The following is a 57671-nucleotide window of genomic DNA, read 5'->3' as shown; positions in this document are numbered from 1 at the left end:
AAAGACCATAAATTAATACTTAGCAAACCCTTAGTGCCTTTTTTGGCATGGAATCGAGTAGAGGGTAGATGTGGTCATGATAGTAGATATAAAGTTGGGATACTGGATGGCTTTATCGATGAAGATCAAGCTTATTATTTACAGCAGCTGCAAGCCAAATATCCTACCTGCAATAAACTGAATGCTGCCTTCCCTAGCAACGCCAATAAAAGTGTGTCCGAACAATATGAAAGTCAACCTCAAACATCATTCTGGGGAAAGCTTAAGTTATGGTTTGGGCACTGGATATAACGCCTCCATACTTAACGACAGACTATGGAAATATAAAATAAGGAGTTGCAATGAATGCTTTATATAAAGTGACAGGCTTAATGATATTTGGGTTAAGTTTGATGTCTTGTGATGCTCTATACAGTACGAGTACGAGTACGACTAAGAGCACAGTAGAGAACAATCATCTTAATACAGCCACAAGCGTATTAGACAAATCACTTGCCGCAACAGATATGAGCGACAGTGATTTCAATAAGTTAACTCGCGCCATACAACCAAACTTTTCAGATAAGCCGCTGCCACAATCCGACTTAACCTTGGCAGATAAGAAAAAACGCTCTGACTGTGGTTTTGACATGCGCGTGGCTGATGAAGCAAAGCAGCTGACTTAAAGGGAACTTTTAATCTAATACCATTGATGATATCAAAACTCATTTTTTATATGTTACTTACTGATATGATCAAACGGATGCGCCTCTCAAGTAGGGAATTGGAATTTAGCTGTAGGCTAATCACATATATGATTAGGATTGTTGAGACAGTCTCAGCATACTTCGTGAAGTGCCTATCTTAAACGATTATAGAGAGATAATAATAACTACGACTACCCAAAATGAATGGGGCGCTAAAGGAAAAAGTATCGCTCAAATTATTGAGTAGTTGAATGCTTTTGAAGACCAAGAATTGATAGTTATGGTCTCAAGCGACGCAGGAAAAACGTTGAGACCGGTTAAGCTACTTGGCAAAGAATTTGATAAAGATAATAAAGCTTATTGCACCCTGTTTATTTAAGTGTTTTAACCCTCATTAAGCCAATCTTTTATTAAATGCTCAATAAGCGGTAGAGATTCATGTGGATACCTATAATAAATACTAAGTACTTCAACACTGCCTGACCCTTCATCGCCAAAATTACTGAGCCAATAATCCATGAGATCCTTTTGACTTGGATCATAAGTAAGTTTGATGGCTTTATCATTAGTTGGATTAATAAAGCTCACGGCATCATCAGTATCTAGTAATTTACCGTCCGCCCCATGTTTATTGAAGTAGCTCAACCAATCATCTGTTCCCACTGTCTTTTTTATGGATTCCCGCATTGCTAATGACTGAAGATATTTCATGACTTGCTCTAATGTGCAGAGTGAATGATGGCTTTGTGACTATAAAAAGCTAAATGCGTTCCAAACAAATACTCTAACTACAAAGCGTTGCGAGAACTACTGCTGATAAACATCGAGCCTTTTGTGCCCCCACTAATGCTATATTTTGATTTAACGCTGTAGTCATATTTTGAGTTTAAACTGCAATTAAAGTGTAATCAAAGAGCGATAATTAAGCTTGCTTTTTATCAAAAATCAGTTGTTTTTTTACAGCAATAAAACTCGTAACAAAAAGAACTATTATTATTTACATTGATCTGCTAGTAAGTGCTAATCTCAATTGGTTAAAGCTAAAACTTAAGTGTTGTTAGTGGTAAAAACTCCTGTATTCAGTCCACTGTTTACAAAATATATTTATGACGTATGAGCCTATCTAATAAGAAATAAATCTATTGGTTTGCGACATGTAGTGTCACTAAATATTTCCAACTAAATGTGCGAATATTTTCTTAGTATCACTACTGTTTACGAATATAAACGTAAAGAGAAGCAGTTAGGGACGACACCAGATATGCACCCCCCCTAACATAATTGTATGAACAAACATTTCTTTGAAGTACAAAGGGAGAAAATATTATGATTACAAAAAATGGACATGATAAAACATCAAGCTTCTCGCTGAACCAAATCAACATTAACCTAAAAATGATAGCAACAGCATTCTTTTTATTAATGCTCCCAAACTTCGCAAATGCCGCAGCCAATTTAGCTGCTGACGATTTCGTCGGTATCTCATTTTGGCTGATTTCTATGGCATTAATGGCAGCTACTGTGTTTTTCCTTTGGGAAACTCAAAGTGTTACTGCAAAGTGGAAAACATCGTTGGTAGTATCAGGGTTGGTAACCTTCATTGCAGCCGTTCACTATTTCTATATGCGTGATGTGTGGATAACCACTCAATCCACACCTACTGTATATAGATATATAGATTGGTTATTAACAGTACCATTACTAATGATCGAATTTTATTTGATCTTACGTGCTATTGGCGTAGCAAAGGCTGGAATTTTCTGGCGTTTATTAATTGGTACTTTAGTAATGCTTATTCCTGGTTATATGGCGGAAGCAGGTTTCCTAAATATCATCGTAGGATTTGTTATCGGAATGATAGGTTGGCTTTATATTCTGTATGAGATCTTCTTCGGAGAAGCAGGAAAAGCTGCAGAGCGCGAAGCCAGCCCAGCAGTCAAATATGCTTATAAAGCGATGCGCTGGATTGTAACCGTTGGTTGGGCAATTTATCCAATTGGCTTCGTGCTTGGTTATATGACAGGTACTGTAGATCAAGATGCACTAAATATCGTGTATAACTTTGCAGATTTGGTCAACAAAGTCGCGTTTGGCTTGCTAATATGGTATGCAGCAACTAGTGAAAGTCAAGGTTTAGCAGAGAAGCAGGTTTAGCAATAAGCGTATATTATTCACTGTACTAGCGAGTTTGTGACTTCAGTTTGGAGTCACAAACTCACTCTCATATTAGAGTGATACCTATGATACTAACTAAAGCGGTGGTATTACCAAAAGCGTCTTCTATTTTGAAACAGTGTGAAAAAAACATGAGTTTCATCTTAAAAGATAATCAACCAGCCCTATTTCACCTAAATAGCGGTGGCAATAGATCTCGTGCAAAGTTCTGTTTAGAAGCAGGTATTGCGCTGCAATTGCCGACAAAATCGATAATTGCTTTGGCTTGTACTATCGAACTACTGCATAACGCGTCACTAATACATGATGATATTCAAGACTTAGAAGATATGCGAAGAGGCAGGCAAGCAGTATGGAAAAAATATGGCAAGTCGCATGCTATTTGCGCAGGCGATGTCATGATATCCGCTGCATATGGTGCGCTCGCTAATATCGGTTCACATCCAGCTCTAGCAAAACTATTGTGGCAAACACATCAGGCGGTTAGCATCACCATAAAAGGGCAATCACAAGACCTTGATGCTACAGATAGCATAAGTCAACAACAATACGAAAAAATTGCGGCTATGAAGTCAGGTCCTCTAATTCAACTAACCCTCTCCTTACCCTTACTAATGGCAGATAGGGGAGAATACTTAGAAACGGCTCATCACGCACTACAAAAATTCGCTGTAGCCTATCAAATAGTAGATGATCTCGGAGATTGGCAACAAGACTTACAGCAAAACCACCTCAACCTTATCAACTTATTAGCATTGGAATATGATATTGACGAAGCCACTCATATTGCGCAAAACCGTGCGCAATGTTTATTAACCCAGTGTCAAAAAGAACTAGCATTATTTCCAGCTGATTGTGCGGCATCAATTATTGAAGCTTCGCAGGCCCTACTAGAAAAAACAAGGGTAAGTATTTATGAATAAAGCTATCGTTATTGGGGGCGGGTTTGGTGGCATAGCATCAGCGCTTCGACTGCGTGCAAAAGGCTATGACGTGGTCATTATTGATCAACGAGAACGGCTAGGTGGGCGCGCACAACAGCATAAGATAGATGGATTTGTTTTTGATGCAGGGCCAACCGTCGTAACGGTACCCTTTTTATTTGAGGAACTTTTTTCCTTGTTCAATAAACAACTAAAAGATTATATTAATCTCGTTCCTGTTGAACCTTGGTATCGTTTTGTCTATCCAGATCAGAGCCATTTTGATTATGGCGGCACTATTGAAGACACATTAGCTAGTATTGACGAAATAGAGCCAGACGATAAAGCTGGATATATGGCGTTATTGAAGCAATCAGAAGCGATCTTTGATGTCGGCTTTACCAAGTTGTCAGATCAGCCCTTTCATAAAATATCGACCATGCTGGCCCAAGTTCCGGCACTAATCAGGCTTAAGTGTTATCGTAGCGTTTGGCAAATGGCGTGTGCTTATTTAAAAAATGACAAATTACGGCAAGCATTTTCTATTCAACCGTTATTAGTCGGTGGAAATCCGTTTGCAACTACCAGTATTTATAGCTTAATACATTTTGTAGAACGCAAATGGGGGGTTCATTTTGCCATGGGTGGAACTGGCGCAATGGTAGATGGCCTTGAAAAACTGATGCGAGAAGAAGGGATTGAAATAAAGCTTAATACTAGCGTCAGCAGTTTAACTATAGAGGCTAATTGTGTCACGCAAGTACATACTAACGATGGTTCTTTTTTGTGTGATAAATTGATCTCGAATATCGATCCGAAATTCTTATACCGACATCTTGTTCCCAAAGAAAATCAACGAATGGGGGCCAAACTAAAAACCAAGTATGCCAAGTCATCAATGGGCTTGTACGTGCTGCATTTTGGCACCACCAAAAAGTACTCAGATGTCGTGCATCATACTATATGGCTAGGCAAGCGATATGAAGCGTTATTAAGTGACATCTTCGATAAAAAAATATTAGCAGATGATTTCTCTTTATATTTGCATCGACCAACAGCAACCGATCCAAGTATGGCGCCCGAAGGCTGTGACTCATTTTACGTGTTAGCACCAGTCCCTAACAATCTGTCAGGCATTGATTGGGCGGCAAAAGAGCAAGATTATGGCGATAAAATAATCGAGGCCCTTGAGCGTACTATCATGCCGGGTCTATCCGACCATATTGTGCATCGTTTCGCTAAAACACCTACGGATTTTGAACAAGACTTTAGTAGTGTAGAGGGTAGTGGATTCTCAATTGCCCCATCGTTTCAGCAGTCTGCTTGGTTTCGCTTCCATAATAAGGCAGAAGGCCCAGAAAATTTATATTTGTGCGGTGCAGGGACACATCCAGGAGCAGGGTTACCTGGGGTATTATCATCAGCAAAAGTAGTCGATCAGCTTATTGCTCCAGTGGTCACTAGCTAATGCAGAACGATCCTACCGTATTATTGAAAAAACATGGAAAATCTTTTAATTTTGCACGCCTATTTTTAGGCTCCGAGACTGGTATTGCAGCGGCACGCTTGTATAGTTTTTGTCGAATAATAGATGACATTGCAGATGAGAGTTCCGATAAAGAGCAAGCCAAAAAGCAACTTGCAGATCTACACTATGCCATTCTCCAAAATCAAACTAAACATCCTATAGTTGGCGATTTTTTGCAGTTGTGTGAAGAATATAATATTGATAGAAATAACGGTATCACGCTTATTGAAGGAGTCAGTGAAGACTTATATCAACAAGCCTTGGAAACAGAACAACAGATCGTAAACTATGCCTATAAAGTTGCTGGTGTCGTTGGCTTAATGATGGCGCCTATTTTGGGTGCTAAAAAAGAAGGCTATCCGTTTGCGGTGGACTTAGGTATTGGTATGCAGTTAACTAATATCGCCAGAGATGTTATGGAAGACGCTAGTATGGAGCGTCGTTATATTCCAGGACAATGGATAAATGAGTTGTCAGCTGAGCAAATTGTTGTGGCACAGCTTAGCGATCGCCAACAAATACAGCAAGCCATAGTAAAATTACTCAGCCTAGCTGAAGAGTACTATCAAAGCGGATTAGCAGGACTTTATTACTTACCTGATGGCAACAAACGGGCCATCGCAGTAGCTGCCTACGTATATAGACAAATAGGTCGAAAATTATTAAAACAAAATTGCGAATATTGGCGAGGAAGAGTGTACGTATCGTTCCTGCAAAAAATAATACTGGCTGTAAAAGCGCTATGGCATCTACGCAGCAATAAATTTGCCGAAAAGGCAGTCAAGCACCGTACTGAACTGCATAACTATCTTGTAGAGTCACAGGGCATTAGCCATAGCTATCTGGATGAAAGTATAAAGGTAGAGGTAAAGACTCTGTGAACACCATAGATGCTGAGCAAGCTATTGTTGATGTGGTAATTATTGGCGCTGGTGCAGCTGGATTGTCCCTTCTACTGGCTCTTGATGAACAGCAATATACTGGTACGGTCAAAGTATTAGAGCAGCGAAGTGGCCCTCAGAACGACCGAATTTGGAGCTTTTGGCATAGTAATGCTGTGCCGAGCTATATAGAAAGCATAATTTCTCATAAATGGTCAACTTGGAGCTTGATGACAGAGCAAGGTCATTATTCTATGGAGCACTGTTTTTATCAGTATTGTTCAGTAAGGTCGGAGCAGCTCAGCGCGCTCGCTGCTGAGAGAACAAGTCGGCAAGCGAATTTCGATATAGTCTTTGATTGCGATATAGCGTCTGTTAATGTCGAGGATGACGGGTTCATCATTACAACTGCAAATGAAACCTTGCTTGCTAGGCAGGTTATTGACACTCGACCACCAGCATTAAGTAGTAAGCACCAAGGACTACTGCAGTGCTTTTATGGTGAAGAAATTAGGCTTGACGCTGGGGTATTTGAGCCATCCACTGTCAAATTAATGGATCAATTACGTAGCTCAGCGCTGGGTATCGAGTTTGTCTATGTGCTACCTTTTAGCGCCAACCATGCACTAGTAGAGTTCACTTGCTTTAGTATTGATATTATTGATAAACAAACGCTAAAAAAACGCTTTGCTCAAATAATAAAAACTATAGTCAAACAGCATGATTATGAAGTAGTGCGAATCGAACATGCGGTGTTACCAATGTATTCAATTGATCAAAATAGGCACAACTCTCAGCGTGATCTTATTTATGGTGGTATTGCAGGAGGTGCTATGAGAACAGCTACAGGGTATAGTTTCCTCAGCTCGCAGCGCTGGGCCAAAAAATGCGCTAGCGCCTTAACACAGCGAACGAAACTAGATGCTACAGCACTTGCTCCTATCAATAGCTTATACCAGAAAATGGATGCCATCATGCTAACCGTGTTACGCACTGATATGAAGATAGGGGTGACTATTTTTGAACGCCTGTTTAGGCGAGTAAAAGCAGAGCGGTTCGCACGTTTTATGACTGAGCAGGCCACTTTTTTTGATATTCTAAGCGTGATTTGGGTAATGCCAAAATGGGTATTTCTGCGCGCTGCTTTTAGCTCTTTTTTTACTCTCTCAGCGTTATCCAATAAAAAAAATCAGCGCTAGCAGTGACAAAATTACGCTATAGCCAAAGTTATCTAGGGGTGCTTTTGTGCTCAGTATTAATCACCTTGCTCAGTCCAGATATATCATCAAGCTATCTGCTTATTGCTTTAGCGTTAGCTGTGACTTTATTAGGCTTACCTCATGGCGCGTTAGACTTCGCTGTTGCCAAATCCCTAAAACTAGTTAATTCGCTCACTTCTGCTATATATTTTATTACGGCTTACGTTGCGGTGTCCGTTCTAGCGATTATCTTGTGGATTGCCTTTCCAGCTTTTAGTTTAGCCTTGTTTCTAGCCGTGTCTATTTATCATTTTTCTGCTGACTGGCGAGATACGATGTCTAGTTATGCTGGCATAGGATTAGCTGCGGTGGTTATTTGTGGTCCAGCTATTTTCTATTCAGCAACACTATTGATGCTATTCACCTCGCTGCTACTTAGTCCTGAGAGCGCCAAATGGATTATTCAAGGAATGAAGTTAGTATTTTGGATTGGGATAGTGCTGTTGTTATACTTTGTGGTTAGCGCTGTAAGATATAAACAGCAAAATAAACAGCCTATTGGCAAATGGACTGGTGCCGAATGGCTAGGGTTAATAGTAAGTAGCTTAATTTTGAGCCCTTTACTGCATTTTGCACTTTACTTTTGCTTGCTACACTCTCCCAAGCACTTACAAGATGTGAGTGAAAATCTTGACGTAAGCATGCGCAAAGCGCTAATTATTAGCTTACCTTTCGTCCTGCTTACACTAATATTGGCGGTAGTTCTATTTAAATTTGTTGGTACGGATGAGCTCAATGTCAGTTTATTAAGAGGGATATTCATCGGTCTTTTTGGCCTGACTATGTCGCATATGCTACTGATTAATCTGTGGCATGGTGCACAGCGCTGATAAATCAGTGGGCTTATTTTTCTTTATGAAGTCAAAAACCATTGGAAACCAAGCCACAAATGCCGTAGGTTTGCAGTGCAAAAGTTTAACTATCTCATGCTCTTTCCACCATTTGACATCCATCACTTCATTAGGGTTTTGCTGCCATTCGATATCATCAACATTAGCGATTACGATATTATCTAATTCATGTTCTATCATTTGGTTATCTAGCAAGTGCTTATAGTGAATTCTACCAATAGTAGAAAGATTTAACGGACTAGTAATCCCCAACTCCTCAGCGACACGTCTTTGCGCTGCATCATTGATGCCTTCATTTGGCTGCGGATGAGAACAGCAAGTATTAGCCCATAAGCCGCCACTGTGATACTTGTTTAATGCTCGCTGTTGTAACAGATACTCAGTGTCTGCACCTTGAGAGCGCATAATCATAAAGGAAAAAGCAAGATGAAGGTCACCACGTAAGTGTGTTTCTATTTTTTCTGCATATCCAGTTATTTCGCCTTTTATGTTAACGAGGGTAATAAGATCGATATTTTTAATTTTATTCATCATATCAAAACCCCTCAAATTACAGATATAATCAGCTAGAGTAGTAGTACTGGCGGTATTAACGACACTAAACATATTGTTAAAGACGCCGTTGTAGTTCTACTGCTGACCGAGTTCAATAGATAGTATTCACTAGACTAATAGGTAGAGATTATTAAAAAAATCACGGCAAGTTATGTCAATTTACAACAGTGTAGTGGTGCTAAAGATAACTAACCACGCTGATCGTTTAAGCGAATATAAAAGATAACCACAGCAAGAATAATAGTAACAGGTACTAGCGCCATTAGTGGAGAACCCGATAAAGCGGTCTGGCCAGCAACATAGACCAGCGCTGCAATTACAGCAAGTGCGCCTAACAGGGCGAGTAGTTTGATTGATTTTTTCATGAGCGATCCACCTTAATTTAACCAGTTAAACGACTATTTTAATTTCTTATTTTTGCGCTAGTTCACAAGTTATAGTTCATTTTCGCTAATTATTGCTAAGCGCTAATCTTCAGCACGCTTACTATAAATCGATGAAGGGATAGGAGTTTTAAAGCGAGTCAATAAATAGGTGGTGATGCAAAAATTATAATGAGGAGTTAGAGGAGGGATGACAGTCGAAGTAAGAGATTGTCTTTGAAGTAATAAAGATAAAAATAGACAGCAACTGCCCCGATTACTATAGTCTTAGTTTAAAGAAAAATGCTATAGAAAGCTATGGTAAGCAAGATTATTAAGGCAAAAACTATAAACGTTAGCTTATTAGCGCCTAGGCCATTACCGATAACCACTGTCACCGTTAAACAGCCTTTGAAATAGACTAAAAATAGTACTGCTGATGGTCTATAGCTGCAAAGTTAGAAACATTATTACTATTAGCTTTGTTGCTGGTGGCTGAGTCCAAAGCCTGACCAGCATTTATCATAAAAATGACAATAGGAATGTAAGCTGGTAGTTACTTTTTTATAAAGTATTTTTCTAACCGCTTTCGATAATGGCATTTGGTAAGGGCGTTATTTGTGTATCAAGGCTTATTGACTTGTCCCAAGAACAATACCGTCCCTGTTGCGTTATCCTTAATCACAAATATAAACGGATGATCGGCAGTGAACTCAATACGGTTAGTAGAGTAGCCAAGCGACATAGGTACAATACTGACACCTGTCGCTGCCGCAGCTTTAGTCCCTGTTTCATCCACTTCAATCACTGCTTGATGTACCATCGCATCGACTTTCATCGCTATTTGATCACTAAATAGACTAAAATCCGCCTGACTACCAAAAGCTATAGGCATGCCTATTTTAGATAATAATGGCGTCATCTCATAGCTTTGTTGCAGTTTGAATTTCGGTAAATCTAGTATTACCTCACGTTTGATTAGGCTTTTATTCCACTGCTCAATCTGGTTTGTATTAAGACTCTCGCTTAGACTCTGCATTGCTGCTTGATCTTTGGCTTTGGGCAGTATTACCATCATAGAGAGCGCTTCGCCTTTATAAGGTAGTTTGATTATCTGTGCGTGCTCATCTTCCGTATAAGCAAAATTAGCCTTATTATGCATCATATCTGTAGTGACAGTGCTGCCATCGAATAAGCTAAATAGCTTCTTTTCGCTGGGGTTAAAGGGCGTTTGCCAGTCTCCTTTAAAGTACACAGCATTGGTTAGTACAGTAGCCGTATTAGCACTGATACTACTCGGCGACATTAAAGTAAGGATCATCTGCTGAGTATAATCGGCAATAGTTCCGTTAATCTTTAAGCGAGCAGCTTCAGGACTGTTCTTAAAGTCGAGGTTGGTGACTTGACTGCCATAATAGTATGCGAGCGTATCTAAGTAGCTTTGATTGGGCTTTAGCCCTTGTGCTATCCATATATCATTGGCACTGACGAACTGATAATCCGGATTGGGCTTATTAAAATGTTGATATAGCGCTGCACTATTAGCATTCAGAGTCGCTAACTTTGGATAATAAAAAACCTGCTCAATCTGCTGTTTAGTCTCACCTTGCGCAGCGTTATAGAGCATTGCCATCGCCGACGATAAGCTATAAGGTGAAAAGAAGAGGTTTTTATTGTTCTGATCTGCCTGAGCGTTTAGCTGTTGATACAGTGCAATGGCGAATTGATTATTGGCGGTGACAACTTGGTTGAGGCCTTTAGGAGTTGCAACAGAATCATCAGTAAGCACAGGTTGGACGGCGTCTTGCTGCGCAGCTGCCTTAGATGGGTCATTGCCTGCTTTGAGCACCTTGGCAGTATCAGCTGGACGGGCTAATACATAAGTATTGTTACAGCCACTTATAGCTACAACTAAGCTACTAAGAGCTAAGCTTCGGTATAAGATTTTAGATAGCATTTTTGGGGAAAGCATTAAATGATTAAAGGTCATAATATAGTCGCTAATAAGGTAAAAGTTACATGGTTTTATAGTAAGGCAACAACAGAGTAAACCTATCAAAAAGCTATTTGATAAAATAGATGAGATGAGTAGCTGGCTAGAAATAATCAGATTTTTGATAAGTTATAGCGAATCAATTTAGTAAATAAAGGCAACCAGCTACTAACATTAGCATTAGCTAATAGGGCTATTATTAGTAATAGCCATCAGCAAAAATAGTCGATATTAACAGGAGTTCTTATGACCAATTCAAAAAGCCAAGCATCACTACGATCAACACCACCATTAAAAATAGACATCGTATCAGATGTGGTTTGTCCTTGGTGCGTTATCGGCTATCGACAGTTAGCGCAAGCCTTAGAGTCGACTAATACGGCTTACGAGATTCACTGGCATCCGTTCGAGCTTAATCCTAATCTAGCAGTTGAAGGTCAGAATCTACGTGAGCATGTGGCCGAAAAATACGGCCGAAGTGATGAAGAGTCACAGCAAAGTAGAGATAGGATGCAGACAGCGGGCAGCGAGGTTGGCTTTAGTTTTAACTTTAATGATAATAGCCGAATATATAATACTTTTAACTTACATCAACTACTACATTGGGCCAAGCAACAAAATAAGATGCATGAGTTAAAGCAAGCGTTATTCACTGCGCACTTTACCAATAATCGCGATATTTCTACTGTTGAGGTATTGGCGAATATAGCTGGCGAAGTTGGCTTGGATCGCGATATAGCATTAGCAGTGTTAGCAGATCAACGTTTTGCTAATGATGTGCGCAAATCTGAGCAGTGGTCACAGCAACAAGGTATTCAGAGTGTACCAGCAGTGATTTTTAATGACCTTCATCTGATCTCTGGTGCACAAGGGGTAGAAAACTACAAAATTATCTTAAAGCAGTTGGCTGAGATGGCTGAATAAATAGCTTTTTCAGTTCTAGGTAAGCTAAAACTTTAAGCCGAACTAGATTTTACCTCAAGTATTACTTCGCTTGAGGTTTTATGTGAACAGCCGTTTATAGAATTCGCTAGTTATTAGTGCTATAAACTGTATTATTAAGCTCATATAGCATTTTTATGAGCCAAGCTTTATAGACAAGGAAGTCGTTGATGATGGGAATTGAGTTTTATACTAATGGGCATATTATTAGTGAAGCTGATAGCATGCGCCAAAAGCTTGGGGAGTTAGCTAAGCAATACGCTGCTAGCTGCGCCATTATCGTCACTGATGCTGGTATCACTCAACTGGGCTATGTTGCTATCGCTCAGCAAGCGCTACAAGCATCCGGGATAAAAGTGGTTATTTTCGACAGCGTGGTAGCCGATCCACCAACTGAAGTGGTCAACGATGCCATGGCACTGGCAAGAGCCAATAACTGCGACTTAGTCATTGGCTTAGGTGGTGGCAGCTCTATTGATACCGCTAAGATAGTCGCTCTACATACTAATGACTTTGAGTGCATAAACGATATCTTAGATGTGGATCTAAGCCACTTTAAAAAAACAGCACTTTTCGCTATACCTACTACTGCAGGAACGGGTGCAGAAGCTACTTTTGTATCAGTGATTACTAGTAAGGATGGCAGCAAAAAGGCTATTTATACTCCAAAGATTATTCCCGATGTCGCTATTTTGGATGCGACACTGACCCTAAAGTTACCTCGTCATATCACGGCAGCAACGGCACTTGATGCTATGGTTCATTGCATTGAGGCTTATACTAGCCGTAGCAAAAAGAATGTTATCTCAGATGCATTAGCCCTAAAAGGACTACAAATGCTATGGCATAACTTTGACACTGTACTCAATCAAGGCGATAACCTCGAGGCTCGTACTGAAATGCTGCTAGGCTCTACTTTAGCCGGCATCGCCTTTGTTAACTCTTCAGTAGCTGCTGTGCATGGGCTCTCTTATCCTTTGAGTATTAACTTTCATATTCCACATGGTCATGCTAATGCGTTAGTTATGTGCGGGGTATTTAGCTTTAATTTATCAGCTGCTGCCCCTTTATATGCTGAGCTCGCCCGTGCGGTTATGCCTATCCAAACCGCTGCCATGAATGATTTAGACGCGGCAAGAGAGCTTATAGTCCAGTTAAAACGCTTCTTAGAAACTAGTGGACTTAAATATCGCTTAACTGAGTTAGCTATCACTAAAAATGACATTCCAGCGCTGGCTGATATTGTTATCAATACCTACGCTCGGCTCATTGCCACTAATCCTAAGGACATGACTTTAGAACAAGTCACAGCAATATATGAGGAGATTCTCTGATAGTTACTCATAAGTACTTAATAAAGTACTGATAACTACTGCTAGCCACGGCTAGCTTTTAAATAATTTTGTCTATTAATCAAGGAAGATAAAGATGTCAAAATATTCATTAGAAGTCGTTGTTGATGGTTTTCACTATCTAGAAGGACCACGCTGGCACAAAGGTGCCTTATGGTTCGTAGATTTTTATACTCAAGGAGTGTATCGGGTCAACGATGAGGGAGTAGCAGAAAAGAAAGTTCATATTGAGCAGCAACCTTCGGGTTTAGGCTGGTTACCTGATGGCCGGATGCTGATTGTATCGATGAAAGATCGTAAAGTTATGCGCTTAGAGGATAATGGTGAGTTAGTGGTGCACGCTGATATCTGGCAGCATTGTGCAGGCCACGCAAATGATATGGTAGTAGCACCTAATGGTGATGCTTATGTCGGCAACTTTGGTTTTGACTTAATGGGTGGCGCTGATTATAAGAGTGCGGGACTAGTGCTTATAAAGCCCGATGGTAGCTCACAGCTAGTAGCAGAGGGCTTAGCTTTTGCAAATGGTATGGTAATCTCTGCTGATCAAAAAACCTTAATCGTTAACGAGCTGTTCGGGAATAAAATATCGCAGTTTGCTATTAATGAAGATGGCACCTTGGGAGACAAGCGCGATTTTGCCAGCTTTGGTGAGTTGGGAGATGAGCCCAATCTTGGAGTGCGTATAGGCAATGCCAAAATATTGCCAGATGGCTTAGCATTAGATGCTGAGGGAGCAGTGTGGATTGCAGATACTCTAAATCAGCGTGCAGTACGTATAGCTGAAGGCGGAGAAATACTAGAGACTATCGATACTGCACCTGAAGGTGTGTTTGCGGTTGCTCTTGGTGGAGCAGAGGGCAATACCTTGTTTATGTGTGCAGCACCCGACTGGGATGAAGCCGCACGTAAAGCGGAAACTAAAGGGCGTATGCTAGCAGTCAGTGTTGAGGTGGGTCATGCTGGCACGCCTTAATTTAATTTAAAGCTGCTTTACTTTGTATGTGGTTTACAAAAAAACTTTTAAAACCCTTAAGAATAAAAGCCCTTATTAACAAGTTTTTAGCTAGCAAATAGGCTCAATTAAGGCTATAGATCGAAAGTTGCAATATAGTTTATTTAATGCGAAGATTGCTATATTATTACAGAGTATATTTAATCTAGCTTATCTTATTGTATAAGACCAACACTATTCAAGGATGAATTCAATGTCTAATACCCTGTTTAACACTATAAAGTCGCCACTATTACTATCTGCCATATTAGGGGCTAGTTTAACCATTAGTGCCTGTTCCTCTCCAAGTTCAGAAACTGCGGCAACAGATGACACAACAGCAAAGACAACAGACGCTGCGGTATCTGCAGATAAGCTTGAGACTAAGTTTGTTACTATAGCAACAGGCGGTGCATCAGGGCCTTATAATATTATCGGCACCGCACTATCAGAGATTTATGCTAAAACTTTTGGGGTTAACTCAAAAACTCAAACCACAGGTGCATCAGTAGAAAACGTTAACTTATTGACCCAAAGTAAGGTCGATATGGTACTAGCGCTGAGCGACGTAGTCACTGATGCGATTGAAGGCACCAATAACTTTGAGGCACCGATCACTAACATTCAACAGATTGCCGTATTGTATCCCAACGTTGTTCAGCTAGTGACCTCCGAAGGCTCTGGTATTAAAAATATCGAAGATTTGCGTGGTAAGCGTATTGCCGTTGGTGACCAAGGTTCTGGAACCGAAGTTAACGCTAGAACTCTGCTAGAGGGTTTTGGCATGACTTATGATGATGTTAAAGTTGATTATTTAGGCTTTGCTGACGCTGCTGATGCGATGAAATCAGGTAAAATTGAGGCGGCTTTTATTAGTAGTGGCTTACCAAATTCATCAATACTAGAGTTGCAGCAAGGTATCAAATTGCAGCTAGTCGCTATCGATCAAAATAAACTAAGTGAAATTATCAAAAATAAACCTTATTTTAAAACTTTTGAGATTCCTGCAGGTACTTATGGCAATGAAAAGGCCATACCAACTGCTGCTATTATGAATGCCTTATTGGTGCGTGCTGATTTATCTGAAGACGATGGTTACAAATTAACTAAAGCCATATTTGATAATTTAGAAGGGCTAAAAACAGCTCACCAAGCGGCTAATGATATCAGTTTAAAAACAGCTAGTGAGGGCATGGTAGCCCCTATGCATCCTGGAGCTAAAAAGTACTATGACGAGCAAGCCGCGAAATAAACCTTCATGGCTAGGACTATATTTATGGTCGGGCGCAGCATTGATTGCTGCGCTAGTTGTTTTTGCTCTATGCGCTATAGTGGATCGTCAGGATGTCATTGAATTGCGGGTTAATAGTACTGATAGAGAGGGTAAAGTCACCAATGCTGAACTAACCTGTTATTTCGTTGAACCTAACTTTCAACTGCGTTGGATCCATTCAGTAGAGAAGCAGTGGTGGGAGGAGCAGTATATCCGTAAGAGTGATGGGTTACTGTTGACTACTACTTATTTTCAAGCCTTTGGGGCCGGCACCCCATCGACTGAAGTGCTCGCTAAAGTACAAAAACCTAGCTATATAGGCTATCAAATTAATCAAAAACTACCCGCTCTAAATTGGGTAGTATCACGGCTGACTCAAGGTGAGATTGACTACGGTGGTAACCGAATTCTAATCCACAAGTTAGTGCCGGACTATTCTGAAGTGACTATCACTCCAAGAGCTTATAATCTAATAGATAGATGGAAAAAGGACTTATGTCATGAACTCCCACGTGAAGGATCACAATAGCGGGTTTTCTTTAGCTAACCATGATGCTAACTTAGCGCATCAATCTACTACTCATATAGACACTGGGGTTAACACTGATATTGATGTCGACAATGATGCCAATAATGATGTTGATCCTAGTGTCACGCAAGCGATACTAGAGAAATACGATCGCGAATCAATTACCCGTCATATCACTCATCGCCCTGTAAAATACTTTATTGCTATCCTTTGTATTTTATATTCTATTTTTCACTTATATATCACTTTTAATCCGATGCCAGCATTGCTGCAACGCTCTGTGCACGTAGGGGTTGGTTTTGCACTGATTTTCCTTATCTTTCCAGCTAGTAAAACCAGTAGCCGCAAAAAAGTTGCCTGGTATGACTGGATTTGGTTTGTGCTATCGCTATCAGGGATGGCTTATTTGATATATGAGTATCAAAGTATTGTGACCTCACGCGGCGGTATTGCCAATCAGGTCGATGTTATCTTCTCCATTATTACCGTTATTTGTGTGCTTGAAGGTAGTCGGCGGATTACTGGTTGGATTCTGCCAATATTGGCTTGTATATTTTTGCTATATCCTTTTATTAGTCACTTAGACTTTATGCCGAATCGACTACTCACTAGGCCTTATGATTTTGGCGATATTTTTGGCCAGCTGTTTTTAAAGACTGAAGGGTTATATTCTGTCGCTATTGGGGCTTCAGTTACGTTTATCTTTTTGTTTATTCTATTTGGCGCATTTTTGGCACGTTCGGGTATGGGTCAGTTATTTAATGACTTAGCGTTGGCGCTGGCAGGTGATAAAAAGGGTGGTCCAGCCAAGGTTGCGGTCATATCCAGTGGCTTTATGGGCAGTATTAACGGTTCAGCCTTATCGAACGTGGTCAGTACTGGCGCTTTCACTATTCCGCTAATGAAAAAAGTGGGTTATCACAAAGACTTTGCAGGGGCAGTGGAGGCCAGTGCTTCAGTCGGTGGGCAAATACTACCACCGATAATGGGTGCCAGTGCTTTTATTATGGCAGAGACGACTGGGCTACCTTATAGCACTATCGCTTTGGCCGCACTATTACCAGCGGTTCTTTATTATTTAGGCGTGATCGCGCAAGTGCATTTTCGTGCTGGGCGTCGTGACCTAAAAGGGATCGCCAAAGAGAGTTTACCGCGAGTAAAAGAAGTATTAAAAGCGCGTGGTCATATGCTACTGCCTATCGTATTTTTGATATTCTTATTGATAAGGAATGTCCCAGTAGGCTATGCCGCTGCTTATACTATTGGCTTTACAGTGGTAGTAAGTATGCTGCGCAAAGAGACCCGTATGGGGTTCAAAGATATTCTAGGCGCTCTTGAGGATGGGGCACGCCAGTCATTAGCAGTGATGGCCGCTTGTGCAGTAGTAGGTATTATTATCGGAGTGGTTAGTTTGACCAGCTTTGGTACGGTAATGACCTCCTCTATTGTCACTTTAGGTGCAGGGTCCTTGTTCCTTACTCTGGTATTGACCATGCTAGCATCTATGGTCTTAGGCATGGGGCTACCTTCTATCCCAGCTTATATTATTACTGCTACGATGGCAGCACCAGCATTGGCAGGATTTAATATTCCTATTTTATCAGCGCATATGTTCGTGTTTTACTTTGGCATCTTTGCCAATATTACGCCACCAGTGTGTCTTGCAGCCTTTGCCGGTGCAGGTATCTCAGGTGGTGATCCGATGAGAACAGGGTTCTTATCCTTGAAGCTGGCATTAGCTGGTTTCATCATACCCTTTATGTTTATCTATAGCCCTGCTATGTTAATGATAGATCCGACCGGGCTTGCAGTAACAGCGAAAGATTTTCCGCTGCCGTCTATCATGAGTATAGTAACTATAGTAGTGACTTCAATCATTGGGGTTTTGGCCCTTAGCGCAGCTTTAGAAGGCTATTTCAAAAGTGATATGAGTCTCATAGTACGCTGTATCTTAGCAGCTGGAGCATTATTGTTAATTTATCCTGGTCTTATCACTAGTGTAGTAGGCGCTCTAATCATACTAGCTATAGCAGTATTAAATACTAAGGCTAGCAAGTCGCTATCTACACTTTCTACTGCTTAGTACTCAATGCTAAGCGGTGTTAGCTAAGCGTTCATAAACAGCCATAATGTAAAAAGAGGTCCCTTTATTCAAAGAGGCCTTTTTTTATGAGCAGCAGTTAATCCATAGCTACTAGCCTTTAGTTATTCTGTTATATAAACCTTTAGCCAGCGCCTTTATTAGCATCGCCTGACTTTGTACAAAGCCATGATATTTAGGCAAGTCATCGTCCATGTCTTCAACACGGCGATTATAGAATAGATGCATAGTAGGTTCAGGTAGCGCCGCCATATCAGGGTAGTTGGTAGTAGGCACTAAGATAAGGTTGCCAGATAAAGCCCTCTCGATACTAGGTTTATTGCAACGAGTACATAGACCACGGCTGATATTTGGCGGCAATTTCCAACGGCGAAATTTAGTTCTTATTAGGTTTAAATCACTGACATCTGACTTTAGTAAAACGGTCACATCGTTATAAGCTTCACCCGTGAACTCTTGGCAGATAGTACAGTGGCAGATAAAGCGGCCAACAGGCTGATTGTTAATAGTATAAGTATTGCTTTGACAGGAGCAAGAGCCTTCTTGCGGGATAAATTTATGGCTCATCAGTCATTCCTTAATAAGAAAATTTATCTATGTTTATTATGCTTAAATATAGCATCATCTCAGGCATGTGATGGGCTCACACACCAATAATTAGAGGATGACCCACGTTTGGTGCATAGAATCCACCCTGCAAAAGCCGAAGATGCTAATCTAAGTTTCGATACTACATTACTAGATTTTCGGCTGGAAAAAAGCTAGGGCATTAGTAGAGCGTTTAAAAAAAAGGAGACCTATAGCAGGTCTCCTTATTATCTATAAACAGCCTAAGAAATAAAATTCTAGCAGCCCAATTTACCTTCAGCAATAAGGGCCTTTTTACTACGGATAGGGGCTGGGCAATCTTCACCATAATACTGACGGTCGGCGAAGTAGCTTGAACGTACCATAGGACCCGCCCAAATATTAAAGAAGCCAATCTTTTTGCCGTAGTCCATATAACGCTGGAATTCATCTGGATGCACATAGCGATCGACTGGCGCGTGGTTCTTACTAGGCTGTAAGTACTGACCTACAGTAATCATATCCACGTTATGCGCTTTTAGATCGTCAAGCAGAGTATAGATTTCTTCTTCAGTCTCGCCTAAGCCCACCATAAAGCCACATTTAGTAGCGATATCGGGACGACGTTCTTTATAAATTTTCAGTAAGTCTAACGAATGCTGATAATCAGAGCCGGGACGGAAAGCTTTATAAAGACGGGGCACAGTTTCAATATTATGGTTAAACACATCTGGTGCTGTTTCTGTGAGTAAGTCTAAAGCGATATCCATACGACCACGGAAATCAGGAACTAGGATTTCAATTAAGCAATTCGGGCTAAGTGCTCTTGCTTCATTGAGTACTTCAACGAAGTGAGCAGCGCCACCATCTTTTAGATCATCACGATCAACTGAGGTGATAACTGCGTATTTTAGCTTTAGACCTAAGATGGTTTCGGCAGTATGGCGTGGCTCATCAGCATCTAGCTGATTAGGGCGACCATGACCGACGTCACAGAATGGGCAGCGACGAGTACAGATGTCACCCATAATCATAAAGGTAGCCGTACCATCAGAGAAACACTGTGCTAAGTTCGGGCAAGCGGCTTCTTCACAAACGGTAAATAGCTTTTGCTCACGCAAAGTGGCTTTAATACGAGCTACTTCGGCAGGGGATGACAGTTTAACCCGTATCCAGTCTGGCTTTTTCTTGGCCTCGACGGTCGGGATCACTTTAATTGGGATACGCGCAACTTTATCATAGCCACGTAATTTTTCGCCTTGGATGGCTTTCTTGGGTTTGACTCTGGCAGCAGGGACGTGCGTTTGTACGGCTAATGAGCTCATAGTTCTTCCTAACCCTTATGATCCTAAACCTTCGTAATCCAAATTGTTACAGGATAAGGGTTTAATTTATTATTTGACGACAGTGATTATTCATTAATAGCGAGTGTTTTGAATGACCCAATTATAGCAAAAATAACTATTTTTATCATCTTTGTATCGTGACAGAATAGATGAAAAATAAACTTAGATACGGTTTAGATAGTATTTAGATACTATAATAAATAGCTATCAATGGGTTATAAGATTTAGTCGGAATGCCGCGCTCAGTTGTACTCATTTATGACTCTGAGATACAGACGTGGAAGCGAGTGGTTATAAGGATAATGCTAAAGAATTACTATATTGAATATAAGCGACTTGAGTGACAACCATCGAGATTAAAGTGCGCCATAGGCGTAGGCTTTAATCTAACAGAAATGCTGGCAAAAAACACGGCAAAATTAACTTAACATCTATATTGGTTCTATTTATCACTATTTATAACCTAAAGTTTATTAAAAGCTATCCATAGTAGAAAATACCTCCCATTTCGCTAATAAATGTTGGCTATACCTAGCTGTTTACGCTTTGGTCATTAACATTTTGGACGTTTTACGCTATATTAACAGCCATAAATATCCCATTTAGCGTACCGGCGCAGGCAGTCATTCTGACTACCCACGTGCTGCGCTGATAATTAATGACGAGGATGACTATTGTGTTACAAGCTTATCGTAAACATGTCGCAGAACGTGCCGAGCTAGGAATTGCACCTTTACCCCTTAGTGAGCAACAAGTAGTAGATTTGGTTGAATTACTTAAAACCCCACCTGCAGGCGAAGGTGAGTTCTTAATGAACTTGTTAGAAAACCGTATTCCTCCTGGTGTTGACCAAGCCGCTTATGTTAAAGCTGCTTTTTTAGCCGCTATCGTAAAAGGTGAAGCTGAGTCTTCATTAGTCAGCAAGCAAAAAGCAGTACAAATCTTAGGTACTATGCAAGGGGGTTATAACGTCCAACCCCTAGTTGCTGCTTTAGATGATAAAGAATTGGCGCAAGACGCTGCTGAAGCTCTAAAGAAAACTTTGCTAGTGTTTGACGCCTTCCATGACGTGACTGAAAAAGCGGAAGCAGGCAATACTATTGCTAAAGAAGTCGTACAGTCTTGGGCTGATGCTGAATGGTTCTTAAACCGTGCAGAAGTACCAAAAAAATCAACTTATACTACTTTTAAAGTCAGTGGCGAAACGAACACTGATGACTTATCTCCGGCGCAAGATGCGTGGAGCCGTCCTGATATCCCACTACATTCACTAGCCATGCACAAAAACTCTCGCGACGGTATCGTTGCTGATGAAGAGGGCGTTGTTGGTTCGATGAAGCAGATTGCTTCGCTAAAAGAAAAAGGCCATCAACTTGCCTATGTTGGCGATGTAGTCGGTACTGGCTCTAGCCGTAAATCAGCGACTAATTCTGTACTATGGCTGATGGGTGACGATATCCCGAACGTTCCCAACAAGCGTGGCGGGGGTCTAGTATTAGGTAATAATATTGCTCCTATCTTCTTTAACACTATGGAAGATTCAGGCGCTCTGCCTATCGATGGCGTTGATGTCAATAATTTAGAGATGGGCGATGTGTTCGACATCTATCCTTATGATGGCAAAATCACTAAACATGACTCTGACGAAGTGCTGTCTACCTTCAAGCTAAATTCAGCAACACTGCTTGATGAAGTACGTGCTGGTGGCCGTATTCCACTAATCGTTGGTCGTGGTTTAACCAATCGTGCTCGTGAATATATGGGTCTTGGACATTCAGATGTATTTGCTAAGCCAGTTGAGCCAGTTGAGACTGGTAAAGGCTATACGCTTGCGCAAAAAATGGTTGGTAAAGCTTGTGGTTTAGCAGGCGTTCGCCCTGGCATGTACTGTGAACCAAAGATGACTACTGTCGGTAGCCAAGATACTACTGGTCCGATGACTCGTGATGAGCTAAAAGACTTAGCTTGTTTAGGTTTCCAAGCCGATCTAGTATTGCAGTCTTTTTGTCACACCGCCGCTTATCCGAAGCCGGTCGATGTAGAAACTCAGCATACGCTACCTGACTTCATCATGAACCGTGGCGGCGTAAGCTTACGTCCAGGCGATGGTATTATTCACTCATGGTTAAACCGTATGTTGCTTCCAGATACGGTTGGTACTGGTGGTGACTCGCATACCCGTTTTCCAATGGGTATTTCATTCCCAGCTGGTTCGGGTCTAGTAGCATTCGCTGCCGCAACGGGTGTGATGCCACTTGATATGCCTGAGTCAGTCCGTGTTCGTTTCGTTGGTGAGCGTCAAGCTGGTATCACTTTACGCGACTTAGTACATGCGATCCCGTATCAAGCGATCAAAGATGGCTTATTGACTGTCGATAAGAAAGGTAAAATCAACGAGTTCAATGGTCGTATTCTTGAGATCGAAGGTCTAGAAGATTTGACTCTCGAGCAAGCATTTGAATTATCAGATGCCTCAGCGGAACGTAGTGCAGCCGGTTGTACTATTGCCTTGTCTGAAGAGTCAATCACTGAATATTTGAACTCGAACGTGACGTTGCTGAAATGGATGATTAGTGAGGGTTATGGTGATGCGCGTACTATTAGCCGTCGTGTCGAAGGTATGCAAGAGTGGCTAGCTAATCCAAGCCTAATGCGTGCAGACGCGGATGCCGAATATACCATCGATATGGTTATCGACATGAGTGAGATCAAAGAGCCAATTCTTTGTTGTCCGAATGATCCAGATGACGCTAAGACTTTAGGTGATGTCGCGGGTGATACTATTGATGAAGTGTTCATTGGTTCATGTATGACTAACATCGGTCATTTCCGTGCTGCCGGTAAACTGCTACAAGACGTCCCAGCAGGCAGCTTGAAAACTCGTCTATGGATCGCGCCACCTACTAAGATGGATGCGCGTCAGTTGATGGAAGAAGGTTATTACAATATTTATGCGCAAGCCGGTGCTCGTACTGAGATGCCAGGTTGTTCACTATGTATGGGTAACCAAGCACGTATCGCACCAAACTCTACAGCAGTTTCGACTTCAACCCGTAACTTCCCGAACCGTTTAGGTCAAGGTGCTAACGTCTATCTAGCTTCTGCTGAAGTAGCTGCGGTCGCTGCGGTATTAGGTAAACTACCAACTAATGACGAATATCAGCAATATGCTGGTATGCTAAACAGCATGGGCGATGAAGTGTATAAATACATGAATTTCGATCGTATGTCAGAGTACACCGAAGAAGCTAATAAAATTAGCGTTGCTCAATTGAGCTAAGCTTTAATGTAAACATTTCTTCGCTAGTTAAATACAAGACCCTGTATCTTTATGATGCGGGGTTTTTTGTTCAAGGTAACCCAAAAGAGTGGGTGTCTGATATGCCTACTTCCATGTATAATAGATTAGCAGGCGGAAACCGTGGCTCTGCACTTTGCTTACCTTTTTTTCTAACTTTTTTCGGGACGGACCGATACTTTATTATGCATCTATGTGCTTTGGAGTCTTGGTTGATTACTTTATCCCCCATCAAACGGCGTTTGGTCTATGTGACTGTTTTTGAAATCATTGCTATTATCTCATCTACTTTTGTACTGATGTACTTAAGTGGTAGTGACGCATCAGAATCACTACCTGTTGCTGTAATGGTATCGTTGGCGGCAGTAATTTGGAACTTTATTTACAATACGGGGTTTGAAAATTGGGAACGTCGTAAGCAAGTAACACAGCGTACACTATTGATACGCAGTGCCCATGCGATAGGTTTTGAGGGCGGCTTGGTTTTGATTTGTCTGCCGTTATATATGATTTGGTACGATGTTGGTTTCATCAAAGCCTTTATAATGGAAGCTGCGTTACTGCTATTTTTCTTAGTTTACACTTTCCTATTTACCTTGGGTTTTGACAAAATATTTACCTTACCGCATCACTATAAAAACGCTTCTGCTTCTTAATAAGTAACTATATTAATACCTATACTTTTGATTATATAGCTTATTCAAATAAAGACTGCACATTGACAGCCTTTCTAATTATATGGAATAGAGCAGTGTTATCAGTTTTTATTTTCCCATATAAATCGGCTTACGCTTCTCCATAAATGCGCTGATGCCTTCTTTAAAGTCATCCGTTTTTGCTAGCATAGTTTGCTGATCAACTTCCATATCTAGTGCTTCATTCAAACCCATAAAGCTGTGAGTATTAATCATATGCTTCATTGATGCCAAGGCTTTGCCAGGCAGGTTACTCAAGCGAGTTGCTAATGCTAGTGTCGTTGCTTCTAACTCGTCGCTACTGACCACATTATTTACTAAGTTTAGACGCGCCATATCATCGCTAGTGAGCTTATCCCCAAGCATTACCATCTCAGTGGTTTTTGCCACTCCAATTAGCTGATTCAATAAGTAGACACCACCAGCGTCGGGCACTAAGCCAATATTGACAAAAGCTTGCACAAATTTGGCATTGTCAGCGGCGATACGGAAGTCACAAGTCAGCGCTAAGTTCATCCCAGCACCGGCTACAGCGCCTTCTAACTGGGCAATAATCGGCTTATGGATAGCGCGCAGTTTCAAACTAATTTCAGCAACTTCGCCCACCATAAAGTTAAGCTTATCCGCTAGAGCATCACCTTCCATACCATTTTCTAACATCTCCCCAATATGCCCACCACTTGAGAAGTTATTACCAGCACCTTGCAATACAATTACTCGTACTTGCTCATCAGTATCGGCCTTATTAAGTGCCTCCATCATAGCGTTCTTAAGGGTGGTACTAAAAGCATTTAAAGTCTTTGGATCATTCATAGTAATAGTGGCGATATGATCGTTAACTTGATAATTAACTGAAGGCTGCGACATAGGTTTTATCCTTATTTTAGTTTGCGGTAATAAATCATTAGATGCTCATTACTATAGCAGTTTGGATGGTTTATAAAAGCAGGTTCTATGAGCGTTCAGACTATGCATAGATTCAGGTCTTATAAGTGGCTTCATTGCAGACAAATTTTTGTACAATTAGGGGTTAATGCCAAAAATCCGTTTGTAAAGACTGAGGCTATAAGTTTAGTTATCCTAATGGCTAAGCAATAATACTATTAAATCAATGGATTATATTCTATGATAAAAACATTGAAATTTAGTTTATAGTCAGTCCACTAAAGATTTGCTACAGAGTCACTGGTATAAGTTTGCGCCTGCCTCAGTTATATCATGGCTTTTAGCCAGAAAATTTATATCAGTGACTAGCGATTTATTAGTTCTAAATAGGATTGACTATATTAACCGACCAGCTGGCTTTAGAAGTTAGTTAGTAAATCAATCTAATTTATTAAAGTTATCATTGCCTACAAGGAAGTGGTTATGCCTCATATTCAGCTTAATAATGCCAATATATATTATGAAGATAGCGCGCCTGAAGAGCTGCATAAGCCTGTCATAATATTCGCCCATGGACTACTGTGGAGTACGCGAATGTATGACGAGCAAGTTGCCTATTTTAAAAAGAACTATCGTTGTATTGCTTTTGACTTCCGTGGCCAAGGTCAGTCGCAGATTACCAAAGACGGCTATGATATGGACTCGCTAACTGAGGATATAATTGCCTTGATGGATGCGTTGACCATAGAGAAGTGCAATTTCGTTGGTTTATCAATGGGCGGATTTGTAGGCCAGCGTATCGCTATTACTCATCCTGAGCGCTTATTATCACTAATTCTATTAGAGACCTCGGGTGATGCTGAAGACCCTGATAATATCCCTAAATACGGTAAGTTAATAACTGCTATTCGCTGGTTAGGTATGAAACGTGTCAGCAAAAAGATAATGCCTATTATGTTTGGCAGCACTTTTTTGACAGATAAATCACGTCGGGCGGAATATAAACAATGGCAAAAAATGCTAGAGGGCAATCATAAGGTTGGCGCAACTAAAGCCACCAAAGGGGTGATTGAGCGTGCAGGTGTTTATCAGCAGCTGGATGAGATTAATACACCAACGCTCATTATAGTCGGTGATGAAGATATGGCGACCCCTTATCCTAAAGCTGAGCGTATACATTTTGCTATAGCAGGGTCAAAGCTGGCTGTTGTAAAAGGTGCTGGGCATACGGCGACTGTAGAACAACCTCAACAAGTGAATAATCTAATTAGCAAATTCTTGGGTAGCTGCCTTTAGTGGTAGAAGCTAGGCTAGAAATTAGCTTATAAATTAGCTATTAAAAAGCCGTTATCAAATTTATAATAACGGCTTTTTTGTTATTTAAGGCTTATATCATACGCTTACAGCAAGGGCTTATAGTCACTATTACCATCATTAATAGTACCAAAAACTTCAGCGCGATTGACTACTTCAGTCGCCCACGCACGATGAGTCGCTGGCTCTAGCATAGTATTATTATATTTAAATACCGCTTTGGCCTCGCTATGGAGTATGGCTTGCGCTTCATCTAACATGCTGGCAGGCACGCAGTAGGCTTGCTGCACTAGAGCAATTTGGCTAGGATGAATAACAGTTTTGCCGACTAACCCTAAGCCCACGTCACGAGTTAACTCTTGCATAAATAGTGTCGGCTGGTCTAAGTACTCAAAGACTGGCGCTGACAGATAAAACCCATGAGGCACAAAACAGCCGAGCAGCTGATAAGCTAAAGTACCAATCGGAGTATCATAGATGATACTGTTCTTTGGCCGGCGCAAACGTAGGGCTGCAAATAAGTCGTTACCACCGATACGTAAGGCAAATACCGGCTGACTAAAGGCTTCTTTAAAACCGATAGCCAACTCTTGGTTGTGATGCGGATCAAATAGAGCAGCGGTCTCTAGAGTCGGCATCAATAGTTGGTCGGTATCTAGATTTTGACAAGCCATACGCCAATTAGATAGGCTATACATATCGACTTTAGGTAATACAAACCCATCGAGCAATCCAATATGCCTAAAATCTGCTAGTTTCTGTAGCATCATTGGGTTGCGTGGACGCACGAATACTAAGGGTCGGGTAGGCTGCTTTGATTGCGGCTCTATTTGATCAACAGCTTGTCTTGAAGGCTCATTGATCATATCAACATGCGCCGCCCAGGTATCTAACAGCGCTTGTAAGCGTATCAATGCTAACTCTATGTCGCTATGACTAACCGCATCTTCTAAACAGATAATAATACTGTTGATCGTCGAGAGTTTATCACGCTTGATAACTTGCCAGATATCTTGTCGCGTAGCAGGCATGTAGAGACTAGCACCCAACTGGTAAGGATGATGGGTGTGCGGCTTAACCAGCGCATGCCGATCGGTAATGAGGTTGGCATAAGACTGAGTGTAATTATAAAGGCTGGACTCGTTTGTTGTCATATCGGGCATAATTAACGTCGTAAATAGTGATAAAGGAGTGAATATAATTAACAGATCTTGACCATAGCAATACTATAAATAGTAGGTTTAAAATAGTGATTTAAACTACTAATTATCTGCGGTTGTATTACGTTGCTTGATTAAGGTAATGGCTTGATAAGGAAGTATTTTAACACCTAATACCTCAATATTAATATCTCGCTGAGCACATAAATGTCTTAATAATAAAGTATCGGGATGGTTGGCTGTCGCTAGCAAAACACACTCAGGATCACGGCGCAATATCGCTCTTGTTGCCTCGGCAATAGTCGGTTTAATACGATTGCGATTGCTAATGTTATAGTGTACTGCCAGCTCATCAATTAATGCTGCGGTCTTATAGCGTGGCTGTCCAAAGGTGGCTAAAGCCACTGGTAATGCCGTCAGCTGTTGTCTTGCCGTGTCAATATGATCAATGAAAGCTAGACTATGATCAACTTCTCCTAAGTTATCATAAAATATACTGCGATGTAGCCCGTATTGTGGCTCAGTATATAAGCTACGTGATATAAGCCCTGACACGGTACTATTTAACAGCCCTGAGGGAATTAACCAGTCGTCGGTACTGGCTGCTAGCCAAGCCACACCAGCAGGATCAGCAAGGGTTAACAGCGGCACAACACTTAGCCCTTGATGAAAAAAGTTAGCAAAATTCATATCAGTAGAGTGATTAAATGACGCGAGGCTACTCGCTAGCTCTTGATAGATAGCCCCTTTACCAGTCCAGCCATCGACAAATACTATAGGACTATTCGGATAAGCCTCCAGCAACCTTTTTAGGGCTACAGGATCAAGGCCACGATCACGAATGATACTAATACCATAATGCACACTAGGCAGATTGTAAGCACTATTAGCGTCGGCTAAAGCACGTTGTAATAACACCCCTACTGGCAAGCCGGCACGCACTAAACTGATTAAAACTAACGGGGTTTTAGCAGTGACGCTTTGATAAAAAATATTATGTAAAGAATAGGCTAAGTTGGCGATATCAGTAGCAGTGCGCTGGGTGCCTTGAGTCAATGCTTGAGCGTATAACTGCTCGTGCATCGCAGTCGGAGCGCTCTCTAAAGTTAACATATCTGAGTAATGACGTTGACCGTTTTGAATTAAGGCTTCTTTTTGGCTGACTGGCACATCGGCAATGGCTTCTTTATTGACGATATCTAACAGGACAATGACATCGCTGGCAAGATAACTGCCTGAGCCATAACGAGCTAACTGAGCTATTTTTGTAGCTTGATCCACTGGAGAGATAGCAGGGTTATCTTTATTCATTATGATGGCCACGCCTGTTATCGAGAGGTTGATGCTGATTGTAGCTCTGAATGTAGCTGCCCATGGTTGGGCATACCGTACCAGTCTAGTAATTGCAGAAATGGTAGATCTGCCAAACTATCACCAAAGCCAAAACTGGGACGCTGACTGTCTAAATGGTGTTCTAGCAGGAACTGCACCGCATGACGTTTATGAATAACATGCGGGAGTATCGCTAAGTTATTAGCATTTACGTGCACATAAAAGTGCTGATCAAAATCCCGTATTAATAACGGTAATTTATCGGCCAAATCTACTAATACTTGATGGTCTTTTTGCGCATGTTTAATAGCTAAATAAATGGTTAACTTGCGCTTATTAGCACCATTATAACTAATCTTGCCACTATCAAAAGTATCGCTATGCGGCGTAAACACTAACTGACTGTTAGCCCCTTTACTGTGATTAGCAAACACTTCGCTTAGTTGGTTGAGCTTATCTTGTAGTGGTGCAAGCTGCTGATACATATGCTGTTGCCAAGCCGCCAGTAATTTATTATCTGGGCTTAGTATTATCGCGCCATGAGTCAATACTTGCCAACTGTCAAAAGGCAGTTTGACTCGTTGTATCTCCGATCTATCACGAGCAGTGACTACTATCAATTCAGTGCTAACAAGCAGCCAGCTAAAAAACGCCGCTTGGCGCTGGGTCATAAAGCTTAATGGCTCGCCTTGTTTATTTACGCTGGCGCAAATTAAGTTTTCAGCTTCACCGGTCGCTAAATCCCAAGCGTCAATTTTACGCTGGGTCTGAAATAGAGTATCGTCCAAATCCATTAGAGCGTAAGGTTTGATGAGGTTTGCACTAGGTTGGAAAAATGGGAAGGTCATTGGATTTTCCAAAAATAGAATAATAGCAGGGCTGCTTAGATAGGGCTTATATACAAATATTTAATGGATATAAAGCGCTGATTCTTAGAGTTGTTAATTAGCTATCTAGCATGCTTTAGCCAAGTTCAGACAGTATAACGATAATCATAAAAAAGGTCAGAATAAATCACTAATAAAGAAGGAAAAGTATTGTAAGAGGAGTGGATTCAACCCATTTGGGGTTGGGTAGATAAGCTTGAAGGAAGAAAAAATGAATGGCTGCGTTATAAAAACGAGTTAGAGCTGAGCAGAGCTATTGATTTGATAAACTCAGAAAATTTAGCTTGTAAATATTCTGAGCTTATTGAAGTTTGATTATTCAAATAATAGAACGGCCTTAAGCTGGTAGGGCTGATCGTTATAGAGTCAGCACCTAATTATCCATATATCTCTTCTAGTCGTAAACAGGAGACCAAGCGTCCTTGCCACTCACGCAGCTCAGGCTCAATTTCGCTACAGATAGGCTTAGCATAAGGACAGCGTTTATGAAGCGCACAACCACTTGGCGGGTTAAGAGGGCTAGGCAACTCGCCTTGTAAGGTCAGCTGTTTTTTATGTCCGGTCACTGAGGGCGCTGCCGAGAGTAAAGCGATGGTATAAGGGTGTTTGGGATCATCGTAAATAGCATCTTTAGCACCATGCTCAACCGCTTTCCCTAAATACATCACCATCACATCATCGGCTACATGGCGTACGACAGAGAGGTTATGCGAGATAAAAACATAGGCGGTGCGATACTCATCTTGCAAGTCCATAAATAAATTCAGTACTTGCGCCTGAATAGAGACGTCAAGGGCTGATGTCGGCTCATCAGCGACCACAATTTTAGGGTTGAGCATCATGGCGCGGGCAAGAGCAATACGCTGGCGCTGACCACCAGAAAACATATGCGGATAGCGACCAGTATGCTCAGGACGTAAACCAACGTGCTTCATCATGGCATGCACTTTGCTGCGTTTTTCTTCTTTGCTCAGCGTGCTATGAATATCTAACGGTTCGGTCAGCTGAAAACCAATAGTATGGCGTGGGTTGAGACTGCCATAAGGGTTTTGGAACACCATTTGAATCTCAGTACGTAAGTTCTTAAGCGCACTTCTGCTATAACTGGTAGTTGCCTCATTATTAATAAATAGCTCGCCACCGGTCGGCTGCTCTATCAAAGTAAGCTGGCGTGCTAAAGTAGACTTGCCACAGCCCGACTCACCGACAACCGCTAGGGTTTTCCCTGCCTCTAACTCAAATGAGATGCCGTTCAACGCCTTGACAAAGGCTTTACCTTTTCCTAATCCTAGAGACACCTCATAGTGTTTGTGTAGGTTGTCGGCCTTTAAAACGATTTTATGACTCATATTTCAGACTCCAGAGTAGCCGTTTGAGCAGTCCGAGTAGGATGTTCAGGAAGGGTGGCGTGAATACAGCGAACCTCGCCATTTGGGGTTTTTAAAATAGGTGGCGGCACCTCACAAGCCGGCTCTTTATAGGGGCAACGTGGCGAAAGCAAGCAGCCTGTTGGACGGTCATACTGGCTGGGAACCACACCTGGTAAGCTATTCAATCTATCTTGTCCAACTGCCAGCTCAGGAATAGCTTGTAGTAGCGCCTCGGTATAAGGATGGGCAGGTTTTTGAAATATTTCTGGCACGGTACTAGTCTCGACCACTTGACCGGCATACATGACGGCGACATCACGAGAGTTCTGCGCCACTAAGCCTAAGTCATGAGTAATAAGCACCATTGCCATTTGCTTTTCGCGCTGCAGGCGACCGAGCAAATCCATGATTTGAGCCTGAACCGTCACATCGAGAGCGGTTGTCGGCTCATCAGCGATAAGCAATTTCGGCTCACAAGCTAGCGCCATTGCAATCATCACTCGCTGACTCATACCGCCTGAGAGTTGATGCGGATAGACACGCAGACGGTTCTTAGCATCTGGCATTTCAACCAGCTCTAATAACTCTAAAAGACGCTGTCTTACCGCTGCTCCGCGCAAGCCAAGATGGGTGGTTAATACTTCGCCCATTTGCATCTCGACCGTAAAACTTGGATTAAGGCACGACATGGCGTTCTGAAATATCATCGAAATATCTTTGCCAATAATCTTGCGCTTTTGTTTTGCCGGCATAGTTAACAGCTCTTTGCCATCAAAGTTCAGTCGATCAGCAACGACAGTAGCAGAAGAGGGCAGTAATCCCATCAGCGCCATCATAGTGACTGATTTACCTGAGCCAGATTCACCAACAACCGCAATGACCTCTCCTTGTTTTATTTTTAAAGAGACGTCATCGACTGCACGAAAAGCTCGTGCTCCTTCGCCAAAAGTAACCGATAGATGCTCAATATCGAGGAGGAGTGAGTTATTGGTGGCAAGGGTATTCACCGGGCTATTCACGTCAAAGCTATTTACTTGAGAATCGTTCATTAAGACACCTGCTTCAATTTTGGATCTAAGGCATCACGCAGACCGTCGCCCGTTAGATTGATAGACAAAGCAGCTAAGAAAATTGCTACACCTGGCCAAATCGCTAACCAAACATTGCTTTGGATATATTGGCGAGCAGTACCTAGCATTGCCCCCCACTCAGCATCAGGTGGTTGCACACCGAAACCTAAGAAACCAATCGCGCCAGCTTCCAAAATAGCAGTAGAGAAAATCATAGTAGCTTGGACGATTAAGGGCGCCATACAGTTGGGTAGTATAGTAATAAATAACAGCCTTAATACGCCTGCACCCATAACTTTTGAGGCTATAAAATACTCACGTTGCAGCTCAACCATGGCTGTAGCACGAGTCAACCTGATAAAAGGCGGTGTGCATACTAAGGCAATAGTAATAATGGTATTAGTCATTGACGGCCCTAAGATAGCGGCAATAATGATGGCAAGCAATAGGCTTGGATAAGACATCAAAATATCATTCACTAGCATGACCGCTTTGCCCCAAACCTTGGGCCAAAAGGCAGCACTTAGTCCTAAAGATACCCCGACAATCATGGCTATAGAGGTAGCACTGATACCAATAAATAGCGAATAACGTGCGCCGTGCATAACGCGCGAGAGGGTGTCGCGACCAGCATCGTCGGTGCCCAAAAAGAACATCGAATCACCACCACTAAAGAAGGATGGCGGTAGCTGCTCTTTACCGGTAAATAACTCATAAGGGTCATAAGGCGCAATAGTAGGGGCTAATATGGCGACGATAACCATCAGCGTTAAAACGATAAAACCCAGTACGGCGCCTTTGTTTCGACAAAAGGTGTATAAAAACAGCTGCCAAGAAGTTGGCGGTTTAGGGGAAACCTGCGCAACATCGGAAGGAATTATAGAAGGCTTCATTGGATATTCCTTTAGTGAATTAGACCTTGTTTTACTCCACTGGCTTGCTTACTTTATTGCGCTAAGTTGCTTATTTAAATTGCTTATTGCTTGAGCTAACTTAGCATCTGCTTGTCTTAGGCAAGCTGAGTAATACAAACTTAGGGACACAAGGTCATCATGAGCACTATGGGTAATTATTAAAAACTATAAATAGCTATTGTAGATACAATTATGATGAATTACAGAGGCATCAAAAATGTAGCAAGTGGGCTTCACCCTAACAATAAACTATGAAGAATGGCGAATTCTAGGATTAATAAATCCATATAAAATATCGATCATTAAGCTCACCAGAATCAGTGCAGTGGCGACCAATAAAATACCATTTTGTACAATGGGGTAATCACGAGTAAAGAAGCCATCTAGTAACCAGTTGCCAACGCCCGGCCAACTAAAGATAGTCTCAGTAATAATGGCCCCAGCCAATAATGTAGCCATCTGCAATCCCACTACGGTGACCACAGTGATGAGCGCATTACGCATCACATGAATCAAAATTACCCGTTTTGGTGACAAGCCTTTGGCTCTTGCGGTACGCACGTAATCTTCGTCTAACACCTCAAGCATTGCTGAGCGGGTCATACGAGCAATCATAGCTAGAGGAATGGTAGATAGAGCCACTGAGGGTAAGATAAAGTGTTTGACAACGTTCCAAAAGGCACCGGGCTCACCAGAGCTTATAGAGCCTAACAGCCAAGAGCCATATAAAGGTTTGACGTCTAAGAACTGGGCGACAGAAATGACCCCAGAGACTGGTAGTAGACCTAAATAATGAGCAAAGATACCCGTTAAAATAGGACCCAGTAAGTAGATAGGCATAGAGTAGCCGGCAAGTGCGCCCGACATTAAGGTATAGTCAATCCAAGTGCCTCGACGCAATGCAGCAAAAATACCCAAACTGATACCAACCACACTCGCTATGGTAATCGCGCAAAGAGCTAATTCTAACGTCGGCACAAAATGGGCAAAAAAATCTTGTAATATAGGGGTGCGAGTACGAAAGGATTCACCAAAGTTACCTTGCAGTATCCCAGTGAGATAATCCCAATATTGTACGGGTAAGGGTTTGTCTAAACCAAGGCGGGCTAAAGCCTGCGCATGTAGCTCAGGATCAACCATACGCTCGCCCATCATAATCTCAACAGCATCGCCAGGTACGAGACGAATGAGAATAAAAGTCGATAGGGTTAAGCCAATATAGACAGGAACTAAGATTAAAATCCGGCGTAGAATATAAAGTAGCATAGCTCGGCTCGTTTTTATAAAAGTGGCTTTTAGCAAATATAGCTCAGGCTTAGACAAAGGTGGCTGGAACAGAATCTCTGAACCAGCCACAAACGTATATAAAGCAATAACTATCAAGTAAAAGGCGGCACTAAAGTTTATTAGGTATTGGTATTGAAGCTAATACTAGTACTGAATGCAGCACTGGTATTAGCTAAGGCTGTTTAATGCCCTTATTCAATATCAACGCCATCAAAGCGAATTGAGCCGAGTGGGCTGATTTTGTAGTCTTTAACGTTAGGAGTGGTTAATACCGTCACCACTGAGTTAGCAACTGTGGTCCAAGGCAGTTGATCTTTAAAGATAACCTGAGCTTGCATATAATTGGCAATGCGCTCATCTTGGTTGGTAATGGCACGCGCATCCGTCACTAGCTTATCAAAGTCTTTATTACACCAGCGTGAATAGTTATTACCACCAACCGCATCACAAGATAATAAAACGCCTAACCAGTTATCAGGATCCCCATTATCGCCAGTCCAACCAGCTAGGATAGCCTCAGGCTCGCCTTTGCCAGCACGCTTTAGATACTCGCCCCACTCATAAGTCACAAGCTTGGCTTTAACACCGATTTTAGCCCAATCCGATTGAATCATCTCTGCCATTAGTTTGGCATTAGGGTTATAAGGGCGCTGAACTGGCATATACCATAAGTCGATTTCTAAGTTTTTAGCACCGGCTCCAGCTAGTAGAGCTTTGGCTTTTTCGATATCGTAAGGCGCGTCTTTGATGTCTTTGTTATAGCCCCACTGCGTTGGCGGCATTGGGTTGGTGGCTTTGATACCAGAACCTTGATAGACCGCATTGATAATAGCGTCTTTATTAATCGCCATATCGAGCGCACGGCGAACATTCACATCTTTTAGGTCTGGCTTTTCAGTGTTATAGCCTAAGTAACCAACGTTAAAGCCAGCCTCATCTAAAACGTTTGCTTTGCCAGATTTTTTGGCAGAGTCCACTTCAGAGGGGTTAGCATAAGCTGAGACATTACATTCGCCTGCTTGTACTTTTTGCGCACGAACCGCAGAGTCCTTGGTGATAACGAAGATAAGGTTGTCGATATGAATATCGTCTTTGTTCCAGTAGTCAGGGTTTTTGCTATAACGAATCTGTGCGTCTTTTTGATAGGAAGTAAAGACAAAAGGTCCAGTACCGACCGGCTTAGTGTTTAGGTCAGCGGCTTTACCAGCGTCTTGTAATTGCTTAGCGTACTCTGCAGAATGCACATAGGCAAACGGCATGGCTAGGTTTTGTAAGAATGGCGCGTTGGTCTCAGTCAGGGTGATTTTAACCGTATAATCATCAACTTTTTCTACCTTGTCGATGATTTCAGGTAAGCCCATGCCTACTGAATAAGGGAATTCAGCCGGATAGTCTTTATTAAAGGCAAAGTCTGTATCGACTAGACGTTCGATAGTGAAGATAACGTCATCAGCATTGAAGTCACGCTTTGGTGTGAAGTAATCGGTCTTGCCGAACTTGACACCTTTACGTAGATTGAGGGTATAAGTTTTGCCGTCTTCGCTAATTTCCCAACTTTCTGCTAAACCTGGCTCAATTTCGGTTTCGCCGCGTTTGAACTGGACGATACCGTTAAAGATGGGGTAAGAACTGGCATCAAAGTCAGTACCTGCCGTATATTGAGCAGGATCAAAACCGGCAGGGCTACCTTCTGAACAATAAATTAGGGTCTTAGCTGCTTTGGCATCGCTGCCAGCATCTGCTGTCTTGTCGGTGGTTTTATTGTCGCCGCTACAGGCACTGATGCCCAAAGTTAGGGCTGCTAATAAGGTAAGCTTGAAAAATGGGATTTGCATTGTGATAACATCCTGTATAAACCATCAGATAATTACCAATTAATAAGACGACAGTGACACTATGCGCCACTAATATCATCCTGTAATTGATAAACCCTTAATTCCTTTTAAAGTATTTACTCATTCACGTTATGTTAGGTCATCATCAATTAGTTAAAGCTTGAAATGACCTAACAACTGCGATCTCAAATCTTTGGTTTTCAAATAATTGAGAGGGTGGCGCTGAATGAGCAAATGAATAGACAGAATATATATGTAAAGGTAAGGTTAAGCAAGATGTCTATAACGTAAATATGAATTTTTTTATGCTATAAGCATCTTTTTTATTATGACTTTTACAATTAAGCGCCTCAAAATCAAATACCTATGAAACTAAGCTTTGTTTCAGCGGTAATCTTAAACAATCTAAAGACGCTATTATTAGCGCTATAAACTCATTATCAGTAACTATCAAGACCAATATCTATCTTAAACGAGACTTTAGCTAGGACTTACTATCAGCACATTATCCAAACCATGCCACAGGGAATCAACACTCTCAGACGAGGTTTCTACACACAATACGATCAAGTCCCAGTCAGCAGGGTTGACGTTATAAACAAAGTTAGTCATGCCTAAACCATAATTATCGGTAAAGCTTAACCTCGTGCTAATACCGCCCCCTAGCGCAATTGGCGAGCGGGTTAAGGCACTAAATTTAATTTCAGGATGATTAATTACATTATCGATATTGCTGTTTTTCTCAAGCCATTCCGCTAATAAAAACGGCAACCATACAAATTCATTACTGCCCAATACTAGAATTCTTGTAGGCAAGTAGGCGTCATCAAGCTGTCTTTGCTGATTAAAGACCCTAACTGCTTGTTGAAAATTTGCCAAGTAACTATCGAAGCCATCGGTGCTAGTTAAGGTGGGGAAACGTCCCCAATTGCCCGTATCACCTAAAGCATTACTACCAGCTTCTGTGGTATCAACAGATGGCATGGTTATAGGCTCAGGATTAGGGGCATCCGTCCATTGCCAAGCGCCAGATAGCAGATGATGCCGATAAAAGTCGATATTTGCTAAGCGGCTGGCAATGCTATCGTCAGTATCAGCTTGCTGCTGATTTAGCGACCAGTCAACCAAGGTTGTAAGATGTACTTGCTGTAGTTGGGTTAACCCTGCTGCCCGTAATGCGCTGACCACATTGACGCAAGTATTGCCTGTTGAGGCTTCATCATCGACCATAATAAGGGTCTTGGTCGCTAGCAGCTGGGCCTGAGTCACCTTATCAGCGCTTTGATAAATCAGATGCTGACTGGCATGACTATGGTCTTCGCTAAAAGTGGTCAATAAAATATTGTCGTTATTACCATCATCGTGCTGGGCATGGCGAGTAGAGTTAAGCAATAACGCATTGGGATAGCGTGTTTGCAACGCTTGATGAACGCCAGCGGATAGCCCAACTGCTGTCTCTGCCATACCAATCACTAAGATAGGTTCAGCTAACTCATCAGGGACCAAATTGGCCAAATCAGTAGAGGAGGTGCGCATAACACTCGGCGCCACTGGGATATGACGTCCTAAGACTTTTGAGACAAAAAGAAATGCACGCTTAGGATTAATACGCTGGGCAAAGTCTAATAAGTCTTCTAATTGATAAGGCTGCTCGCCAGCACCGGCACGTTTAATAGCCGCATTTATCTGATAGCTTAGCGCCAGCTCACCACGGGGTAGGACGATATTACGTTTGTGAACATCAATAGATTTAGCACCGTTTTCAATCATCGCCTATATATTTCCTGTTTTATAAATTCTATAAATAATTTTTATGATATCTAGTTCATTATACCCTTAGCCTTACATATTTGGGCTGAACAGGCTTTTATTTGAAAAATTAAATAGCTTTTTTTAACCTTTATTTTAGTTGTCTTAAACGAAGTTTATTTGTAGGTGCATCAGTTATTCCTATGGTACAGTTGTACACTATCACTGCTGTTCCTAACCATAATTATCTCGCTCTGCTTTTGCTAGGGAAAATACCCTTAAACCAATAGCTCTATAAAAATACATACCAAATAGGATCTATTTACCCATGAATAATATCATTATAAAAGCATCAAGAAACACGGACAGTGTCGCAAAATGCTCATTATCAACGCAAACCGTTGCGTTTTCCCATTATAACCATCTCTCTGGCCAATTACCTGTTGATCCACAAACCAAGGCCGTAGTCGCCGGCGATATTAGCGCACAGACAACCCAGTGCCTAGACAATATTAAGGCCATCGTTGAGAGTATTGGTCATGTTATGGATGACGTGGTTAAGATCACTATATTTCTAAAAGATATTACTGATATTGCCGCTGTAGATGCTGTTTATGCTACTTTTTTCCAAAGCTATCTGCCAACACGTACCGTGCTAGCAGTAGCAGCGCTTCCTATGGATAAGGCCTTGATACTAATAGATGCCGTCATCTCAAACGGTGAAGGGACTCAGCCACAAGCACCTTGTGATTTAGTAAAAGTGACCAACAACACGGATAATGCGCCAAAAACTAACGTCTCTACGCAAACGGTCGCGTTTTCTCACTATAATAATATTTCAGCGCAATTGCCTATTGATCCTAAGACCGGCAGCTTAGTTAGCGGCGATGTAAAACAGCAGACCGCTCAGTGCTTAAGAAACATTAAGGCTATTTTACAGAGCATCGATGTGCCCATTGATGATATTGTAAAAGTAAATATCTTTTTGACGGACCTGACAAATACTGACGCTGTAAATGAAGTCTACAGCACCTTCTTCCCAGATTCGGCTATTGCTAGAACTGTTGGTTACTTGCCAGCACGCACGGTTAGTGCGGCCACTGCGTTACCGATGCAGGCGCTAGTACAGATTGATGCGGTGGTGTCGCATGGTGATGGGACGCCTCCGCAAGAAGTTGAAGATAGACATGGTATCGTCATAAAAGCCAATAATACTACTAATGCTCCAAAGAGTTCAGTAGCCACACAAACAGTCGCTTTTTCTCACTATAATAATATCTCAGCTCAACTTCCTATCAGTGTTGAATCAGGTAAAATGATTACAGGCGATGTGACGGCTCAGGCAACGCAGTGCTTAGAGAATATCAAAGCAATATTACAAAGCATTGATCATGTTATGGATGATGTGGTTAAAGTCAATATTCAGCTTAAGAACATTGCTGATATCGATGCGGTAAATGATATCTATACTCCGTTCTTTAACAGTGATTTACCTGCGAGAACAGTCATCGGTGTGTCCGCCATTCCGATGGATGCTTTAATACAAATTGATGCTGTGGTTTCTAATGCTGAAGGTACACCACCAGCTTTATAGCATGCTCTAGATAGTTAATATTTATACAGTTAAGATTTAGCTAGTTAAGGGCAGTAGTCAAGGCTTTTAAGGATAGATACTACTGAGCAACCTGACTTAATAAAAGGGGACTAATAGCCAAAGCTACTAGTCCCTTTTTAGTGGTAATACTTGCTTTATACTGTTGACAGAAGTAGCATTGGCATCGATAAGTAACGCAATATTATCGAACTCAACGGACATTTATCTTCCTTAGTGCAGCGCTTATCAGTAGCTGTTTGCATCCTATTAAAAAATTATCCCTCACAACCTACCAACCATAGTGCACCCCGGCTTTGCTTACTTAGCTGCGGTGTGGTTAGTGGTATACGGTTGGCCATAGAAGAGAGTGAGTGGTTGGCTGAAGTGTTAACCGTATCATCGGTTAAATCCGTTAGGCTGATACCGGCACTGCTTAACAGCGCAGATAATAACTGAAATTTCACCGCGTAATTCATATTTTGTGCGTGCTCATAGTTTAAACTTGACGTAACCATGCCTAGCACCTCCCCAGTAGGTAATAATAGGGGGCTGCCACTAGAGCCAGGTTGAATCGGGGCAGTAAATTGCATATAGCGGATATCATTGCTGAAACCCGTCAGTCCTGAGACACAACCTTGAGTGACTTGTAGTTGACTGCTCACTCCAGATAAGGGAAAGCCCAAAGTAGTAATAGTCTCACCTAATAGATCATCGCATTGCTGCGCTAACGTTAGATAACTGGGTAGTGGCTCACTAACTTTTATAATCGCTGAGTCGCTACCGATGTCGCTGAGCACTACTTGTGCCTCACGATCAGGATAGCCTTGCTGGCGGATAGCGATCAAAGCTGCGGACTCAATCACATGGTAACAAGTGAGTAGATGATAGCGATCAATAGCAAAAGCAGTACCTGTCCAAGTTTCACCTGCAGCTACTTGTCGTGGCGGTCGCTCATCGCTATTGGACTGTCCTTGCTGCTGGCGTTGGGCTTCTTGTAGCAGGGCATGAGTATCTGGCGGGCGGATATCAAGACTAATCTGAATACGTTGCTCTAGACTTGCCAATCCTTGGCTGGAGGCCTCGCCCAAAGCCCGACATTTAAACTGCCCATTGCGCTGGTAGATCTCTAAAATGATAGCGGCTTTGACATGACGCTCATTGGCAATAAAGTCATAATGAATAGTGTCATTGTTTATCGCTAAGCTGACTGTATTTAGCTCAACAGCCGGTAAATTAAGCGTAGGTTCGTAATAGGCATAAACGATAAGCTGTAAATAGTGGATACCCTGAGTGTCAAAGAGTGGCTGTAAGTCTAGCTGCCAAACCTTTGGCTCATCAGCATTATCCAATTTTGCCCACTCCTTAGGCTCATGTAAATAAGCTGGACTACAAGCTGCCTTGCGACTCTCGTCTAGAGGTAGCCATAGTAGTCCAAGCTGCTGACCAAATTTGAGTGGATCTGAGGCAGAAAAACTCACTGAACATTGTGCTTGCTCAATAACCGTATTGGCGCCTAAAACTAAGGTCTGTGTACTCATAGCACGTCTCTTCTAGTTTTGCGGTAGGGTGGTTTATCATACTTAGGCGAACTTAGGCGAACTTAGGCGTACTGACACCTACATAGGCTTCACTTTAGTGACGCTAACAAAACAGCTTTACTCTGTAGCATTATAAACCGTGTTCACAGAGTAAATAAATGCTATCTAGGCTTGCTAGATTTTCGTTATTTTGCCATGCTACCTTAGTTGTGCTTGGCTGATAATATTCACTATTAAGCCAAGTATGTTCTAAAAGCCAATATTTTAGTAGGTCTTATGGCAAACCCTGTTGCAGCCGACTTAGTGACGCTTCGAACCCAATACCTTCGTATTATGTTAATGGGTGTCAGCGCGTTCGTCATCAATACCACAGAATTTGTTCCGGTAGCTTTACTAAGTGACATTGCCAAAGACTTTTCTATCACTACCGCCCAAACAGGTTTGATGTTGACCCTTTATGCTTGGGTCGTGGCTGCTATGTCGCTACCGCTCATGCTGTTGACCAGTAGGCTTGAGCGTAAGCGCTTACTATTGGCGCTGTTTGTAGTATTTATCGCCAGTCATGTACTGTCTGTTTTTGCTTGGAGTTTCCAAGTACTGCTCATTAGTCGAGTTGGCATTGCATTTTCACACGCTATATTTTGGGCAATTACTGCCGCTATAACTTTGCGCGTAGCACCTGAAGGCAAGAGGGCTATGGCACTTAGCATACTAGCGACAGGAACTTCCTTAGCGCTAGTGTTGGGCGTTCCTATAGGCCGAGTATTAGGCCAATGGTTTGGTTGGCGTACTACTTTTGCTGGCATAGGTATTCTTGCTTTTGTGGTATTTATTCTACAAATAAAATTACTGCCAAACTTGCCTAGTATGTTTGATGGCTCTTTTAGAAAGCTACCAGAACTCCTTAAAAATCGACTATTAGTTTCGTTATATATCTTTTGCTTTGTAGCCTTTAGCGCTGACTATGCCGCTTATTCCTATATCGAACCCTTTATGAATCGGATCGGCTCTCTTAGTGAAAACTCAGTCACCTTTATACTGTTACTATTTGGTGGTGCTGGCCTTATTGGTAGTTATATATTTGGTCGTTGGAGTGATAAATCTACGCCTATGATGATGCTGGTTTCTATAGTACTGATATTAGGGTCTATGTTATTGATGTTATGGTCAGTCAAATCGATATGGTTATTTAGTATGGTTACCGTGATTTGGGGTACAGCCATGATGCTATTAATGCTGACCGTTCAGACCAAAGTCATTGAGATCGATATCAATGCGCAAGATATGGTGATGGCCATGTTCTCGGGCGTTATCAACTTCGGTATTGGGGCTGGCGCGCTACTGGGTGGCTATGCCGTTAGTTACATCTCATTGTCTAGCGTAGGTTTCGTAGGAGCTGGTATTGCAAGCTTGGCGCTCCTACTTATGGTGGTTATGCTAAGACGCTTTCCTGAGTTGCGTTAGAAATTAGTGTTAAAAAATATCTAAGATAAAAGTTAAGTAAGTTAACTTTAACCAGCCTATCTTAAGGGTATAGTGCCTTTCCTGTTATAACTGCTATGTTTTTAGCCATTATGTTTTAGTCGTTATTTTTTTGAAAATATTAGATTTCAGCCTCAATCTTGACACTAGTCATGATTGAGCGCACTTGGCAGGGCTTAATTAGCTTGATGACGTCTGCTAGCTTGGGCTTAGCGGTTAAACCAAGCCAATAGCCAAAACCAATTTGGGTCAAGTCTACACCGCTATGACTGGTATAACTTATGCCCCCAGCAGGACGACTATTGATTTCGAGGACACGGTGCACGCCCTCATCATCGGCCTTAGTCTGTACGCTCACGATACCATCACAACCAAAGGCTTTGATCAAAGGAATAACCACTTCCATCACTGATTCTTCATAGCCGATATGTTGGATTTTACCAGTCTTATAACGCGTTACAGCGGCTAGCACTTCGCCATATTCACAGACCACATCGATAGAGTATTCTTGTCCTGAAAGATAAGGCATTAATAGCATCGGAATAGGACGCTCTTTGATCATTTGACTGTTGTCATAAGCGGCTATAAATTGCGCGGTATTAATCTTCTTCTCTTCAGTGAAATAAAGGTGCTCAAAGCTATCATAAGGCTCATCAGAGCTCTTACCAGTATCCAGTCGCCAAAACCCTTGGGCAAAGATACCAATGACGGGTTTGACACATAAAGGCTGATGGTCATACTGCGCTAATAAAGCTTTTAGCTCAGCAGTATTATCAAAGCGCCAAGCTGCTGCTACTGGAATATCATCAGTATGACAATGCTGCATAAAAGCAAACTTGTCTTCTATTGATGCCAAAGCTGCGACACTAGTAGCACCTGTTAACAGTCTGATACCTGCAGCTGTAAAGGCTTCACGCTGCGCCTCATAATCTATGCCATTACGACCAGTAAGCAGCACTTTGACATTATTGCGCTTGGCGTTTTCTAATACAAACTGCCAGCGCGGTATAGTAATAGAAGCTTGGGATGCTATCTTTTCATCCGCCACAGCAATAATAGGCTCCCTATATACCTCATCAGCACATTCAAAAATCTCGGGACGATCATGACGATGTGAGGCAATGATAGTGAATGGCGCAGGGCTGTAAGATTTCAATATTTGTAAGCTGGCAAGCATATCACGTTGGCTAGATTGACCTTCGGCGAGCCAAACGGCTGCTGATAAATTACTAGGATTATTCGTTTGGCCAGTAATGGTTTGACTAGTGGTATTGTTTACAACGTCATTCATAACTTTCTCAGGGTTGGCTTATCAGTATTGAGGTCAGGCTAAGTAGTTGAGAGATTATGCGCAAAACCCACTGTAGATACAACAGTAAATGGTCATAAATGCGGCTTTGAAACCTAATAAAAAGACAGTATAGGCGTTGCTATGATTATTAAGGTTAGGGTTCAACCGAGCAAGACAGGCACTTTATTCATGCTACTATAGGTCAACGCTAAAAACCCTGTTATCCCTTAATTATAACTACCCTAAAGGACCAATAGTATGAGCCAAAAGCTGATTGCTGGAGCCAATGCGCCGCTACCAAATGATAATATTAGCATCCGTATCTTGAGCCAAAACTCCATTGACTGCGCCGCTTATCGCCTGACTACAAAAGGTAAGGTGCGCGGTGATGGCGACATGATTTTTTACGGACAGACTAGTAGCGATGATAATAGTGTGAGCTTTCGCGGTCATGATAGCGATGGGTTCTTCGATATCAATTTATCGAGCCAACCTGCCAATATTGATAAGATTGCTTTAGCGTTTTCTAGTGCTCAAACATTGGCCCAAATTGGTGATGTAGATATTCAAGTATTGCAAGGCAGCCAAGTATTAATGACTTGCCAGCTCAGTAGCGCTGGACGCAACGAGAAAGCTATCATCTTAGCAGAATGTTATCGCCGTCAAGGTAATTGGAAGTTCCGTTTTATCGCTCAAGGCTTTGAGGGCGGGCTGAAACCTTTATCGGAGCACTTCGGGGTAGAGATTGCGGATGAAGCACCTGTGCCTGCCGCAGCTATCAACACTTCAAAACCTGCGCAAGCCAATGCTGCCAATAGTCCACCACCTATTCCAGCAGCTTCTTCGATTAACCTCAGTAAAATTACTTTAACCAAAAATCAATCCAGCATTAATCTAAAAAAACGCGACGATTTTGGTAAAATATCAGTCAACTTAGACTGGAATCAACGTCCAAATACGGATAAGGCTGCCCCTAAAAAAGGCTTGTTAGGCGACTTGTTCAAGCAGCATGGCGCTAGTGGTATTGACCTCGATGTTGGGGCAATGATCCACCTTAAAAATGGCGAAAAGACTTTGATTCAAGCCCTAGGCAATCGCTTTGGTAGCTTGCAGTCAGCCCCTTATGTTTGCTTGCGTGCAGATGATAGAACCGGGCAAGTTAGTGGCGGTGAATGGCTAGATATCAATGGTCAGCAGTGGGCACAGATTGAAGAGGTGTTTATCTTTGCCTTTATCTACGAAGGCGCACCCAATTGGGCTCAAACTGATGGGGTAGTGACAGTGCATGTTCCTGAGCAGCCACCGATCGAGACTCGTTTAACTGAAGGAGCTGGCAACTTGCCAATGTGTGCGATTGCACGCTTGGTAAACCAACAAGGCAGTATCAACGTTGAGCGTATTAACCAGTACTTTAAAGGCCATCAAGAGATGGACAAAGCCTTTAATTGGGGCTTTAGTTGGAAGCGTGGTCGCAAGTAAGGTTTTTAACACTAATAATAGGTCAATTACACTCTAGTGACGATTTTGGCAGTCGTTGCTAGGGTGGTCAGTACTTGTTAAACCGCCTATATATTTTCAAGCCTTTATTTGCCTTAAACAACGCTTATGCTTCAAAAAATTGTCATGTTCTAAGCAGCTTATATGCTCTAAAAAACTTAGATACTTTAAACACCTGCTATGTTCTAAACACCTTTTAGGCATGCAGCACCTCCTATAGCCACTATAAAAATGAGATATTTCGATGTGGGAAATATTGCTCCAAATGCTCTCAAGAATGACCCTCATTATTACTATTGCTTATCTAATTACTAGACTGCCTATATTTAGAAAGATGATTTACCAGCGAGTCGGCATAGGGGGATTATTCGTATTAATAATAATATTCGGTATGTTCGGCGTCATCGGTAACTATACCGCTCTTGTGGTAGAGCCTGGCAATCAAAGTGTTGTATCTAATTTGTGGAACACTACTCTCAAATCAAATAATGCGCTAATAGATACCCGTAATATCGGTATCATCATTGGTGGTTTCTTTGGTGGTCCGATAGTAGGTATAGGCGCATCTATAATTGCCGGCGGCCATCGGTGGTTAATGGGTGGCTTTATCAGTGACGCTATTTTTTGGATATCTATTTTGGGCGGCGGCCTCGCTGGATGGTTTGGCTATAAGCGCCGTGGTATGAGCTTAATTAGACCGAAATATATGTTTTTTACCAGCATCGTTATCTTAACTATTCAAATTATAGCTATTCCAATTTTAATCACTGATCACGCCGCAGGACTCAAGTTAATTAGTTTTACAGGACCGCCGGTTATTATTATTAATAGTATTGGTACATGGGTCTGTGCGTTGATTTTTTATAACGTCGTACAAGAAGAAGAGAGAACTAGAGCCAATCAAACCGTTAAAACCTTTTCTATTGCTGACCGAACCTTCTCCTTATTTCGAGGGGGTTTAAATGAAAACTCAGCTAAAGAAAGCACTAAGATTATCAAACAATTAACGGGAGTCGAGCACGTTGCGATTACTAGAGGTATTCGCGAACTGGCTTATACTGGGTCACTGAGTAATCACAAAAGACATGAACAAGAAGATTTGGTCTTACGCAAGCAGGTTTTAGCAACCGGCAAATCAGTGTTAAAGGAACCAAAAGCAAAATGGCTGTTTTCTAAAAAATCTAATAGCAGAGCCTCTATAGTAGTCCCCTTTTATGTCCATGATAAAACCATTGGTACGATCACTTTTTACTATGCAAGCTCGACTCATATTACTTCCGTTGAAAAGGAATTGGTTGAAGGTCTTGGTAAGCTGTTCTCAAATCAACTAGAGCTTGGTGAGATTGAACGTCATAATTTGTTACTACAAAACGCAAAAATTGAGGCATTACAAGCACAGATACAACCGCATTTTTTGTTTAATGCCCTTAATACTATCGTCGCTTTATGTAGAATTGATCCTATGCTAGCTCGAGATTTATTACTGCACTTATCTATTTATTTGCGCAACAATTTATCAGGTATCGCTGATTTTTTAGTACCGATCAGTAAAGAGATGGAAAACGTACAAGCCTATTTGGCTATTGAACAAGCACGTTTCCCAGATAAGTTTGAGGTGCATATAGCAATAGATCCTGAGTTGATTGACTATGGCATTCCACCTTTTATCATTCAACCTTTGGTAGAGAATGCGATAAAGTATGGCGGATTTAAAAAGACAAAAGCCAAAGGTAAAGTGAGTATTGACATTAAGAGAGTATCAGAAACCTTGATCTCAATTGAAGTGGCTGATAATGGTGTTGGGGTGGCAGCGGATCGAATAGTAGATTTGGGTGAGCGAGTGGTAAAGTCATCTAAAGATGGCAGTGGTACGGCGTTATTTAACATAAAAGAACGACTTACCGCATTATATAGTCAAGAGGCTTGCTTTGTAGTTAATAGCGATATGGGTAAAGGGACTAAGGTTATAATTATATTGCCAGTTGAACACTAAGGAAACGTGTCGATGAATGTATATGTTATTGAAGATGAAGTGCTGGCTAGACAAGAATTGATTTACCTACTAAAGGAGACAGGTAAGATCAATGTTATTGGTGAAGCTGAAGACATGCATCAAGCTTTATGGGATATCAATGACAAACAACCAGATGCTGTTTTTTTGGATATAGAACTCGAGAACGGCAACGGTCTTCAACTTGCCAAACAATTTCGCAATATGAAAAAGCCACCTATGATTGTTTTCGTGACTGCTTATGATGAATATGCGCTGGACGCTTTTGAATTAGATGCTATAGATTATATAGTCAAACCTATTGATAAAGTGCGCCTGCTAAAAGCAGTGAATAAGTTAATGAAGCTGAGTAGTACATCTCATACAGAGAGTAAGGTTGAGATTTTGCCCTTAGTTAGTAAAGACAAGAAACATAGTATTAGTATAAAAGAGGAAGATCGAATTATAGTTATCAATACTAAAGATATCTTATATATAGGAACAGAAAATCGGCAAGCTTATGTTCAAACTATAGAAAAAAAATATATAACTGATACTTTACTTTATAAAATGATGGATAAGCTTGGTGATGATTTTATTCAAGTGCATAGAGGCTATATCGTCAATATAAAACAAATAGCAGCATTAGAGCCTTGGTTTAATCGAACCTATTTAATTATCCTAAAAAACGGCGCTAAAATCTCGGTCAGTCGTACCTACGTTAAAGCAGTTAAGCAAGTGCTTGGATTATAAAATAATAAGGGTAAATGTTTATTACATCTACCCTTATTGTTTATGAATATGTTATTCGATTATTAGTTACGACCAACCAATTAGTTGTGCGACAATCAGTGCGCCAATGGCAATCATAGCCCAAACTGAAAAGATCGGTAAGAAAAAGCGTAACCATTTTTGGTATGGGACACCAGCAATAACTAGGGCCGCCATAAAATAACCACTAGTAGGGTAAAGAATATGCGAAAAACCGTCACCAAGTTGATAAGCTAGAACTGCAGTTTGTCTTGTTATTCCTATAATATCAGAAAGTGGTGCCATGATAGGCATGGTAACAAGGGCTTGGCCACTACCAGAGGGGATAATCAAATTGATAGCTGATTGTACAAAATACATGCCAACAGCCGACAACTCAGCAGGCAAGTCTCCAACTAAAGTTCCTAGGGAATGGGCAATAGTATCCATGATATGACCATCTTCAAAAATCACTGCGATTGAGCGAGCTAAGCCAGCAATAAATGCGCCCATCAACACATCTTTAAAGCCTTGGTTAAATCCATCACATATTTCAACCGGCTTTAGACCAGCAATCAGTCCAACGACGATGCCCATAATAATGAATAGTCCAGACATCTCTATCATAAACCAGCCTTGCTGCAACACGCCATATACTAATACTGCAAAGACAACAAATACAGTAAAGGCGGCTAGCTTCTGGCGAAGCGTCATAGTGAGAGCAGTACCACCAATAATATCTTTAAACTCTATTCTTTTTTTACTATCTTCTTCATAGACATAACTTTTTGACGGATCTTTCTTAATTTTACGTGCATACTTAACCGTTAGTAAAATCGCAGCAGTAATAGCTAGAAGTAAAACTACTGAACGCATGCCCATTCCAGAGAATACTGGTATCCCAGCTATTTTTTGTGCCAGCCCAGTATTGATTGGATTAAGCACGCCAGCACTAAAACCCGCAGCAGTGCCACATAAGGCAATTGAAGCAGCAACTACTGAGTCGTATCCTAAAGCAATAATCAACGGCATAATGACTGGGATATAGACTAAGGACAATTCTACTGCCCCTATTAAGGTGGCGATAAAAGCAAATACAGTAGTTAAAACGGCTATTAGTAGTAGACCATTATTGGCAAATTTACGCGCTAGTTTATCAACAGCAACTTCGATAATTCCCGTTCTTTTGAGCACTGTAAACATGCCGCCAATGATAAATATAAAGAATATAATTTCTCCTGCATCAATAAGACCCCTAGGTATGGCAGTAATAAATTCGACAATGCCGACTGGGGTTTGCTCTATTAGATGGAATGAGGTGGCATCAATGGCTGTTCTACCATCTGGTCCAGGTATACGATCGTATTGACCAGAGGGTATAAAGTGGGTAAGAATAGCTGAAATGGCACTGAATACAAATAAGATGACATAGATATGCGGCATCTCGAATTTCTTCTTTTGCCCCGCTTTTTTATCAACGCTAGCAATGCTATCAATTTTATGGTCTGACATTTTGTTTACTCCAAATAATCCGTTTTAGAGAATATGACTTATACGTCCTGTGTAGGTAAAACTGTATTATAAAAAGTACTGACAGTGTTGGGAATCATACGAAATGGTCATATAGACGACGAGTTGTACATCAGAAGCAACGAGTTGCTCATTAGTGTTATATTCATAAAGCATCAAAAGATAAATAAAGTCTTGAGTTAAGGCTTTATTGATAAGTAGGGTAGGCAGTAGTAGAGCTAAAAATTGATAGTTATAAGGAGCAATAAAAAAGCCCAGCTATTTAAAATAGCTGGGCTCTTTTATTGATCTATGGTGATTAACTAAGCGTGCGGAGAAATGGCCGGCATCAAGTCATGAAAGGTACGACCAGTAGCAGTTTCGCCAATAGCGTGCATTTTCCACTCATCATTATGACGATAGACTTTAGCCATGATCATAGCAGTATGAGTACCTTGCGATGATAAGTTATAGCGAGCTACTTCACTATTATTATCCGCATTAACAATGCGGCAAAAAGCGTTTTCTACGGTCTCAAAGGTTTGACCAGTAAAGCTGTTTACCGTAAATACTAGTGAAACCACATTAGCTGGAACTTTTGAGAGGTCAACATTGATGACTTCATCATCGCCATCACCATCACCAGTACGGTTATCACCTGTATGTAGAATACTGCCATCTTTGGACTGCAATTGGCTAAACCAAATGGCATCAACGGCTTGTTTATTGCTATCGAACATAATGCAAGAGGCATCTAAATCGATAGAATCACCGCCACTACTACCGCCGCCAAACAGCTTACCTAAAAATCCGCCTTTCTTCTCTGGCGCTGCTGATTGCGCAACATCCCAACCTAAGCCTAGCTTAACTTTAGTAAGCGTACCGCCGGCTTCTTTGCTTAAGGATATTTTCTGTCCCTTTTGTAGACTGACTGCCATGTTATATTCCTTATACTAGTCATTAAAATGAATTATTAGAAACGAGCTATTAAAAATAAACGGTTAATAAAATAGAACTTATAACTTATAGTGCAGCATTTATAAAAGGTTACCTAGCATGCCACTATTACCGCCACGACCTCCTGAGCTAGTGCCTAGGATACTCTGTAGCCAGCCTTGATAGCTGTCACGATTTCTGGAACAGATAACAACCTTTCCGTTACCTGAAAAATTCAATACCATACCTTCACCGCTAGTAACTGAGTTAATGATATTACTCATAAAGCCTTTTTTCTTACTAGTAGCGACGGAGAGCTTATACTCTAAATTTGAATCCCAGCAGACCACATGACCATTATCGATAATGACATCTTTACCAGGGGTTACTTCAATCTCAAATAATGAGCCAAAACCAGAAACTACTACTTGACCATTACCTTGAGTCTGCATAACCATAAAGCCGCCGGTATCCCCGAATACAGCCCCACCAAGATTGCGTTGAATTTTAGCTTTAACATCAACACCGGTTTGTGCCGCTACAAAGGCACCGTCACTCAAAGTGTACTGCTGAGCGCCGACATCTAGTATTTGCATATCACCGTCTAGAGTAGGAGCTAGCAAACAATCTCCTTCGCCATTGACTGCTTCAATCTGTTGCTGAAACAATGATTCATCATTGGCAAAACGGCGCATTAGTGACTGCACTAAGCCGCCTTGCAGCTTACCTTTAAGCTCAAGGTTAGACTCCATCATCACCATTGCATTGGCTTCACAATAAATCGAATCGCCTTTTTTAAGATTACAATGTAGAAACGGTTCGATCGTACCGATTAAGCTGAATGTTGCCGCCATAGGATGAAAATCCTTATATCAGTGTTTTAATAGTGCTTTGCTAGGGTTTAAATGACTATAATTTAACGGTGTTTTTTTATTTTCGTATAGCTGTTTAAAAAAATACTTTCACTAGCCCATTAATTTTAAAGCCATCAAATGTGATAATAAAACACACTTGATGGCTTATTTTAAGTTGGCTAAGTTAGCTTTTATTGTTAGACATTAACGCCATAAGATGAAGCTAATGGACCTAAACCGCCGCTGAAGCCTTGGCCTACTGCACGGAATTTCCAATCACTGTTATGACGATATAATTCACCAAAAATCATCGCCGTTTCAGTACTACCATCTTCTGATAGGTCATAGCGGGCGATCTCAGTTTGACCATCGTCATTAACGACACGGATATAAGCATCACCAACTTGGCCAAAGTTTTGGTTACGAGCTTGGCCTTCATAGATAATGGCACAAAGCGCTACTTTGCTGACATCAGCTGGAATGTTAGCTAGGTTTACTTTGATAGCTTCATCATCGCCGTCACCTTCGCCAGTACGGTTATCGCCAGTGTGTTCTACAGCGCCATTGTCTGACTTTAAGTTATTAAAAAAGATAAAGTCTTGATCGTTACGTACTTTACCGCCTTCATTGACCAAAAAGCCAATAGCGTCTAAGTCAAAATCTTGACCGTCAGTAGCACGTGGATCCCAGCCAAGACCAACCGTAATATTGGTTAAGCCTGGTGCTTCTTTTGATAAGTTTACGTTGCCGCCTTTCGTTAAGCTAATAGCCATAAAATTGTCCTTTGATTTATTGATTGGATTGATTTTTTGTTGGAGATACTGGTACTAAAAATACTGAGTTCAAAATACAGCTTTTATCACCTTACCTACTATAGTGGTACTACTCATAATATTACTTACTGGCTATATTAGTATTTATCATAACTAGTACTTACCATAATATTAGCTGCGATATCAGTAACTATAGCTGGTAAATAGAGAGCTGCTTAGATAGTGTTCATCTACTTTGACCAAGTTAATCAAGCCATAGATATATTTAAGTTTTACTATACTAAGCGCTTACAGACTAAGCAAGTCGTATTTTGTGCGTATGTATTACACTTGTATCGTAGTTGAATTATGAGTGGTTCAAACCTTAATCAACTCCTGCTAACTATAGTGAATATGTATTATTAAGCTCTATAAATCTCAAATTTTGAGCCCCAGTTAGCAAATCCGGTCAATAAATGTAAAGGCTATAGTAAAAGTATTGTTTACAAGGACAGCGTTGCGCAGGATAGAGCTTACGCAAGGTGAAGAGGCTCAAACTTTGCGCTAGAATCACTTTAGCCATAAGTACCATTTTGCTTTATAATAATGCGCTCTCAGGTTCCCTCAACCCTGATCTAAAAAAAGGACTCTTTGATGAGCATCAGTAATATTTCTATCACTCCACTTCAATCCATACGCTATAGCCGTGCCTTATTCTGGCTAGTCGGCCTACATATCTTTATCATTGCTATCAGTAATTATCTGGTGCAAATACCTGTCGGATTATTTGGTTTTATCACTACTTGGGGAGCGATTACCTTTCCGTTTATCTTTTTGATTACTGATCTGACCGTACGTATATTTGGTCAGCAGTTAGCTCGAAGGATTATATTTTTTGCCATGCTTCCGGCGCTAGTTATCTCCTATTATTTCTCTGTAGTCTTTGCAAATGGTCTATTTGTCGGCCACGAGAAGCTATTAGACTTTAATCTGTTTGTATTTCGCATTGTCTTGGCAAGCTTTGCCGCTTATGTGGTTGGTCAGCTGTTAGATATCCAAGTCTTTAACAAATTGCGCCAGCTTAAAACTTGGTGGATTGCACCCCTTGTATCAACGTTTATTGGTAATTTGATCGATAGTCTGTGCTTTTTTGCTATTGCCTTTTATCGAAGCCCAGATGCCTTTATGGCGACCCATTGGATCGAAATTGGCACTATGGACTATCTGTTTAAGATGGTGATGGGGGTGTTGATCTTTTTACCGCTGTATGGTGTGGTATTAGCAAAGTTGCAAAAGATGCTGGCAGGGAAGTAGAAACTAGATAGTGGCTACAACCAGTTCATTGTATAAACAATACAGCAAGATTGAGATCAGTTTTTTGCAGCCTCTGTCGGCGTAGGCGTAGGCGCAGGTATAGGTATAGACACAGCAAGCCAAAAAAACTCTTCACAGTCTCGTGTCATAAAGTGATGTATCTATTTTATTTGATATCGACTATATAAGTCGACTGCTGACTTTATTGTATATTGCCATCAGAAACGTGACTGATGCTGTATGAAGTGTCTACATAGCAAATACTGGATAGTAAATACGGGAGAGCAATTACTAGTATCGGGCTATCGATTTGTTTAATTGATAGCCGAATATGACTTTTGAGTACGTTCCACTGTCAGCAAAATATTTATAATCTGCCTCTATTGTTAGCCCATCAACTTAACCTAGGCTTCGCCTGTCGCACAAAATGGCTGCGCTTTAAATTCGCCAGCACCAATCCCAATAAAATTAACCCCATCGCCAACATCTTCCACCAAGTTACCACTTCACCAGTGAGTAGCACCGACGTTATCATGCCAAATATGGGCACGAGTAGCGCAAACGGTGTTACCTTTGAGGCGTTATTTTCACTCAATAACAATGCCCATAATCCAAATCCAACTAGGGTAGAGATATAGACAATAAAGACAAGTGCCCACCAAGATTTCATTGAGGCGTGCGTAAATGTCGCAACTTGCCAACTATCGGTCTCAAATATTAATGAAGCAATAGTCAAGATCACACAGGCTATTAAGCCGCCCCAAACCACCAGCGATAATGCTGATAATGGCGCTGACTGTGCAGTAGTTACTGGCGCTAGACTTACTATTGTATTAATAGGTTGAGGTGTGTTTGCAGACAGTGGCTTTGCTGCCTGACTCGAAGCCTGTTTGGAGGCAATATTGCCAAAGCTCCAGCCTGTAGCGGCAATCAAAATACAAATAAACCCAAGCAGCGGCATATCCCCGCCTAAGTTGGTCGCAATCACTGCCAGCCCCAATACGCCAATGACCATCCCCACAAGCTGCATTCGGCTAACAGGCTCACCCAGCATAAAATAGGCGAGCGATACAGTGATAAATATCTGTAATTGCAATAGCAGCGCCGTCAAGCCAGCTGAGGCACCAAGGTGCATGGCAGTGAATACAAAGGCGTATTGCATCACAAAGGTGCCGATGGCATAAATGAATAGGGTGCGGTTAAACTCAGGTGGCTTGATAAATAGCACCAAGGGAATGGCAGTAAAAAAGAAACGCATGGCGCTCAGCATCAGCGGCGGAAAGCTCTCAAGCGACCAAGCAATAAAGGTAAAATTGATACCCCAGATTAGGGTGACAATGACAGCAAGCGCAAGGTGTAGTGGGGTCATTGATTATCCTTTGAGTTGGCGTGTTGTGAGGGAGCAGCACGATAATAGCTAGACGGCGTACCCGACTCATTAAATATATGCCAAGCTCTTCTCAACTGAACATCAGAGCTAAATCCAGCAATATCTGCCGCTTTAGTCACGCTAAGCCCTGTGGATAATGCTGACTTGGCAAGGCTAAGCCGCACTAAATTAACGTACTGCATGACAGAGATATCCGTGTTCTGCTTAAACAATCGGGTTAAATGCCGAGGTGAAGTGTGAGCCAAATCTGCTAAGCTTTGCATTGACCACGCCGCTTTTGGTTCTAAGGTGATAGCGGCCTGAACTCGATGTACCGCAGGATGCAGATGCGAGCGATGCGTGAGCAGCTCAGAAAACTGGCTATGCTTAGCAGTGCGCCTCTGCGGCATGACCAGCCACTGAGCCACTTCACTAGCTACTATCTCACCGCAAACTTGGGCGATTTTATGTACCATCAAGTCAATACCTGTAGTCACCCCAGCACTGCTAGCAATCGCACCATCCTCTACAAACACGCAGTCTTGTTGCAGCTGACAATCAGGAGCAATGAGAGCGAGCTCGTCCAAATCCAGATGATGGGTGGTGACTTTACGATTGCTTAGCAGTCCTGCATAGCCTAAAAATAAGCTACCTGCGCAGACAGTAATAATCTCTAGCTGGTGTTTTTTAATCGGTAAATCAGTCAGCCAAGCAATAAGCTGCTTATGGTGTGGTAGATTGGGGTTTAGAGGCTCACTGCCTTCTTGACCTAAAATAACTATCCAAGCCATTGATGGCATTAACAATAAGTTTTTTGGGTCAGGCATTGGCTGAATTTGGCTGACGATTAACCCTGTAGATAATGTTGCGGACTCGGCAAACCCTACATAGTGTACCTTAAATAGTGGGTCTTCATGATGGGCTTGAATATGCGCTTGCGCCTGTAATACTCGATTGGCAATGCGTAAAGCCTCAGCGGGGCCGATTAGGTCGAGCCCTAATGAACCTTCCAATACCACAAAATAAACGTGAATAGTGAGCGGATTTTGCTGAGGTTGTGGCAATGGCTGAGTCTTCCTTTAAATAAAAGCTGCAAGTATTGATTAAAAGCACAGCTATTGGTTTAGCCTTAAAAGGAGGTTGTTGTAATACTGGCTATCATTATTTTTTGTTTGATAACCGCTATTGTACAAGCCTTAACATGCCGCTGCGATTTGCTAGGCGCCAATGACCGAACAGATTGGGACATTTTTATGCTATTACCACTTTATGGAGTCTGGTTTAATTTTGCTGATTGAATCCTAAATAGGTTTTAGTAGGAATCTTGGTAGATTGCTAAAAAGTATGCTGGTATCAGATATAAGCATAATGGTTATGAAAGAGAACCAAATTAAAGACTTTAAAGTGATTCTCTTTCATAGAAATAGCAGCTTCTTATAACGACTCTCTTGAGTCAGTGTCTAAGATGGCAGTTATAAGCTTAGCTCGCCTTATAAGCCACGTTATCAACCGTAGTGCCTACAAATCCATCGGCTTCGATAGATTTACCGAGAATACGGTTGCCAACGACACCGGAAGTGATAGAGCCACTGACATTCACTAGTGTGCGCATCATATCGATTAACGGCTCGATTGAAATCAACAGTCCGGCTAGCTCTAACGGCATGCCTAAAGTCGATAACACGATGATAGCAGCAAACGTTGCACCACCGCCTACACCGGCCACGCCGAATGAGGCGATCATAGAAATACCCACTACAGAAGCTAGAAAGCCTGCGTTCCAAGGGTCAATGCCCATCGTTGGAGCAATCATAATCGCTAGCATGGCAGGATAAACACCAGCACAACCATTTTGCCCAATAGTAGCGCCGAAAGATGCAGAAAAGTTGGCGATAGGTTTAGCCACGCCAAGCTCATTAACTTGCGCATCAATATTCAGTGGAATAGAAGCGGCAGAGCTACGTGAGGTAAAGGCAAAGGTCAGTACAGGGGCAATTTTCTTAAAATGCGCAATAGGTGAGCGGCCTGTCAACATTATAATAAAAGCGTGCACTATTAGCATGATAAATAGAGCAACATAAGAGGCCAGTAAGAACTTGGCCAATTGCCAGATAGCAGTAGCATCAGTGGTGACTATCACTTTAATCATCAATGCTAAGATACCATAAGGGGTCAAGCGGATGATAAAGCGCACTAAAGCCATGATCCAGCTTTGTAAGACATCGATAGTGCGAATGATGACTGTGCCTTTTTCGGGATCATTCTTATTAACCGTCAACGCTGCCACACCTAATAAGCTGGCAATGACTACTGCTGCTATCATCGAGGTACTTTCTAACCCAGCGAATGTACCACCGATACTAGTAGGAATAAAGCTTAAGATTAAACCTGGAATCGTTAAGTCCGCAACTTCTGTACTGCTCTCTACCATACTTTGGCCACGAGCGATTTCTGATTGACCTTGTACGATTGAGCTGGCATCAAGATGGAATAAGTTGGCGATAATAGCCCCATCTAAAGCAGCGATACCGGTAGTAACAAGTAAGGTGCTGATGATCCAAAAGCTCATTGAACCGATCATAGAGGCTTTTTCTAAGCGAGCAATAGCGGCCAATATCGAGATGAAGACTAAAGGCATAGCAATCATTTTTAATAAATTCACGTAGCCATTGCCGACGATAT

48 protein-coding genes (2 of these 48 cut by a window edge) are annotated in these 57671 nt (G+C 41.6%); 23 read left to right on the top strand and 25 right to left on the bottom strand.

Features of this window, described 5'->3' with window-relative positions; genetic code table 11:
• A protein-coding gene (locus KPY62_RS04540; protein ID WP_216581012.1) for a hypothetical protein crosses the window boundary here: on the top strand, positions 1-291 show its 3' portion. 282 nt of this gene lie to the left of the window's left edge; the window shows 291 of its 573 coding nt (coding positions 283-573); the start codon falls outside the window, past its left edge; the stop codon is at positions 289-291.
• Between the two features lie 50 nt (positions 292-341).
• Complete coding sequence (locus tag KPY62_RS04535) at positions 342-665, top strand: hypothetical protein (RefSeq protein WP_216581011.1); 324 nt, start codon at positions 342-344, stop codon at positions 663-665.
• 405 nt (positions 666-1070) lie between these two features.
• Here the strand turns inward: KPY62_RS04535 and KPY62_RS04530 are convergent, their stop codons facing one another.
• Entirely contained in the window at positions 1071-1397 is a 327-nt protein-coding gene (locus KPY62_RS04530; RefSeq protein ID WP_216581010.1) for a hypothetical protein, read from the bottom strand.
• Positions 1398-2012: 615 nt separating this feature from the next.
• On the opposite strand from KPY62_RS04530, the gene KPY62_RS04525 reads away from it, so the two are divergent.
• The 6 genes from KPY62_RS04525 (at position 2013) to KPY62_RS04500 (ending at position 8282) form a co-directional block, all read left to right on the top strand.
• Positions 2013-2840, top strand: a complete 828-nt coding sequence (locus KPY62_RS04525; RefSeq protein WP_228730571.1) for a bacteriorhodopsin-like — start codon at positions 2013-2015, stop codon at positions 2838-2840.
• Between the two features lie 152 nt (positions 2841-2992).
• A complete protein-coding gene (locus tag KPY62_RS04520) occupies positions 2993-3784 on the top strand; it encodes a polyprenyl synthetase family protein (RefSeq protein ID WP_216581009.1) in 792 nt (263 codons plus the stop codon).
• The gene (gene crtI / locus KPY62_RS04515; RefSeq protein ID WP_216581008.1) at positions 3777-5252 is read left to right on the top strand and encodes a phytoene desaturase family protein; all 1476 of its coding nucleotides are present in this window, start codon (positions 3777-3779) and stop codon (positions 5250-5252) included. Before KPY62_RS04520 ends, crtI begins: the two co-directional genes overlap by 8 nt.
• Positions 5252-6193, top strand: a complete 942-nt coding sequence (locus KPY62_RS04510; RefSeq protein WP_216581007.1) for a phytoene/squalene synthase family protein — start codon at positions 5252-5254, stop codon at positions 6191-6193. Before crtI ends, KPY62_RS04510 begins: the two co-directional genes overlap by 1 nt.
• Positions 6190-7392: a lycopene cyclase family protein gene (locus KPY62_RS04505; protein ID WP_216581006.1), complete on the top strand. Its 1203-nt coding sequence runs from the start codon at positions 6190-6192 to the stop codon at positions 7390-7392. The genes KPY62_RS04510 and KPY62_RS04505 overlap by 4 nt, the downstream gene beginning before the upstream one ends.
• A gap of 44 nt (positions 7393-7436) precedes the next feature.
• Positions 7437-8282 (top strand): Brp/Blh family beta-carotene 15,15'-dioxygenase, encoded by an 846-nt coding sequence (locus KPY62_RS04500; RefSeq protein WP_216581005.1) that lies wholly within the window; start codon positions 7437-7439, stop codon positions 8280-8282.
• Here KPY62_RS04500 and idi read toward each other — a convergent pair.
• The 3 genes from idi to KPY62_RS04485 form a co-directional block, all read right to left on the bottom strand.
• On the bottom strand, positions 8247-8837 hold the full coding sequence (gene idi, locus KPY62_RS04495) for an isopentenyl-diphosphate Delta-isomerase (protein WP_216581004.1): 591 nt from the start codon (positions 8835-8837) through the stop codon (positions 8247-8249). The genes KPY62_RS04500 and idi overlap by 36 nt on opposite strands.
• A gap of 209 nt (positions 8838-9046) precedes the next feature.
• A complete protein-coding gene (locus tag KPY62_RS04490; protein ID WP_216581003.1) occupies positions 9047-9223 on the bottom strand; it encodes a hypothetical protein in 177 nt (58 codons plus the stop codon).
• Between the two features lie 622 nt (positions 9224-9845).
• On the bottom strand, positions 9846-11210 hold the full coding sequence (locus tag KPY62_RS04485; RefSeq protein WP_216581002.1) for a serpin family protein: 1365 nt from the start codon (positions 11208-11210) through the stop codon (positions 9846-9848).
• 249 nt (positions 11211-11459) lie between these two features.
• Here KPY62_RS04485 and KPY62_RS04480 point away from each other — a divergent pair, with 249 nt between their 5' ends.
• The 6 genes from KPY62_RS04480 to KPY62_RS04455 all read left to right on the top strand — a co-directional run bounded on the left by KPY62_RS04480 (position 11460) and on the right by KPY62_RS04455 (position 18386).
• Complete coding sequence (locus KPY62_RS04480) at positions 11460-12137, top strand: DsbA family oxidoreductase (RefSeq protein ID WP_216581001.1); 678 nt, start codon at positions 11460-11462, stop codon at positions 12135-12137.
• Between the two features lie 188 nt (positions 12138-12325).
• Positions 12326-13489 carry an iron-containing alcohol dehydrogenase gene (locus tag KPY62_RS04475; protein ID WP_216581000.1) on the top strand — a complete coding sequence of 388 codons (1164 nt, stop codon included), beginning with the start codon at positions 12326-12328 and terminating at the stop codon, positions 13487-13489.
• Positions 13490-13583: 94 nt separating this feature from the next.
• Positions 13584-14483: an SMP-30/gluconolactonase/LRE family protein gene (locus tag KPY62_RS04470; protein ID WP_216580999.1), complete on the top strand. Its 900-nt coding sequence runs from the start codon at positions 13584-13586 to the stop codon at positions 14481-14483.
• A gap of 232 nt (positions 14484-14715) precedes the next feature.
• Positions 14716-15753, top strand: a complete 1038-nt coding sequence (locus tag KPY62_RS04465; RefSeq protein ID WP_416384024.1) for a TAXI family TRAP transporter solute-binding subunit — start codon at positions 14716-14718, stop codon at positions 15751-15753.
• Positions 15731-16303: a DUF1850 domain-containing protein gene (locus tag KPY62_RS04460; RefSeq protein ID WP_216580997.1), complete on the top strand. Its 573-nt coding sequence runs from the start codon at positions 15731-15733 to the stop codon at positions 16301-16303. The genes KPY62_RS04465 and KPY62_RS04460 overlap by 23 nt, the downstream gene beginning before the upstream one ends.
• Positions 16275-18386 carry a TRAP transporter permease gene (locus tag KPY62_RS04455; protein WP_228730570.1) on the top strand — a complete coding sequence of 704 codons (2112 nt, stop codon included), beginning with the start codon at positions 16275-16277 and terminating at the stop codon, positions 18384-18386. The genes KPY62_RS04460 and KPY62_RS04455 overlap by 29 nt, the downstream gene beginning before the upstream one ends.
• 111 nt (positions 18387-18497) lie before the next feature.
• Here KPY62_RS04455 and KPY62_RS04450 read toward each other — a convergent pair whose 3' ends face one another.
• Positions 18498-18971 (bottom strand): GFA family protein, encoded by a 474-nt coding sequence (locus KPY62_RS04450; protein ID WP_216580996.1) that lies wholly within the window; start codon positions 18969-18971, stop codon positions 18498-18500.
• A gap of 278 nt (positions 18972-19249) precedes the next feature.
• Positions 19250-20296: a lipoyl synthase gene (gene lipA, locus KPY62_RS04445; RefSeq protein ID WP_201622753.1), complete on the bottom strand. Its 1047-nt coding sequence runs from the start codon at positions 20294-20296 to the stop codon at positions 19250-19252.
• A 697-nt stretch (positions 20297-20993) separates the two neighbouring features.
• Between lipA and acnB the strand changes: the two genes are divergently transcribed.
• Complete coding sequence (gene acnB / locus KPY62_RS04440) at positions 20994-23597, top strand: bifunctional aconitate hydratase 2/2-methylisocitrate dehydratase (protein WP_216583122.1); 2604 nt, start codon at positions 20994-20996, stop codon at positions 23595-23597.
• A 230-nt stretch (positions 23598-23827) separates the two neighbouring features.
• Positions 23828-24271, top strand: a complete 444-nt coding sequence (locus KPY62_RS04435) for a PACE efflux transporter (RefSeq protein WP_228730568.1) — start codon at positions 23828-23830, stop codon at positions 24269-24271.
• 108 nt (positions 24272-24379) lie between these two features.
• On the opposite strand, the gene KPY62_RS04430 is transcribed toward KPY62_RS04435, so the two are convergent.
• Entirely contained in the window at positions 24380-25177 is a 798-nt protein-coding gene (locus tag KPY62_RS04430; RefSeq protein ID WP_216580994.1) for an enoyl-CoA hydratase/isomerase family protein, read from the bottom strand.
• 501 nt (positions 25178-25678) lie between these two features.
• On the opposite strand from KPY62_RS04430, the gene KPY62_RS04425 reads away from it, so the two are divergent.
• On the top strand, positions 25679-26491 hold the full coding sequence (locus KPY62_RS04425; RefSeq protein ID WP_216580993.1) for an alpha/beta fold hydrolase: 813 nt from the start codon (positions 25679-25681) through the stop codon (positions 26489-26491).
• Positions 26492-26595: 104 nt separating this feature from the next.
• Here the strand turns inward: KPY62_RS04425 and KPY62_RS04420 are convergent, their stop codons facing one another.
• From KPY62_RS04420 to KPY62_RS04380, 9 genes are all read right to left on the bottom strand, one after another.
• A complete protein-coding gene (locus KPY62_RS04420) occupies positions 26596-27672 on the bottom strand; it encodes an HpcH/HpaI aldolase/citrate lyase family protein (RefSeq protein ID WP_227677198.1) in 1077 nt (358 codons plus the stop codon).
• A 99-nt stretch (positions 27673-27771) separates the two neighbouring features.
• Positions 27772-28980 carry a cysteine protease StiP domain-containing protein gene (locus KPY62_RS04415; RefSeq protein WP_216580992.1) on the bottom strand — a complete coding sequence of 403 codons (1209 nt, stop codon included), beginning with the start codon at positions 28978-28980 and terminating at the stop codon, positions 27772-27774.
• Between the two features lie 17 nt (positions 28981-28997).
• Positions 28998-29849, bottom strand: a complete 852-nt coding sequence (locus KPY62_RS04410; RefSeq protein ID WP_216580991.1) for an HAD hydrolase family protein — start codon at positions 29847-29849, stop codon at positions 28998-29000.
• 416 nt (positions 29850-30265) lie between these two features.
• On the bottom strand, positions 30266-31237 hold the full coding sequence (locus tag KPY62_RS04405) for a peptide ABC transporter ATP-binding protein (protein WP_216580990.1): 972 nt from the start codon (positions 31235-31237) through the stop codon (positions 30266-30268).
• On the bottom strand, positions 31234-32307 hold the full coding sequence (locus KPY62_RS04400) for an ABC transporter ATP-binding protein (protein ID WP_216580989.1): 1074 nt from the start codon (positions 32305-32307) through the stop codon (positions 31234-31236). The genes KPY62_RS04405 and KPY62_RS04400 overlap by 4 nt, the downstream gene beginning before the upstream one ends.
• Positions 32307-33221 (bottom strand): ABC transporter permease, encoded by a 915-nt coding sequence (locus tag KPY62_RS04395; protein WP_216580988.1) that lies wholly within the window; start codon positions 33219-33221, stop codon positions 32307-32309. Before KPY62_RS04395 ends, KPY62_RS04400 begins: the two co-directional genes overlap by 1 nt.
• A 270-nt stretch (positions 33222-33491) precedes the next feature.
• A complete protein-coding gene (locus KPY62_RS04390; protein ID WP_216580987.1) occupies positions 33492-34508 on the bottom strand; it encodes an ABC transporter permease in 1017 nt (338 codons plus the stop codon).
• Between the two features lie 212 nt (positions 34509-34720).
• Positions 34721-36364, bottom strand: coding sequence for an ABC transporter substrate-binding protein (locus KPY62_RS04385; protein WP_216580986.1), 1644 nt, complete (start codon positions 36362-36364; stop codon positions 34721-34723).
• Between the two features lie 480 nt (positions 36365-36844).
• The gene (locus KPY62_RS04380) at positions 36845-38134 is read right to left on the bottom strand and encodes a phosphoribosyltransferase domain-containing protein (protein ID WP_216580985.1); all 1290 of its coding nucleotides are present in this window, start codon (positions 38132-38134) and stop codon (positions 36845-36847) included.
• Between the two features lie 307 nt (positions 38135-38441).
• On the opposite strand from KPY62_RS04380, the gene KPY62_RS04375 reads away from it, so the two are divergent.
• Positions 38442-39707, top strand: coding sequence for a RidA family protein (locus tag KPY62_RS04375; protein ID WP_216580984.1), 1266 nt, complete (start codon positions 38442-38444; stop codon positions 39705-39707).
• 275 nt (positions 39708-39982) lie between these two features.
• Here KPY62_RS04375 and KPY62_RS04370 read toward each other — a convergent pair whose 3' ends face one another.
• Positions 39983-41245 carry a S1 family peptidase gene (locus KPY62_RS04370; RefSeq protein WP_216580983.1) on the bottom strand — a complete coding sequence of 421 codons (1263 nt, stop codon included), beginning with the start codon at positions 41243-41245 and terminating at the stop codon, positions 39983-39985.
• A 276-nt stretch (positions 41246-41521) separates the two neighbouring features.
• Here KPY62_RS04370 and KPY62_RS04365 point away from each other — a divergent pair, with 276 nt between their 5' ends.
• Positions 41522-42709 (top strand): sugar transporter, encoded by a 1188-nt coding sequence (locus tag KPY62_RS04365; protein ID WP_216580982.1) that lies wholly within the window; start codon positions 41522-41524, stop codon positions 42707-42709.
• A gap of 139 nt (positions 42710-42848) precedes the next feature.
• Here KPY62_RS04365 and KPY62_RS04360 read toward each other — a convergent pair whose 3' ends face one another.
• Positions 42849-44018, bottom strand: a complete 1170-nt coding sequence (locus KPY62_RS04360) for an ATP-grasp domain-containing protein (RefSeq protein WP_216580981.1) — start codon at positions 44016-44018, stop codon at positions 42849-42851.
• 258 nt (positions 44019-44276) lie between these two features.
• Here KPY62_RS04360 and KPY62_RS04355 point away from each other — a divergent pair, with 258 nt between their 5' ends.
• The 3 genes from KPY62_RS04355 (at position 44277) to KPY62_RS04345 (ending at position 48258) form a co-directional block, all read left to right on the top strand.
• Entirely contained in the window at positions 44277-45497 is a 1221-nt protein-coding gene (locus KPY62_RS04355) for a TerD family protein (protein WP_216580980.1), read from the top strand.
• Between the two features lie 295 nt (positions 45498-45792).
• Positions 45793-47508 carry a LytS/YhcK type 5TM receptor domain-containing protein gene (locus KPY62_RS04350; RefSeq protein WP_216580979.1) on the top strand — a complete coding sequence of 572 codons (1716 nt, stop codon included), beginning with the start codon at positions 45793-45795 and terminating at the stop codon, positions 47506-47508.
• A 12-nt stretch (positions 47509-47520) separates the two neighbouring features.
• Positions 47521-48258 carry a LytR/AlgR family response regulator transcription factor gene (locus tag KPY62_RS04345; protein WP_216580978.1) on the top strand — a complete coding sequence of 246 codons (738 nt, stop codon included), beginning with the start codon at positions 47521-47523 and terminating at the stop codon, positions 48256-48258.
• A gap of 66 nt (positions 48259-48324) precedes the next feature.
• Here the strand turns inward: KPY62_RS04345 and KPY62_RS04340 are convergent, their stop codons facing one another.
• From KPY62_RS04340 to KPY62_RS04325, 4 genes are all read right to left on the bottom strand, one after another.
• Positions 48325-49767, bottom strand: coding sequence for a YfcC family protein (locus KPY62_RS04340; protein WP_216580977.1), 1443 nt, complete (start codon positions 49765-49767; stop codon positions 48325-48327).
• A gap of 320 nt (positions 49768-50087) precedes the next feature.
• Positions 50088-50702 carry a TerD family protein gene (locus KPY62_RS04335; protein WP_216580976.1) on the bottom strand — a complete coding sequence of 205 codons (615 nt, stop codon included), beginning with the start codon at positions 50700-50702 and terminating at the stop codon, positions 50088-50090.
• Positions 50703-50801: 99 nt separating this feature from the next.
• Complete coding sequence (locus tag KPY62_RS04330; protein ID WP_201622728.1) at positions 50802-51554, bottom strand: TIGR00266 family protein; 753 nt, start codon at positions 51552-51554, stop codon at positions 50802-50804.
• A 197-nt stretch (positions 51555-51751) separates the two neighbouring features.
• Positions 51752-52327 (bottom strand): TerD family protein, encoded by a 576-nt coding sequence (locus tag KPY62_RS04325; protein ID WP_216580975.1) that lies wholly within the window; start codon positions 52325-52327, stop codon positions 51752-51754.
• Between the two features lie 633 nt (positions 52328-52960).
• Here KPY62_RS04325 and KPY62_RS04320 point away from each other — a divergent pair.
• Entirely contained in the window at positions 52961-53620 is a 660-nt protein-coding gene (locus KPY62_RS04320; protein WP_216580974.1) for a 7-cyano-7-deazaguanine/7-aminomethyl-7-deazaguanine transporter, read from the top strand.
• 394 nt (positions 53621-54014) lie between these two features.
• Here KPY62_RS04320 and KPY62_RS04315 read toward each other — a convergent pair whose 3' ends face one another.
• The 3 genes from KPY62_RS04315 to KPY62_RS04305 all read right to left on the bottom strand — a co-directional run.
• Positions 54015-54989 carry an EamA family transporter gene (locus KPY62_RS04315; RefSeq protein WP_216580973.1) on the bottom strand — a complete coding sequence of 325 codons (975 nt, stop codon included), beginning with the start codon at positions 54987-54989 and terminating at the stop codon, positions 54015-54017.
• Entirely contained in the window at positions 54986-56053 is a 1068-nt protein-coding gene (locus tag KPY62_RS04310) for a GlxA family transcriptional regulator (protein ID WP_216580972.1), read from the bottom strand. The genes KPY62_RS04315 and KPY62_RS04310 overlap by 4 nt, the downstream gene beginning before the upstream one ends.
• A 416-nt stretch (positions 56054-56469) precedes the next feature.
• Positions 56470-57671, bottom strand: partial view of a cation:dicarboxylate symporter family transporter gene (locus tag KPY62_RS04305; RefSeq protein WP_216580971.1) — the 3' portion only. 178 nt of this gene lie beyond the right edge of the window; only the last 1202 of its 1380 coding nucleotides appear in the window; its start codon lies beyond the right edge, outside the window; the stop codon is at positions 56470-56472.

Source organism: Psychrobacter sp. TAE2020 (genome assembly GCF_018919485.1).
Taxonomy (GTDB): Bacteria; Pseudomonadota; Gammaproteobacteria; order Pseudomonadales; family Moraxellaceae; genus Psychrobacter.
Note: the sequence above shows the minus strand (reverse complement) of the source record. Positions and strands in the feature narration are given on the sequence as shown.

Excerpts from the sequence above, each read along its gene's own strand:
- KPY62_RS04330 (WP_201622728.1), bottom strand. The coding sequence starts at position 51,554 with ATGGCGGCAACATTCAGCTTAATCGGTACGATCGAACCGTTTCTACAT.
- KPY62_RS04450 (WP_216580996.1), bottom strand. The coding sequence starts at position 18,971 with ATGAGCCATAAATTTATCCCGCAAGAAGGCTCTTGCTCCTGTCAAAGC.
- KPY62_RS04510 (WP_216581007.1), top strand. The coding sequence starts at position 5,252 with ATGCAGAACGATCCTACCGTATTATTGAAAAAACATGGAAAATCTTTT.
- KPY62_RS04340 (WP_216580977.1), bottom strand. The coding sequence starts at position 49,767 with ATGTCAGACCATAAAATTGATAGCATTGCTAGCGTTGATAAAAAAGCG.
- KPY62_RS04410 (WP_216580991.1), bottom strand. The coding sequence starts at position 29,849 with ATGACCTTCCCATTTTTCCAACCTAGTGCAAACCTCATCAAACCTTAC.
- lipA (WP_201622753.1), bottom strand. The coding sequence starts at position 20,296 with ATGAGCTCATTAGCCGTACAAACGCACGTCCCTGCTGCCAGAGTCAAA.
- KPY62_RS04480 (WP_216581001.1), top strand. The coding sequence starts at position 11,460 with ATGACCAATTCAAAAAGCCAAGCATCACTACGATCAACACCACCATTA.
- KPY62_RS04525 (WP_228730571.1), top strand. The coding sequence starts at position 2,013 with ATGATTACAAAAAATGGACATGATAAAACATCAAGCTTCTCGCTGAAC.
- KPY62_RS04530 (WP_216581010.1), bottom strand. The coding sequence starts at position 1,397 with ATGAAATATCTTCAGTCATTAGCAATGCGGGAATCCATAAAAAAGACA.
- KPY62_RS04370 (WP_216580983.1), bottom strand. The coding sequence starts at position 41,245 with ATGAGTACACAGACCTTAGTTTTAGGCGCCAATACGGTTATTGAGCAA.
- KPY62_RS04325 (WP_216580975.1), bottom strand. The coding sequence starts at position 52,327 with ATGGCTATTAGCTTAACGAAAGGCGGCAACGTAAACTTATCAAAAGAA.
- KPY62_RS04350 (WP_216580979.1), top strand. The coding sequence starts at position 45,793 with ATGACCCTCATTATTACTATTGCTTATCTAATTACTAGACTGCCTATA.
- KPY62_RS04400 (WP_216580989.1), bottom strand. The coding sequence starts at position 32,307 with ATGAACGATTCTCAAGTAAATAGCTTTGACGTGAATAGCCCGGTGAAT.
- KPY62_RS04355 (WP_216580980.1), top strand. The coding sequence starts at position 44,277 with ATGAGCCAAAAGCTGATTGCTGGAGCCAATGCGCCGCTACCAAATGAT.
- KPY62_RS04395 (WP_216580988.1), bottom strand. The coding sequence starts at position 33,221 with ATGAAGCCTTCTATAATTCCTTCCGATGTTGCGCAGGTTTCCCCTAAA.
- KPY62_RS04315 (WP_216580973.1), bottom strand. The coding sequence starts at position 54,989 with ATGACCCCACTACACCTTGCGCTTGCTGTCATTGTCACCCTAATCTGG.
- KPY62_RS04335 (WP_216580976.1), bottom strand. The coding sequence starts at position 50,702 with ATGGCAGTCAGTCTACAAAAGGGACAGAAAATATCCTTAAGCAAAGAA.
- KPY62_RS04520 (WP_216581009.1), top strand. The coding sequence starts at position 2,993 with ATGAGTTTCATCTTAAAAGATAATCAACCAGCCCTATTTCACCTAAAT.
- KPY62_RS04415 (WP_216580992.1), bottom strand. The coding sequence starts at position 28,980 with ATGAATAAAGATAACCCTGCTATCTCTCCAGTGGATCAAGCTACAAAA.
- KPY62_RS04420 (WP_227677198.1), bottom strand. The coding sequence starts at position 27,672 with ATGCCCGATATGACAACAAACGAGTCCAGCCTTTATAATTACACTCAG.
- KPY62_RS04425 (WP_216580993.1), top strand. The coding sequence starts at position 25,679 with ATGCCTCATATTCAGCTTAATAATGCCAATATATATTATGAAGATAGC.
- KPY62_RS04430 (WP_216580994.1), bottom strand. The coding sequence starts at position 25,177 with ATGTCGCAGCCTTCAGTTAATTATCAAGTTAACGATCATATCGCCACT.
- KPY62_RS04455 (WP_228730570.1), top strand. The coding sequence starts at position 16,275 with ATGAACTCCCACGTGAAGGATCACAATAGCGGGTTTTCTTTAGCTAAC.
- KPY62_RS04380 (WP_216580985.1), bottom strand. The coding sequence starts at position 38,134 with ATGATTGAAAACGGTGCTAAATCTATTGATGTTCACAAACGTAATATC.
- KPY62_RS04365 (WP_216580982.1), top strand. The coding sequence starts at position 41,522 with ATGGCAAACCCTGTTGCAGCCGACTTAGTGACGCTTCGAACCCAATAC.
- idi (WP_216581004.1), bottom strand. The coding sequence starts at position 8,837 with ATGATGAATAAAATTAAAAATATCGATCTTATTACCCTCGTTAACATA.
- KPY62_RS04470 (WP_216580999.1), top strand. The coding sequence starts at position 13,584 with ATGTCAAAATATTCATTAGAAGTCGTTGTTGATGGTTTTCACTATCTA.
- KPY62_RS04460 (WP_216580997.1), top strand. The coding sequence starts at position 15,731 with ATGACGAGCAAGCCGCGAAATAAACCTTCATGGCTAGGACTATATTTA.
- KPY62_RS04465 (WP_416384024.1), top strand. The coding sequence starts at position 14,716 with ATGTCTAATACCCTGTTTAACACTATAAAGTCGCCACTATTACTATCT.
- KPY62_RS04360 (WP_216580981.1), bottom strand. The coding sequence starts at position 44,018 with ATGAATGACGTTGTAAACAATACCACTAGTCAAACCATTACTGGCCAA.
- KPY62_RS04485 (WP_216581002.1), bottom strand. The coding sequence starts at position 11,210 with ATGACCTTTAATCATTTAATGCTTTCCCCAAAAATGCTATCTAAAATC.
- KPY62_RS04535 (WP_216581011.1), top strand. The coding sequence starts at position 342 with ATGAATGCTTTATATAAAGTGACAGGCTTAATGATATTTGGGTTAAGT.
- KPY62_RS04375 (WP_216580984.1), top strand. The coding sequence starts at position 38,442 with ATGAATAATATCATTATAAAAGCATCAAGAAACACGGACAGTGTCGCA.
- KPY62_RS04345 (WP_216580978.1), top strand. The coding sequence starts at position 47,521 with ATGAATGTATATGTTATTGAAGATGAAGTGCTGGCTAGACAAGAATTG.
- KPY62_RS04385 (WP_216580986.1), bottom strand. The coding sequence starts at position 36,364 with ATGCAAATCCCATTTTTCAAGCTTACCTTATTAGCAGCCCTAACTTTG.
- KPY62_RS04475 (WP_216581000.1), top strand. The coding sequence starts at position 12,326 with ATGATGGGAATTGAGTTTTATACTAATGGGCATATTATTAGTGAAGCT.
- KPY62_RS04490 (WP_216581003.1), bottom strand. The coding sequence starts at position 9,223 with ATGAAAAAATCAATCAAACTACTCGCCCTGTTAGGCGCACTTGCTGTA.
- KPY62_RS04405 (WP_216580990.1), bottom strand. The coding sequence starts at position 31,237 with ATGAGTCATAAAATCGTTTTAAAGGCCGACAACCTACACAAACACTAT.
- KPY62_RS04320 (WP_216580974.1), top strand. The coding sequence starts at position 52,961 with ATGAGCATCAGTAATATTTCTATCACTCCACTTCAATCCATACGCTAT.
- KPY62_RS04390 (WP_216580987.1), bottom strand. The coding sequence starts at position 34,508 with ATGCTACTTTATATTCTACGCCGGATTTTAATCTTAGTTCCTGTCTAT.
- crtI (WP_216581008.1), top strand. The coding sequence starts at position 3,777 with ATGAATAAAGCTATCGTTATTGGGGGCGGGTTTGGTGGCATAGCATCA.